The sequence below is a fragment of the Azotobacter tropicalis genome (assembly GCF_059739045.1).
In genome coordinates, this window is record NZ_AP046059.1 from 4,149,971 (window position 1) to 4,204,231 (window position 54,261).

Annotated in this window: 54 protein-coding genes, 4 tRNA genes and 6 pseudogenes (2 of these 64 only partly in view); 41 read left to right on the forward strand and 23 right to left on the reverse strand. The window is 61.8% G+C overall.

Going from position 1 to position 54,261, the window contains the following annotated elements; translation table 11 throughout:
* The 3 genes and pseudogenes from Atro_RS19590 to purM all read right to left on the reverse strand — a co-directional run.
* On the reverse strand, window positions 1–404 hold the 5' portion of the coding sequence (locus Atro_RS19590; protein WP_497924962.1) for a DUF3108 domain-containing protein. Its footprint begins 313 nt before the window's first position; 404 of the gene's 717 nt are visible here — the first part of the coding sequence; its start codon is at window positions 402–404; the stop codon falls past the left edge of the window.
* Between the two features lie 13 nt (window positions 405–417).
* Window positions 418–1,064, reverse strand: a pseudogene (gene purN, locus Atro_RS19595) (phosphoribosylglycinamide formyltransferase).
* Window positions 1,064–2,119: a phosphoribosylformylglycinamidine cyclo-ligase gene (gene purM, locus Atro_RS19600; RefSeq protein ID WP_497924964.1), complete on the reverse strand. Its 1,056-nt coding sequence runs from the start codon at window positions 2,117–2,119 to the stop codon at window positions 1,064–1,066. Before purM ends, purN begins: the two are co-directional and overlap by 1 nt.
* Window positions 2,120–2,352: 233 nt before the next feature.
* Between purM and Atro_RS19605 the strand changes: the two genes are divergently transcribed.
* The 4 genes and pseudogenes from Atro_RS19605 (at window position 2,353) to hda (ending at window position 5,751) form a co-directional block, all read left to right on the forward strand.
* A complete protein-coding gene (locus Atro_RS19605) occupies window positions 2,353–3,354 on the forward strand; it encodes a DUF2066 domain-containing protein (protein ID WP_497924967.1) in 1,002 nt (333 codons plus the stop codon).
* 45 nt (window positions 3,355–3,399) lie between these two features.
* Window positions 3,400–3,948 (forward strand): CDP-alcohol phosphatidyltransferase family protein, encoded by a 549-nt coding sequence (locus tag Atro_RS19610; protein ID WP_497924969.1) that lies wholly within the window; start codon window positions 3,400–3,402, stop codon window positions 3,946–3,948.
* A pseudogene (locus Atro_RS19615) lies at window positions 3,945–5,050 on the forward strand (AI-2E family transporter). Before Atro_RS19610 ends, Atro_RS19615 begins: the two are co-directional and overlap by 4 nt.
* The gene (hda, locus tag Atro_RS19620) at window positions 5,047–5,751 is read left to right on the forward strand and encodes a DnaA regulatory inactivator Hda (RefSeq protein WP_497924971.1); all 705 of its coding nucleotides are present in this window, start codon (window positions 5,047–5,049) and stop codon (window positions 5,749–5,751) included. The pseudogene Atro_RS19615 and the gene hda overlap by 4 nt, the downstream one beginning before the upstream one ends.
* A gap of 43 nt (window positions 5,752–5,794) precedes the next feature.
* On the opposite strand, the gene Atro_RS19625 is transcribed toward hda, so the two are convergent.
* From Atro_RS19625 to arsC, 3 genes are read right to left on the reverse strand one after another with little or no spacing between them, the layout of a single operon-like run.
* Window positions 5,795–6,202, reverse strand: coding sequence for a DUF2069 domain-containing protein (locus tag Atro_RS19625; protein WP_497924974.1), 408 nt, complete (start codon window positions 6,200–6,202; stop codon window positions 5,795–5,797).
* Window positions 6,195–6,800, reverse strand: coding sequence for an NAD(P)H:quinone oxidoreductase (gene wrbA, locus Atro_RS19630; protein WP_497924975.1), 606 nt, complete (start codon window positions 6,798–6,800; stop codon window positions 6,195–6,197). Before wrbA ends, Atro_RS19625 begins: the two co-directional genes overlap by 8 nt.
* Entirely contained in the window at window positions 6,797–7,150 is a 354-nt protein-coding gene (gene arsC, locus Atro_RS19635; RefSeq protein WP_497924977.1) for an arsenate reductase (glutaredoxin), read from the reverse strand. Before arsC ends, wrbA begins: the two co-directional genes overlap by 4 nt.
* 96 nt (window positions 7,151–7,246) lie before the next feature.
* On the opposite strand from arsC, the pseudogene Atro_RS19640 reads away from it, so the two are divergent.
* The 3 genes and pseudogenes from Atro_RS19640 (at window position 7,247) to Atro_RS19650 (ending at window position 9,334) form a co-directional block, all read left to right on the forward strand.
* Window positions 7,247–8,472 (forward strand): annotated as a pseudogene (locus Atro_RS19640) (YihY family inner membrane protein).
* A gap of 112 nt (window positions 8,473–8,584) precedes the next feature.
* Window positions 8,585–9,057 (forward strand): annotated as a pseudogene (locus tag Atro_RS19645) (TlpA disulfide reductase family protein).
* Window position 9,058: 1 nt separating this feature from the next.
* On the forward strand, window positions 9,059–9,334 hold the full coding sequence (locus tag Atro_RS19650) for an acylphosphatase (protein ID WP_497924979.1): 276 nt from the start codon (window positions 9,059–9,061) through the stop codon (window positions 9,332–9,334).
* A gap of 13 nt (window positions 9,335–9,347) precedes the next feature.
* On the opposite strand, the gene Atro_RS19655 is transcribed toward Atro_RS19650, so the two are convergent.
* Genes Atro_RS19655 through Atro_RS19665 form a run of 3 tightly spaced genes read right to left on the reverse strand, consistent with a single transcriptional unit; the run spans window position 9,348 to window position 12,600 of the window.
* Window positions 9,348–9,917, reverse strand: coding sequence for a lytic transglycosylase domain-containing protein (locus tag Atro_RS19655; protein ID WP_497924980.1), 570 nt, complete (start codon window positions 9,915–9,917; stop codon window positions 9,348–9,350).
* A 10-nt stretch (window positions 9,918–9,927) separates the two neighbouring features.
* Complete coding sequence (locus Atro_RS19660; RefSeq protein ID WP_497924984.1) at window positions 9,928–10,875, reverse strand: hypothetical protein; 948 nt, start codon at window positions 10,873–10,875, stop codon at window positions 9,928–9,930.
* A gap of 9 nt (window positions 10,876–10,884) precedes the next feature.
* On the reverse strand, window positions 10,885–12,600 hold the full coding sequence (locus Atro_RS19665) for a proline--tRNA ligase (protein ID WP_497924988.1): 1,716 nt from the start codon (window positions 12,598–12,600) through the stop codon (window positions 10,885–10,887).
* Between the two features lie 226 nt (window positions 12,601–12,826).
* Between Atro_RS19665 and aspS the strand changes: the two genes are divergently transcribed.
* The 17 genes from aspS to nadA all read left to right on the forward strand — a co-directional run bounded on the left by aspS (window position 12,827) and on the right by nadA (window position 27,121).
* Window positions 12,827–14,602 carry an aspartate--tRNA ligase gene (aspS, locus tag Atro_RS19670; RefSeq protein WP_497924990.1) on the forward strand — a complete coding sequence of 592 codons (1,776 nt, stop codon included), beginning with the start codon at window positions 12,827–12,829 and terminating at the stop codon, window positions 14,600–14,602.
* 86 nt (window positions 14,603–14,688) lie between these two features.
* Window positions 14,689–15,438, forward strand: a complete 750-nt coding sequence (locus Atro_RS19675; protein WP_497924995.1) for a YebC/PmpR family DNA-binding transcriptional regulator — start codon at window positions 14,689–14,691, stop codon at window positions 15,436–15,438.
* A 58-nt stretch (window positions 15,439–15,496) separates the two neighbouring features.
* Complete coding sequence (gene ruvC, locus Atro_RS19680; protein WP_497924999.1) at window positions 15,497–16,021, forward strand: crossover junction endodeoxyribonuclease RuvC; 525 nt, start codon at window positions 15,497–15,499, stop codon at window positions 16,019–16,021.
* 16 nt (window positions 16,022–16,037) lie between these two features.
* Window positions 16,038–16,643 (forward strand): Holliday junction branch migration protein RuvA, encoded by a 606-nt coding sequence (ruvA, locus tag Atro_RS19685; RefSeq protein WP_497925001.1) that lies wholly within the window; start codon window positions 16,038–16,040, stop codon window positions 16,641–16,643.
* Window positions 16,644–17,702, forward strand: a complete 1,059-nt coding sequence (ruvB, locus tag Atro_RS19690; protein ID WP_497925004.1) for a Holliday junction branch migration DNA helicase RuvB — start codon at window positions 16,644–16,646, stop codon at window positions 17,700–17,702.
* Window positions 17,703–17,754: 52 nt separating this feature from the next.
* Window positions 17,755–18,198 carry a tol-pal system-associated acyl-CoA thioesterase gene (ybgC, locus tag Atro_RS19695; RefSeq protein WP_497925007.1) on the forward strand — a complete coding sequence of 148 codons (444 nt, stop codon included), beginning with the start codon at window positions 17,755–17,757 and terminating at the stop codon, window positions 18,196–18,198.
* A 2-nt stretch (window positions 18,199–18,200) separates the two neighbouring features.
* Window positions 18,201–18,896: a protein TolQ gene (tolQ, locus tag Atro_RS19700; RefSeq protein ID WP_497925009.1), complete on the forward strand. Its 696-nt coding sequence runs from the start codon at window positions 18,201–18,203 to the stop codon at window positions 18,894–18,896.
* Window positions 18,897–18,907: 11 nt separating this feature from the next.
* Window positions 18,908–19,360 (forward strand): protein TolR, encoded by a 453-nt coding sequence (gene tolR, locus Atro_RS19705; protein WP_497925012.1) that lies wholly within the window; start codon window positions 18,908–18,910, stop codon window positions 19,358–19,360.
* Window positions 19,360–20,712: a cell envelope integrity protein TolA gene (tolA, locus tag Atro_RS19710; RefSeq protein ID WP_497925016.1), complete on the forward strand. Its 1,353-nt coding sequence runs from the start codon at window positions 19,360–19,362 to the stop codon at window positions 20,710–20,712. Before tolR ends, tolA begins: the two co-directional genes overlap by 1 nt.
* Complete coding sequence (gene tolB / locus Atro_RS19715) at window positions 20,709–22,001, forward strand: Tol-Pal system beta propeller repeat protein TolB (RefSeq protein ID WP_497925020.1); 1,293 nt, start codon at window positions 20,709–20,711, stop codon at window positions 21,999–22,001. Before tolA ends, tolB begins: the two co-directional genes overlap by 4 nt.
* A 61-nt stretch (window positions 22,002–22,062) precedes the next feature.
* A complete protein-coding gene (gene pal, locus Atro_RS19720; RefSeq protein WP_497925022.1) occupies window positions 22,063–22,599 on the forward strand; it encodes a peptidoglycan-associated lipoprotein Pal in 537 nt (178 codons plus the stop codon).
* 6 nt (window positions 22,600–22,605) lie between these two features.
* Complete coding sequence (ybgF, locus tag Atro_RS19725; RefSeq protein WP_497925026.1) at window positions 22,606–23,424, forward strand: tol-pal system protein YbgF; 819 nt, start codon at window positions 22,606–22,608, stop codon at window positions 23,422–23,424.
* Between the two features lie 111 nt (window positions 23,425–23,535).
* Window positions 23,536–24,183, forward strand: a complete 648-nt coding sequence (gene queE, locus Atro_RS19730) for a 7-carboxy-7-deazaguanine synthase QueE (protein WP_497927714.1) — start codon at window positions 23,536–23,538, stop codon at window positions 24,181–24,183.
* 61 nt (window positions 24,184–24,244) lie between these two features.
* Window positions 24,245–24,919 (forward strand): 7-cyano-7-deazaguanine synthase QueC, encoded by a 675-nt coding sequence (gene queC / locus Atro_RS19735; RefSeq protein ID WP_497925030.1) that lies wholly within the window; start codon window positions 24,245–24,247, stop codon window positions 24,917–24,919.
* Window positions 24,920–24,974: 55 nt separating this feature from the next.
* Window positions 24,975–25,050: transfer RNA gene (locus Atro_RS19740), tRNA-Lys, on the forward strand.
* Between the two features lie 274 nt (window positions 25,051–25,324).
* The gene (locus tag Atro_RS19745; protein WP_497925032.1) at window positions 25,325–25,726 is read left to right on the forward strand and encodes a polyhydroxyalkanoate granule-associated phasin; all 402 of its coding nucleotides are present in this window, start codon (window positions 25,325–25,327) and stop codon (window positions 25,724–25,726) included.
* A 336-nt stretch (window positions 25,727–26,062) separates the two neighbouring features.
* Complete coding sequence (gene nadA, locus Atro_RS19750) at window positions 26,063–27,121, forward strand: quinolinate synthase NadA (RefSeq protein WP_497925036.1); 1,059 nt, start codon at window positions 26,063–26,065, stop codon at window positions 27,119–27,121.
* A 65-nt stretch (window positions 27,122–27,186) separates the two neighbouring features.
* Here nadA and Atro_RS19755 read toward each other — a convergent pair.
* Window positions 27,187–28,625 (reverse strand): annotated as a pseudogene (locus Atro_RS19755) (M48 family metalloprotease).
* 133 nt (window positions 28,626–28,758) lie between these two features.
* Between Atro_RS19755 and Atro_RS19760 the strand changes: the two are divergent.
* Window positions 28,759–29,010 (forward strand): sulfurtransferase TusA family protein, encoded by a 252-nt coding sequence (locus Atro_RS19760; protein ID WP_497925038.1) that lies wholly within the window; start codon window positions 28,759–28,761, stop codon window positions 29,008–29,010.
* A 25-nt stretch (window positions 29,011–29,035) separates the two neighbouring features.
* Here Atro_RS19760 and Atro_RS19765 read toward each other — a convergent pair whose 3' ends face one another.
* Together Atro_RS19765 and Atro_RS19770 are read right to left on the reverse strand one after the other, a co-directional pair.
* Entirely contained in the window at window positions 29,036–29,512 is a 477-nt protein-coding gene (locus tag Atro_RS19765; protein ID WP_497925040.1) for a peroxiredoxin, read from the reverse strand.
* A 9-nt stretch (window positions 29,513–29,521) separates the two neighbouring features.
* Window positions 29,522–30,079 carry a glycine cleavage system transcriptional repressor gene (locus tag Atro_RS19770; RefSeq protein WP_497925042.1) on the reverse strand — a complete coding sequence of 186 codons (558 nt, stop codon included), beginning with the start codon at window positions 30,077–30,079 and terminating at the stop codon, window positions 29,522–29,524.
* 164 nt (window positions 30,080–30,243) lie between these two features.
* Between Atro_RS19770 and dapA the strand changes: the two genes are divergently transcribed.
* From dapA to Atro_RS19790, 4 genes are all read left to right on the forward strand, one after another.
* Entirely contained in the window at window positions 30,244–31,122 is an 879-nt protein-coding gene (gene dapA / locus Atro_RS19775; RefSeq protein ID WP_497925044.1) for a 4-hydroxy-tetrahydrodipicolinate synthase, read from the forward strand.
* A 20-nt stretch (window positions 31,123–31,142) separates the two neighbouring features.
* A complete protein-coding gene (gene bamC / locus Atro_RS19780) occupies window positions 31,143–32,249 on the forward strand; it encodes an NlpB/DapX family lipoprotein (RefSeq protein ID WP_497925046.1) in 1,107 nt (368 codons plus the stop codon).
* A 112-nt stretch (window positions 32,250–32,361) separates the two neighbouring features.
* Window positions 32,362–33,231, forward strand: a complete 870-nt coding sequence (locus Atro_RS19785) for a phosphoribosylaminoimidazolesuccinocarboxamide synthase (protein ID WP_497925049.1) — start codon at window positions 32,362–32,364, stop codon at window positions 33,229–33,231.
* A gap of 123 nt (window positions 33,232–33,354) precedes the next feature.
* Window positions 33,355–33,444: transfer RNA gene (locus Atro_RS19790), tRNA-Ser, on the forward strand.
* A gap of 204 nt (window positions 33,445–33,648) precedes the next feature.
* On the opposite strand, the gene Atro_RS19795 is transcribed toward Atro_RS19790, so the two are convergent.
* Together Atro_RS19795 and Atro_RS19800 are read right to left on the reverse strand one after the other, a co-directional pair.
* Window positions 33,649–33,918 (reverse strand): hypothetical protein, encoded by a 270-nt coding sequence (locus Atro_RS19795; RefSeq protein ID WP_497925052.1) that lies wholly within the window; start codon window positions 33,916–33,918, stop codon window positions 33,649–33,651.
* A gap of 626 nt (window positions 33,919–34,544) precedes the next feature.
* Window positions 34,545–35,237, reverse strand: a complete 693-nt coding sequence (locus Atro_RS19800; RefSeq protein ID WP_497925055.1) for a class I SAM-dependent DNA methyltransferase — start codon at window positions 35,235–35,237, stop codon at window positions 34,545–34,547.
* Here Atro_RS19800 and Atro_RS19805 point away from each other — a divergent pair.
* Entirely contained in the window at window positions 35,228–35,428 is a 201-nt protein-coding gene (locus Atro_RS19805) for a hypothetical protein (RefSeq protein WP_497925058.1), read from the forward strand. The genes Atro_RS19800 and Atro_RS19805 overlap by 10 nt on opposite strands.
* 233 nt (window positions 35,429–35,661) lie before the next feature.
* On the opposite strand, the gene Atro_RS19810 is transcribed toward Atro_RS19805, so the two are convergent.
* Window positions 35,662–35,784 carry a hypothetical protein gene (locus Atro_RS19810; protein ID WP_497925062.1) on the reverse strand — a complete coding sequence of 41 codons (123 nt, stop codon included), beginning with the start codon at window positions 35,782–35,784 and terminating at the stop codon, window positions 35,662–35,664.
* Window positions 35,785–35,882: 98 nt separating this feature from the next.
* Window positions 35,883–36,256 (reverse strand): annotated as a pseudogene (locus Atro_RS19815) (intermembrane phospholipid transport protein YdbH family protein).
* Between the two features lie 121 nt (window positions 36,257–36,377).
* Between Atro_RS19815 and Atro_RS19820 the strand changes: the two are divergent.
* Window positions 36,378–36,617: a hypothetical protein gene (locus Atro_RS19820; RefSeq protein WP_497925065.1), complete on the forward strand. Its 240-nt coding sequence runs from the start codon at window positions 36,378–36,380 to the stop codon at window positions 36,615–36,617.
* Window positions 36,618–36,873: 256 nt separating this feature from the next.
* Entirely contained in the window at window positions 36,874–37,278 is a 405-nt protein-coding gene (locus Atro_RS19825; RefSeq protein ID WP_497927715.1) for a tetratricopeptide repeat protein, read from the forward strand.
* A 122-nt stretch (window positions 37,279–37,400) separates the two neighbouring features.
* Here Atro_RS19825 and Atro_RS19830 read toward each other — a convergent pair whose 3' ends face one another.
* Both Atro_RS19830 and Atro_RS19835 read right to left on the reverse strand, forming a co-directional pair.
* On the reverse strand, window positions 37,401–38,660 hold the full coding sequence (locus Atro_RS19830) for an MgtC/SapB family protein (protein WP_497925069.1): 1,260 nt from the start codon (window positions 38,658–38,660) through the stop codon (window positions 37,401–37,403).
* 78 nt (window positions 38,661–38,738) lie between these two features.
* Complete coding sequence (locus Atro_RS19835) at window positions 38,739–42,224, reverse strand: hybrid sensor histidine kinase/response regulator (protein ID WP_497925074.1); 3,486 nt, start codon at window positions 42,222–42,224, stop codon at window positions 38,739–38,741.
* 675 nt (window positions 42,225–42,899) lie between these two features.
* Here Atro_RS19835 and Atro_RS19840 point away from each other — a divergent pair.
* Both Atro_RS19840 and Atro_RS19845 read left to right on the forward strand, forming a co-directional pair.
* The gene (locus Atro_RS19840; RefSeq protein WP_497924896.1) at window positions 42,900–43,712 is read left to right on the forward strand and encodes an IS5 family transposase; all 813 of its coding nucleotides are present in this window, start codon (window positions 42,900–42,902) and stop codon (window positions 43,710–43,712) included.
* Window positions 43,713–44,099: 387 nt separating this feature from the next.
* Complete coding sequence (locus tag Atro_RS19845) at window positions 44,100–44,858, forward strand: IS5 family transposase (protein ID WP_497924510.1); 759 nt, start codon at window positions 44,100–44,102, stop codon at window positions 44,856–44,858.
* A 74-nt stretch (window positions 44,859–44,932) separates the two neighbouring features.
* Here Atro_RS19845 and rdgC read toward each other — a convergent pair whose 3' ends face one another.
* Complete coding sequence (gene rdgC, locus Atro_RS19850; protein WP_497925078.1) at window positions 44,933–45,853, reverse strand: recombination-associated protein RdgC; 921 nt, start codon at window positions 45,851–45,853, stop codon at window positions 44,933–44,935.
* 157 nt (window positions 45,854–46,010) lie between these two features.
* Between rdgC and Atro_RS19855 the strand changes: the two genes are divergently transcribed.
* The 6 genes from Atro_RS19855 to Atro_RS19880 all read left to right on the forward strand — a co-directional run bounded on the left by Atro_RS19855 (window position 46,011) and on the right by Atro_RS19880 (window position 48,701).
* Window positions 46,011–46,086: transfer RNA gene (locus Atro_RS19855), tRNA-Val, on the forward strand.
* 14 nt (window positions 46,087–46,100) lie between these two features.
* Window positions 46,101–46,176, forward strand: a tRNA-Asp gene (locus tag Atro_RS19860).
* A 246-nt stretch (window positions 46,177–46,422) separates the two neighbouring features.
* A complete protein-coding gene (gene bamJ, locus Atro_RS19865; protein ID WP_497925081.1) occupies window positions 46,423–47,175 on the forward strand; it encodes a BamJ family beta-barrel-assembly machinery protein in 753 nt (250 codons plus the stop codon).
* A 308-nt stretch (window positions 47,176–47,483) separates the two neighbouring features.
* The gene (locus tag Atro_RS19870) at window positions 47,484–47,924 is read left to right on the forward strand and encodes a YkvA family protein (protein ID WP_497925087.1); all 441 of its coding nucleotides are present in this window, start codon (window positions 47,484–47,486) and stop codon (window positions 47,922–47,924) included.
* A gap of 76 nt (window positions 47,925–48,000) precedes the next feature.
* Window positions 48,001–48,342 (forward strand): helix-turn-helix domain-containing protein, encoded by a 342-nt coding sequence (locus tag Atro_RS19875; protein ID WP_497925091.1) that lies wholly within the window; start codon window positions 48,001–48,003, stop codon window positions 48,340–48,342.
* Window positions 48,339–48,701, forward strand: a complete 363-nt coding sequence (locus tag Atro_RS19880; protein ID WP_152389135.1) for a hypothetical protein — start codon at window positions 48,339–48,341, stop codon at window positions 48,699–48,701. Before Atro_RS19875 ends, Atro_RS19880 begins: the two co-directional genes overlap by 4 nt.
* Before the next feature lie 101 nt (window positions 48,702–48,802).
* Here Atro_RS19880 and Atro_RS19885 read toward each other — a convergent pair whose 3' ends face one another.
* Entirely contained in the window at window positions 48,803–50,884 is a 2,082-nt protein-coding gene (locus Atro_RS19885) for a carboxy terminal-processing peptidase (RefSeq protein WP_497925095.1), read from the reverse strand.
* 125 nt (window positions 50,885–51,009) lie between these two features.
* Between Atro_RS19885 and Atro_RS19890 the strand changes: the two genes are divergently transcribed.
* On the forward strand, window positions 51,010–51,972 hold the full coding sequence (locus tag Atro_RS19890; protein ID WP_497925097.1) for an NAD(P)H-quinone oxidoreductase: 963 nt from the start codon (window positions 51,010–51,012) through the stop codon (window positions 51,970–51,972).
* A gap of 84 nt (window positions 51,973–52,056) precedes the next feature.
* On the opposite strand, the gene Atro_RS19895 is transcribed toward Atro_RS19890, so the two are convergent.
* From Atro_RS19895 to minE, 3 genes are all read right to left on the reverse strand, one after another.
* Window positions 52,057–53,346: a M18 family aminopeptidase gene (locus Atro_RS19895; RefSeq protein WP_497925100.1), complete on the reverse strand. Its 1,290-nt coding sequence runs from the start codon at window positions 53,344–53,346 to the stop codon at window positions 52,057–52,059.
* A gap of 79 nt (window positions 53,347–53,425) precedes the next feature.
* Window positions 53,426–54,061 carry an RluA family pseudouridine synthase gene (locus tag Atro_RS19900; RefSeq protein ID WP_497925104.1) on the reverse strand — a complete coding sequence of 212 codons (636 nt, stop codon included), beginning with the start codon at window positions 54,059–54,061 and terminating at the stop codon, window positions 53,426–53,428.
* 98 nt (window positions 54,062–54,159) lie between these two features.
* Window positions 54,160–54,261, reverse strand: partial view of a cell division topological specificity factor MinE gene (gene minE / locus Atro_RS19905; protein ID WP_039802943.1) — the final stretch only. The gene runs 153 nt beyond the window's last position; only the last 102 of its 255 coding nucleotides appear in the window; its start codon lies beyond the right edge, outside the window; it ends in the stop codon at window positions 54,160–54,162.

Sequence of the window (54,261 nt, forward strand, 5' to 3'; positions counted from 1 at the left end):
AGCGCCAGCTGATAGACGGCCTTGTCCAGCAGGCCGCGGTTGATCGGCAGGCTCACGGGATTGTCGCGCTCGTGGCCTTGGACCTTCTTGGCTTTCCAGTCGAAGTCGTGATCGACTTCCTTCTCCTTGCCCATGCCGTTACGCGCGTAGCGGTAGGCGAGCGGCATGAGCTGGCCGTTCTCGACGGTGAAGGTGCTTTTCTCGTTCATGCTGGCGAGCAGCATGCTGGCCTTGAACTCGTACTCCCAGCGCGTGCCGTCCAGCTTCTTCAGCGTGCGCTCGGCGGCGCCGCTGATCGGCATCTGCTTCCAGTCGGCGGTGTAGCTGGCGAAGAACGGCTTCAGCTCGAAGGCATAGGTGGGGGCTGCGAGCAAGGCAAGGACGAACAACAGGGCACCACGCATAACGTCTCCTATCCTAGGTTCGAATCAGATGGCCGGTGGCCGGCAGTTTTTCTCCATCCAGCACGGCACCTTCCGGCGTCAGCCGCAGACGCCCCTCGGCGAACCAGCGCACGGCCTGCGGGTAGATCCGATGTTCCTGCAGATACACGCGCAGGGCCAGCGTTTCCTCGCTGTCGCCCGGCTGCACCGGAACCACCGCCTGGATGACCAGGGGCCGCCATCGAGTTCCTCGGTGACGAAGTGCACGCTGCAGCCATGCTCGCTGTCCTGGGCTTCCAGGGCGCGGCGATGGGTGTGCAGGCCCTTGTGGCGGGGCAGCAGGGAAGGGTGGATGTTCAGCAGGCGGCCTTCGTAGTGGCGGACGAAGGCGGGGCTGAGAATGCGCATGAAGCCGGCGAGGATCACCAGGTCGGGCCGGAAGACGTCGATCGCCTCCATCAGCGCGGCATCGAAGGCCTCGCGGCCTTCGTAGGCCCGGTGATCGAGCACCTGGGTGGCGATGCCGGCGTTCTTCGCCCGGGTCAGGCCGTAGGCATCGGCGCGGTTGGAGAGTACCGCGCGGATCCGCAGTGGATTGCCTTCGCCCTGGCTGTCGAGCAGCGCCTGCAGGTTGCTGCCGGAGCCGGAGATCAGCACCACCGCATTGCAGGAGCCGGCCATCAGTGCGCCTTCAGGTTGTTCAGCAGGACGCGCTCGGCGCCCTCGCCGGCGGCGATGCTACCGATGACCCAGGGCTGCTCGCCGGCCTCGCGCAGCACGGCGAGGGCCTGTTCCACCTTGTCCTGGGCGACGCAGACGACCATCCCGACACCGCAGTTGAGCACCCGGTGCATCTCGCGCTCGTCGACATTGCCTTTCTCCTGCAGCCAGTCGAACACCGCCGGACGGGTCCAGCTGGCTACGTCGATCACTGCCTGGGTACCCGGCGGCAGCACGCGCGGGATGTTCTCGGTGAGGCCGCCGCCAGTGATGTGCGCCATGGCCTTGACCGCACCGGTTTTCTCGATGAGCTTGAGCAGCGGCTTGACGTAGATGCGCGTCGGCGCCATCAGCAGGTCGGCCAGCGGCTGGCCGTCGAGGCTGGCGCCGGCCACGTCGGTGCCGCTCACCTCGAGGATCTTGCGGATCAGCGAATAGCCGTTGGAGTGCGGGCCCGACGAGGGCAGAGCGATCAGCGCGTCGCCGGCGACGACCTTGGAGCCGTCGATGATCTCGCTCTTCTCCACCACGCCGACGCAGAAGCCGGCCAGGTCGTAGTCCTCGCCCTCGTACATGCCGGGCATCTCGGCGGTTTCGCCGCCGACCAGGGCACAGCCGGCCATCTCACAGCCTTCGCCGATGCCGGTGACCACGCGGGCGGCAACGTCGACGTTGAGCTTGCCGGTGGCATAGTAGTCGAGGAAGAACAGCGGTTCGGCGCCGCACACCACCAGGTCGTTGACGCACATGGCCACCAGGTCGATGCCGATGCTGTCGTGCTTGCCGAGGTTCATCGCCAGGCGCAGCTTGGTGCCGACACCGTCGGTGCCGGAGACCAGTACCGGCTGCGTGTAGCCGGCCGGGATTTCGCACAGGGCGCCGAAGCCGCCCAGGCCGCCCATCACCTCAGGGCGCGCGGTGCGCCTGGCCACGCCCTTGATGCGTTCGACCAGTGCCTCACCAGCGTCGATGTCGACACCGGCGTCCTTGTAGCTCAGGGAGGGTTGCTTGCTCATGAATCAGGCCTTCAGGGAAGTTCGGGATTCGACCGGGGCTGAGGGCCGGTCTGCAGGACAGGCGATTCTATCAGGCTTGTCCGGCAGCGACCACCGAGCGGCCTGGCCGGCAGCGGCGCACGCCCTGGCATGCGGTCTGCGGGGCCAGTGCTCGCGGTTGCCGGGGAATCGGCGGCTGTTTAAGGTATACGCCCATTCGCGGTCCCCTGCGCCGCCAAGTAGAGATTTCCGTCATGCGCCCGATCGTCCGTCCGCTCCTGCTTTGTCTGTCGCTGCTCAGCCTGCCTGCTCTCGCCGAGCAGGTCTCCGGTCTCTATCAGGTCCGCGAGCCGGTCGCCAGCCAGCAGCCGGCGGCGCGCGACCAGGCCCTGCAGCGGGCCCTCGACACCTTGCTGGTGCGCCTGACCGGCAAGCCGACGGTCGTGCAGAATCCGGCCCTGGCCGCCGCGCGCCAGGACCCGCAGCAGCTGATCCTCAAATATGGCTACGAAGGGCAGACGCTGGTGGTCGATTTCGACCCGGCCTCCACCCAGAGCCAGCTGCGCCAGGCTGGCCTGCCGCTGTGGGGAGCCAACCGTCCCAGCCTGCTGGTCTGGTGGCTGAACGAGGCCGGTGGTGCCGCCCAACTGGTCGGCGATGGCCAGGATAGCGCCCAGCCGCTGCGAAATGCCGCCGAATACCGTGGCTTGCCGCTGCGCCTGCCGATGGCCGACCTTGACGAGCAACTGGTCGCCACTCCGGAAAATCTGGTCAGCGGCACGGGGCTGGAGGGAGTGTCCGGACGTTACGGGGCCAATGCCATGCTCAGCGTGCGTGCCCGGCAGGAGGGCGGCAAGTGGCTGGCCCAGTGGCACCTGTCCGCCGACGGTGGGCAGTCGGAGGGCACTGCCGAGGCGGCAGACACCCCGGCCCTGGCCGATGCCGTGATGCTGGCGGCCAGCGAACGGCTGGCCGAGCGCTTCATGGGCAAACAGGAGGCGACCGAGCGTCTGACCCTGCAAGTGGGTGGCACCAACCTGGCCCGTTATGCCGAGCTGGAGCGCACCCTCGAGCCCTTCGGCGCCCGCTTGCGGCGTGTCGAGGGCGATCGGCTGGTCTACCAGCTCGAGTCCACGGTCGCCCAGGTGCGTTCCCAGATGGCGCTGATCGGTCTGCGCGAAGAGAGCGGCGCGGCGGCCTCCGGCCAAGTTCCGATGGTGCAGCCGCGTGAAACCACGCTGAGCTTCCACTGGTGATCGGCCAGAGGCGTTGAGGGGACGGGGCTGCGGCCGGAGCCGTCCATGCATCATTTGCCCAACCTCCTGACCCTGCTGCGCTTTCTGCTGGTGCCGCCGGTTGCCTGGCTGATTCTTGCCGAGGCTTATCAGGCGGCTCTGCTGCTGTTCGTTCTGGCCGCTGCTAGCGATGCGCTCGATGGCTTTCTCGCCCGCCGCTTCGCTTGGAGCAGCCGGTTGGGCGCTCTGCTCGATCCGCTGGCGGACAAATTGCTGTTGATCGTCAGTTGCCTCTGCCTGAGTCTGGCGGGACTGATTCCCTGGTGGCTGACGCTGCTGGTGCTGGCGCGGGACGCGCTGATCGTCGTCGGGGCCATTTGCTATCGTTGGCGGGTCGGTCTTCTGGAGATCAGGCCAAGTCGGCTCGGCAAACTGTCCACCCTCGTACAGAGCGTTCTGGTGAGTGCGGTGCTGCTGCAGGAAAGTCTGCTGCCGGCCCTCGCCGTACTGCGCCTGCCGCTGATCGCCTTGGTGGTGCTGGGTAGCCTGACCAGCGCCATCGATTATGTGCGGGTCTGGACCGACAAGTATCGCAGGCACAAGGACTCCACATGACCGATTCGAACCGCTGGCTCTGGCTGGCCGGGTTGTTCTTCGCCGGCTGGCTGATCTATTTGCTGATGCCGATTCTCTCGCCTTTCCTGGTCGGCATACTGCTGGCCTACCTGGGCGATCCCTTGGTCGACCGTCTGGAGGCGCGCGGTTTGTCGAGAACTTGGGGGTGATCGCGGTGTTCGCCCTGTTCGGCCTGCTGCTGATGGTGGTCCTGCTGTTCCTGCTGCCGACGCTGGGGCGGCAGCTGGTGCATCTCTACGAGCTGGCCCCCCTGATGCTCGACTGGCTGCAGCAGGTGGCCCTGCCCTGGATCCAGATGAAGCTGGGACTGACCAAGGGATTCTGGCATCTGGACCAGCTCAAAGCGGTGTTCGCCGGCCAGTTGGACAAGACCACCAATATCGTCAGCCAGCTGCTCAGCCAGGCGACCGCCTCCGGCTTGGCCCTGCTCGCCTGGCTGGGCAATCTGCTGCTGGTGCCGGTGGTGAGCTTCTACTTGCTGCGTGACTGGGACATCCTGGTGGCCAAGCTGCGTGCCCTGCTGCCGCGGCGACGCGAGGGCGTGGTGGTGGGGCTGATCGGCGAATGCCACGAGGTGCTTGGCGCCTTCCTGCGCGGACAGATGCTGGTGATGTTGGCGCTCGGCGTGGTCTATGCGCTGGGCCTGATGTTGATCGGTCTCGATTTGGGGCTGCTGATCGGCCTGCTCGCCGGGCTGGCGAGCATCGTGCCCTACATGGGGTTCGTGGTCGGCATCGGGGCCGCGCTCATCGCCGCGCTGTTCCAGTTCGGCAGCGATTTCTATCCGCTGATCGGCGTGGTGGTGGTGTTCACCGTCGGCCAGTTGCTCGAGGGCATGCTGCTGACGCCACTGCTGGTCGGCGACCGGATCGGCCTGCATCCGGTGGCGGTGATCTTCGCCGTTCTCGCTGGCGGCCAGTTGTTCGGCTTCACCGGCGTGCTGCTGGCCCTGCCGGTCGCCGCGGTGATCATGGTTTTGCTGCGCCATGTCCACGATCTGTATAAACTTTCCGACCTTTACGGAGAGCCCAGTCACGGAGACTCCAGCGGCGGCTCCGTGGAGCCGCCCGGACCGACATGAAACCGATCCAGTTGCCCCTTGGGGTGCGTCTGCGCGACGACGCCACTTTCGCCAACTTCTATCCCGGCGCCAACGCGGCGGCGCTCGGCTATGCCGAACGACTCTGCGAGCCGGACGCCGGCTGGACCGAAAGCCTGATCTACCTGTGGGGCGCCGAGGGCGTCGGGTGCAGCCATTTGCTGCAGGCCGCCTGCATTCGCTTCGAGCAGCGCCGCGAGCTGGCGATCTATCTGCCGCTGGCCGAGGTGGCGGATTACGGTCCGGCGCTGCTGGACAACCTGGAGCAGAGCGAGCTGGTCTGCCTGGACGATCTGGAGGCGATCGCCGGGCGGGCCGACTGGGAGGAGGCGCTGTTCCACCTGTTCAACCGCCTGCGCGATTGCGGGCGTCGCCTGCTGCTGTCCGCTTCGGTGCCGCCGCGCGAACTGCCGATCAAATTGCCGGATCTGAAGTCCCGGCTGACCCTGGCACTGGTCTTCCAGCTCCAGGGATTGTCCGACGAGGACAAGCTGCGCGCCCTGCAGTTGCGCGCCTCGCGTCGCGGCCTGCATCTCACCGACGAGGTCGGGCGCTTCATCCTTACGCGCGGCTCGCGCAGCATGACGGCGCTGTTCGACCTGCTCGACACGCTGGACCAGGCCTCGCTGCAGGCCCAGCGCCGGCTGACCATTCCCTTCCTCAAGGAAACCCTCGGCTGGTAAGGCCCGCCCTGGTATCAGGCCCGGGACGGACCCGGCATGGCGGCTATTCCCCAGCCAGCTTGCGGTCGTGCTGGAAGCGCCAGCGGGTGTAGAGCAGGGCTGCGCAGAACAGGGCCAGGCTGAGCAGGGCCTCCAGCCAGCCGAACAGCCGGCGCGCCGGATCGATGGCGGCGATCACGCCCTGGATGAAGTACAGGTTCACCACGAAGCAGGTCCAGGCATGGGCGCGCGCATTGCCGAGCAGCAGGCCCGGAGCGAGCAGCGCCAGGGGCAGCAACTGGATGCCGACGACCACCCAGGGGCGGGCGCCGTGCAGATCGGCGAAGCCCAGGTTCCACGCCACCAGCAGGCCGGCCAGGGCGAGGAAGCTGGCGAGACTGAGGGCGCGACTGAGCCTCAGGCGCGGGGCCAGCCATTCCTGGCTGGGCAGCGGTTTCGCCTTTCTAGCCACGGCCACTCTCCAGGCTGCGGGCCGTCTCCGCCAGGCGCCGGCCGAGGGCGCGGCAGAGGGCGATCTCATGCTCGTCGAGGGGGCGCTTGCCGTCTCCGCCGGCGTGGTGGCTGGCGCCGTAGGGCGTGCCTCCGCCCTGCGTCTCGAGCAGCGCCGCCTCGCTGTAGGGCAGGCCGCAGACCAGCATGCCGTGGTGCAGCAGGGGCAGCAGCATCGACAGCAGGGTGGTTTCCTGGCCGCCGTGCAGGCTGGCGGTGGAGGTGAACACTGCGGCCGGCTTGCCGACCAGTTCGCCGGTCAGCCATAGGCTGCTGGTGCCGTCGAGAAAGTATTTCAGCGGTGCGGCCATGTTGCCGAAGCGGGTCGGGCTGCCGAGCGCCAGTCCGGCGCAGTGGCGCAGATCGTCCAGACTGGCATAGAGGGCGCCCTCGGCGGGAATGGCCGGCGCCACGGCTTCGCATTCGGTGGATACCGCCGGCACCGTGCGCAGGCGCGCTTCGAGCCCGCCGAGCTCGATGCCGCGGGCGATCTGCCGGGCCATTTCGGCAGTGGCGCCATGTCGGCTGTAGTACAGCACCAGGATGTAGGGCGCGCTCATGGCAGGAGCTCCAGGACCTTCTCCGGCGGGCGGCCGACCACCGCACGGTCACCGCTCACCAGGATCGGCCGCTCGATCAGCCGGGGGTGGGCGGCCATGGCCGCAATCAGTTGCTCCTCGCCCAGTGCAGGATCGGCTAGGTTCAGCGCCTCGTATTCCTCCTCGCCGGTGCGCAGCAGCTGGCGGGCCGGGATGCCGAGCTTGCCAAGCAGCTCCTTGAGCTCCGCGGCGCCGGGCGGCGTTTCCAGATAGCGCACCACTTTCGGTTGCAGGCCGCGGGCCTCGAGCAGTTCCAGCGCCCCGCGGGACTTGGAGCAGCGCGGGTTATGATAGAGCGTCAGATCGGTCATGGGCGGATCACATCCAGCGGGGTGAGGCCGCTATTCTAACCACCCCGGCGCATGGGTGAAGCCTGTGCCCGGCATCGCTCACGGTAAGGAAAGGGCATGCGTCAACGCCTCATCGATAGCCTGGACTTCTGGCGCTACCTGTTCGAGCGCTTTCTGGCCGATCATGGTCCGAAGAGCGCCGCGGCGCTGACCTATACGACGTTGTTCGCGGTGGTGCCGATGATGACCCTGATCTTCGTCGTGCTTTCGGTCATTCCGGAGTTCCAGGGCATAGGCGAGCAGATTCAGGGCTTCATCTTCCGCAATTTCGTGCCTTCCAGCGGCGCCGTGCTGCAGGACTATCTCAAGACCTTCATCGAGCAGGCGCGACATCTGACCTGGCTCGGCGTCGGGCTGCTGATGGTCACCGCGCTGCTCATGCTGATGACCATCGAGCACACCTTCAACACCATCTGGCGGGTGCGCCAGCCGCGCCGAGGCCTGTCCAGCTTCCTGCTCCATTGGGCCATTCTCAGTCTGGGCCCGCTGCTGCTGGGAGCGGGCTTCGCATTGAGTACCTACGTCACTTCCCTGGCGCTGATCTCCGACCCCTATGCCTTGGCGGGAGCGAGGATACTGTTGAATTTCATGCCGCTGGCGTTCAGCACGGCGGCTTTCACCCTGCTTTATGCGGCGGTGCCCAACACGTCGGTGCCGTTTCGTCACGCACTGCAGGGGGGCTGTTCGCCGCCGTGCTGTTCGAGGCGGCCAAGGCGCTGTTCGGTCTCTATGTCAGCCTGTTTCCCACCTATCAGCTGATCTACGGGGCTTTCGCCGCCGTACCGCTGTTTCTCCTGTGGATGTACCTGAGCTGGATGATCGTGCTGCTGGGCGCCGAGCTGGTCTGCAACCTGTCGGCCTCCCGGCGCTGGCGCCGCAATCCGTTGCCGCGCCTATTGGCCTTGCTGGGCGTGTTGCGGGTGTTCCACGAGCGTCAGCAGTCCGGCCACGCCGTTCGCCAGTCCGACGTATCGCGTGCCGGCTGGGCGCTGCCCGATGCAGTCTGGGACGAAATCCTCGACTTCCTCGAGCGCGAGCAACTGGTCTACCGCACCAGTGATGGCGGCTGGGTGCTCTGCCGGGATCTGAACCGCTACAGCCTGGAGTTTCTGCTGAGCCGCTCGCCCTGGCCGCTGCCGCATCCCGATCAGCTTCCCGAAGCGCTCGACGAGCCCTGGTTCCCGGCCTTGCGCAGCGCCTTGGAGCGGCTCCAGCGGGAACGTGCGGCACTGTTCGGCGAGAGCCTGGCGCACTGGCTGCAGCCACCCCTGCCGGAACCGTGACTCGTCGCTCCGGCTGAAGATGGCCGATTATTATTGATATGAGGCCAGCTTGCTGGCGTGCCTTGTTAGATGAAAAGTTTGGCGGAACATGGATCATCGCGGAGGGAGCCTTATGGGAAGGCGAATGGGGGGTGTCCTGGCGCTGCTGGTCGCCGGACTGATGCTGGCCGGTTGTGGCGAGGACTGGGGCGTCGACCAGCATGGGCGGCCGGTCACGGCGGAACAACTGAGGGGCAGTGGCTGGTGATCAACTACTGGGCGGAGTGGTGCTCGCCCTGTCGCGGCGAGATCGCCCAGTTGAACGCTCTGGCCGAGCAGTACCAGGGCCGCGGCGTGCGTGTCGTCGGGGTGAATTTCGACGGTCTGCAGGGGGACGAGCTGGCTCGTGCCAGCGAAGCGCTGGGCATCCGCTTCGGGGTGCTGGCACAGGATCCGGCCGAGCGCCTGCAACTGCCGCCAGGCGAGGTCTTGCCGGTCACCTACATCGTCGACTCGCAGGGACGGCTGCGCGAGCGTCTGCTCGGCGAGCAAACTGCCGCCGGTCTGACGGCGCGTCTCCAGGCATTGCGCGGCGAGGATTCCTGAGATGGCGCGTATCGGCGTGCATGCTCTGGTCAGCGGCCGGGTGCAGGGGGTGAATTACCGGCAGGGCACGGCGTTGCAGGCCGAGCGCCTGGCGCTTGCCGGCTGGGTGCAGAACCTTGCCGACGGGCGAGTCGAGGCCTGGATCGAGGGCGAGGAGACGGCGGTGCGCGAGCTTGCCGACTGGCTATGGCAAGGTCCCGAGCATGCCCGCGTCGATGCGGTGCAACTGAGGGACGTGGTCTTGCAGGGGTTCGTGGATTTCCGCGTGCGGCGCTGAGCCGGACGCGTCGCTACTTGACGTACCAGAAGTCGTGCCACAGGCCGATCACCTTCGATGGATAGTGATACTGCCCCAGGCTGCCGTTGTAGCGGGCCAGGGCGCGGCTGAGGTCGCCTTTTTCCTTCTTCAGGTAGTAGCTGAGGATGGTGCAGCCGTAGCGCAGGTTGGTGGCGTTGTCGGTGAGGTTGTCCTGCGGGCGGCCCAGTTCGGCCTTCCAGAACGGCATCACCTGCATCATGCCCTGGGCGCCGACCGGAGAAATGGCGAAGCGGTCGAAGCGGCTCTCCGCGTGGATCACCGCCAGGATCAGGTCGGGGCGCAGACCGGCCTTGTTCGCCTCGCGATGCACCATGCGCAGCAGGCTCAGGCGTTCGGCATGATCCGGCAGGTAGCGGTTCAGACGGGTCGACATGTCCAGCAGCCAGACCTCCGCATCGAAACGATCGGTGAAGCTGTCCGCCTCGGCGACCGTGCGTTGCAGCAGGTCGCGCAGTTCAGGCTCCGGAGCCTGCGGCAGGCTGGCGATGCTCGGCAGTGGCAGGGCGAGCAGGCAGAGCAGGACGAGGCGCCGGAGTTGCATGAGGCCGTTCTCAGTCGCCCGACGGGGGCGCTGCCCGGCGTCCGGCTGTTTTCTGCAGGTTGGCCAGAAACTCCTGCTGCAGTTCCGGGTCGTGGCGGGTCAGTTCGATCAGACTCTGTTCCAGTTCGCTGGCCTCTTCTTCGAAGCCGAGTTCGGCGAGCCGCTTGACCCGGTGCACCCATTGCCCGACCTCGTCGCTCTCGAGATCGGCGTAGACCAGGTCGTGGGCCTCGCGCAGCTTGCTGCCCAGGCTGCGGCTGACCGGCAGGACGGCTTCCGCGCGGGTGCCATCCTGGGGGTCGGCCACGTTCAGCTGCAGTCGGGCGGCACGAGCGTCCTGCAGGGTGAAAGGACTGTCGAGCAGATTCAGTTGCAGGACGCCGTGGCGATCGGTGAGCAGTTCATAGGTGTGCGCCCCGGTCCCGACCGAGACCGGGCGCTCGGCCCAGGGCAGGCTCGAGTGTTCGGTGCGCTGGTCTTTCAGGTGCTCGTCGAGACGTGCCAGGTTCTGCTGGGAGCGGCCGTTGGATTCGATATTCATTGCCGGGTTGAGTCCGGCGAAGCCATAGTCGATCCAGCCTTTAGTGGCCAGGTCAGGCAGATTGCCGAGGGCGACCACGTTGAGCACGTTGGCGACGATCCCCGCCACCACCGCCACCGCTCCCAGAGGGATCTCGTAGATTTCGCGCCAGGGCTGGTAGGGGGTGTAGCGGTCGTAGCGGCGGCTCACCTCGTATTCGCTGACCTCGAAGGCTTTCTGGTCATGGATGCGGATGTGCCGCTGCGGCAGCTCCAGCATGGCTGGCTCGCCGAGGTCGATCTGCAGACTGTGGCTCAGGAGTTTGCGTTCGACGCGCTCTTCGTGCTCGCTGCGCTGGGGCAGCTGGTTGGCACAGCCGGCGAGCAGGAGGGCGCCGCAGAGTGCGGCGCCAAGGCGCAGGGAGCTTCGGGTAGGCATGGGGTGGAGTCAGCGGCCAATGCGGTTGCGAAGGAAGGTCACGAGGTCGGCGGCCGGGATGGCCTGGACCTCGGTCTCCCGGCGGCTCTTGTACTCCAGGGTGCCCTCAGCCAGGCCGCGCTCACTGACCACGATGCGGTGGGGGATGCCGATCAGTTCCATGTCGGCGAACTTGACCCCGGGGCTGGTCTTCTTGTCGCGGTCGTCGAGCAGTACCTCATAGCCGGCGGCGAGCAGCTCGGCATAGAGGCGGTCGGTGGCCTCCTTGACTGCGGCGCTCTCGTACTTCATCGGCACCAGGGCGATCTGGAAAGGTGCCAGCGCTTCCGGCCAGAGGATGCCGCGCTCGTCGTAGTTCTGCTCGATGGCGGCGGCGACCACACGCGACACGCCAATGCCGTAGCAGCCCATGATCAGGGTCACCGGCTTGCCGTTCTCGCCGAGCACCTTGCAATTCATCGCCTCGCTGTATTTGGTGCCGAGCTGGAAGATGTGCCCGACCTCGATGCCGCGCTTGATCACCAGGTTGCCCTGGCCGTCCGGACTCGGATCTCCCTCGACCACGTTGCGCAGGTCGGCGATGGCCGGCAGCGGCAGGTCGCGCTCCCAGTTGAGACCGAAATAGTGCTTGCCATCGAGGTTGGCGCCGGCGCCGAAGTCGCTCAGCAGCGCTACCGAGCGGTCGACGATCACCGGGATCGGCAGGTTCAGCGGGCCGAGGGAGCCGGGGCCGGCGCCGATGGCGGCGCGGATCTCGGCTTCCGAGGCGAACGTCAAGGGGTTGGAGACCTGGGCCAGGTTGGCGGCCTTGATCTCGTTCAGCTCATGATCGCCGCGCACGATCAGAGCGACCAGCTGGCCTTCCTCGACGCCGTGCACCACCAGGGTCTTGATGGTCTTCTCGATGGGCAGACCGAACTGCTGGACCAACTCGTCGATGGTCTTGGCATCGGGGGTGTCGACCAGGCGCAGTTCCTCGCTGGCGGCGGCGCGCGCGGTCTCCCGCGGCATGGCTTCGGCCTTCTCGATATTGGCAGCGTAGTCGGAGGTGTCGCTGAAGGCGATGTCGTCCTCACCGGACTCGGCCAGCACGTGGAACTCATGGGAGCCGGTGCCGCCGATCGAGCCGGTGTCGGCCTGCACCGGACGGAAGTCGAGGCCCAGGCGGCTGAAGATGTTGCAGTAGGCCTGGTGCATGCGGTCGTAGGTGTCCTGCAGCGACGCCTGGGTCAGGTGGAAGGAGTAGGCGTCCTTCATCAGGAATTCGCGACCGCGCATCAGGCCGAAGCGCGGGCGGATCTCGTCGCGAAACTTGGTCTGGATCTGGTAGAAATTGATCGGCAGCTGCTTGTAGCTGTTCAGCTCGTTGCGCGCCAGTTCGGTGATCACTTCCTCATGGGTCGGGCCGACGCAGAACTCGCGGTCGTGGCGGTCCTTGATACGCAGCAGTTCGGGGCCGTACTGCTCCCAGCGGCCGGACTCCTGCCACAGTTCGGCCGGCTGGATGGCCGGCATCAGCACTTCCAGGGCGCCGGCCTTGTTCATCTCCTCGCGGACGATCGCCTCGGCCTTGCGCAGGGCACGCAACCCCAGTGGCAGCCAGGTGTAGAGACCTGAGGCCAGCTTGCGGATCATTCCGGCGCGCAGCATCAACTGGTGGCTGATCACCACGGCATCGGAGGGGGTTTCCTTGAGGGTCGAGAGCAGATACTGACTGGTGCGCATGTTGGGCCGTTCTGTCCGTTGCGAAGGCGGAAAAGTGGCGGGCATTGTACGGCGGCGGATAGGGCGCGTACAGAATCGGCGGGGCCTGGGCGGGCTGCGCAGGGTCGATTAACCATATATAATCCCGTGCTTTGCCGCGGGCAGGGCTCGCGGCCGTCGTCTCCATGCGCGGCGGCCGAGTGAACCGCTCCACCCGAATTCAAGAATCGAGAGAAGAAGCACCATCATGATGCGCAGCCACTATTGCGGCCAACTGAACGAAAGCCTGGAAGGCCAGGAAGTCACCCTTTGCGGCTGGGTACACCGTCGCCGCGACCATGGCGGGGTGATCTTCCTCGACATTCGCGACCGCGAGGGTCTGGCCCAGGTGGTGTTCGATCCGGATCGCGCGGAAACCTTCGCCAAGGCCGACCGGGTGCGCAGCGAATACGTGGTCAAAGTCACCGGCAAGGTACGCTTGCGTCCGGCCGGCGCGGTCAACCCGAACATGGCTTCCGGCGCCATCGAAGTGCTGGGCTACGAGCTGGAAGTGCTGAACCAGGCCGAAACCCCGCCGTTCCCGCTGGACGAGTACAGCGACGTCGGCGAGGAAACCCGCCTGCGCTACCGCTTCATCGACCTGCGCCGTCCGGAAATGGCCGCCAAGCTCAAGCTGCGCTCCAGCATCACTTCGAGCATCCGTCGCTACCTGGACGAGAACGGCTTCCTCGACGTCGAGACGCCGATCCTCACCCGCGCCACTCCGGAAGGCGCGCGCGACTACCTGGTGCCGAGCCGCACCCATGCAGGCAGCTTCTTCGCCTTGCCGCAGTCGCCGCAGCTGTTCAAGCAACTGCTGATGGTCGCCGGCTTCGACCGTTACTACCAAATCGCCAAGTGCTTCCGCGACGAAGACCTGCGTGCCGACCGCCAGCCGGAATTCACCCAGATCGACATCGAGACCAGCTTCCTCGACGAAGCGGACATCATCGGCCTGACCGAGAACATGATCCGCAAACTGTTCAAGGAGGTGCTCGATCTCGAGTTCGGCGAATTCCCGCACATGACCTTCGAGGAGGCCATGCGTCGCTACGGCTCGGACAAGCCGGACCTGCGTATCCCGCTGGAGCTGGTGGACGTCGCCGACCAGCTCAAGGCCGTCGAGTTCAAGGTGTTCTCCGGTCCGGCCAACGACCCGAAGGGCCGCGTCGCCGCCCTGCGTGTGCCGGGCGCCGCGTCCATGCCGCGCAGCCAGATCGACGAGTACACCAAGTTCGTCGGCATCTACGGTGCCAAGGGGCTGGCCTACATCAAGGTCAACGAGCGCGCCAAGGGCGTCGAGGGCCTGCAGTCGCCGATCGTCAAGTTCATCCCGGAAGACAACCTCAACGTCATCCTCGACCGCGTCGGCGCAGTCGACGGCGACATCGTGTTCTTCGGTGCCGACCGCGCCAAGGTGGTTTCCGAAGCCCTGGGTGCCCTGCGTATCCGCATCGGCCACGACCTCAAGCTGCTGACCTGCGAGTGGGCGCCGCTGTGGGTGGTCGATTTCCCGATGTTCGAGGAGAACGACGACGGTTCGCTCTCCGCGCTGCACCACCCGTTCACCGCGCCCAAATGCACTCCCGAAGAGCTGGAGGCCAATCCGGCCGCAGCGCTGTCGCGTGCCTACGACATGGTGCTCAACGGCACCGAGCTGGGCGGCGGCTCGATCCGTATCCATCGCAAGGAGATGCAGCAGGCGGTATTCCGCATCCTCGGCATCGACGAGGCCGAGCAGCAGGAGAAGTTCGGCTTCCTGCTCGATGCGCTGAAGTTCGGCGCGCCGCCGCACGGTGGCCTGGCCTTCGGCCTGGACCGCCTGGTGATGCTGATGACCGGCGCCAGCTCGATCCGCGAAGTCATCGCCTTCCCGAAAACCCAGAGCGCCGCCTGCGTCATGACCCAGGCACCGGGTACGGTGGACGCCAAGGCGTTGCGCGAACTGAACATTCGTCTGCGCGAGCAACCGAAGGCCGAGTGATCGGCATCGCCGCGGGAGTGGGCCGGCGCGCAAGCGGGTCTGCTCCTGCAAGAGCACATCGGACAGATAGAGATACGGAGTGAGTTATGGCTGGTCATTCCAAATGGGCCAACATCAAGCACCGCAAGGAGCGTCAGGACGCCAAGCGGGGCAAGATCTTCACCAAGCTGATCCGCGAGCTGACCGTGGCCGCCAAACACGGCGGCGGCAACCCGGCGGACAACCCGCGGCTGCGTCTGGCGGTGGACAAGGCCCTGACCGCCAACATGACCCGCGACACCATCGACCGCGCGATTGCCCGTGGCGCCGGCTCGAACGAAGCGGACAACATGGCCGAGCTGAGTTACGAGGGCTACGCCCCGAGCGGCGTGGCGATCATCATCGAGGCCATGACCGACAACCGCAACCGCACCGCTGCCGAAGTGCGGCATGCCTTCAGCAAGTGCGGCGGCAACCTGGGCACCGACGGCTCGGTGGCCTACATGTTCGACCGCAAGGGCCAGATCAGCTTCGCCCCGGGCGTCAACGAGGAAGTCCTGATGGAGGCGGCGCTGGAGGCCGGTGCCGACGACGTGGTGAGCAACGATGATGGCTCGGTGGATGTGTTCACCAGCTTCGCCGACTTCCACGCCGTCAACGAGGCCCTGACGGCCGCCGGCTTCAAGGGCGACGAGGCCGAGGTGGCGATGATCCCGTCGATCACCGCGCCGATCGCCGATCTGGAGACCGCGCAGAAGGTGCTGAAGCTGGTCGACATGCTGGAAGATCTGGACGACGTGCAGAACGTCTACCACAACGCCGAGATTCCCGACGAGCTCATGGAGCAGCTCGGCTGACGCCGGGCATGCCGCCTGGAGCCGGAACTCTGCTTCGCCGGCTTCGGGCTGCCTTCTCATGACGCTTATCCTGGGTATCGACCCCGGCTCCCGGATCACCGGCTTCGGCGTGGTGCGCGACAGCGGGCGGGGCTGCGAATACATTGCCTCCGGCTGCATACGTACCGGCAGTGGTGCTTTGCCCGAGCGCCTGCAGGCGGTATATCGCGGTGTGACCGAGATTATCCGCAGCCATGGTCCGGTGACCATGGGCATCGAGCAGGTGTTCATGGCGCGCAATGCCGATTCCGCTTTGAAGCTCGGTCAAGCGCGCGGTGCGGCGATCGTTGCGGCGGCGGAGGCGGGGCTGGAGATCGCCGAGTACACCGCCACCCAGGTCAAGCAGGCCGTCGTCGGCAGCGGTGGGGCGGACAAGCAGCAGGTGCAGATGATGGTGATGCACCTGCTCCGGCTGGTACAAAAGCCGCAGATCGATGCCTCCGATGCCCTGGCCATCGCCCTGTGTCACGCCCACCACCGGCAGAGCCTGATTCCCCATGGCTTGGATGGCGCCAGGCGGCGGGGCGGCCGACTGCGCCTGTGAACGAGGAAAACGGATCTTGATCGGACGTTTGCGCGGTACCCTGGCGGAGAAGCAGCCGCCACACCTGCTCGTGGAAGTCAACGGCATCGGCTACGAGGTCGAGGTGCCGCTGAGCGCTCTCTATCGCCTGCCATCGCTGAACGAGCCGGTCACCCTGCACACTCACCTGGTGGTGCGCGAAGATGCCCATTTGCTCTACGGCTTCTGCGAGAAGCGTGAGCGCGAGCTGTTCCGTGAGCTGATCCGCCTCAATGGCGTCGGGCCCAAGTTGGCGCTGGCGCTGATGTCCGGCTTGGAACTGGACGAGTTGGTGCGTTGCGTGCAGGCTGGCGATACCAAGGCGCTGACCCGGGTGCCCGGTGTGGGCAAGAAGACCGCGGAGCGCCTGCTGGTCGAGCTCAAGGATCGCTTCAAGGCTTGGGAGGATTTGCCGGCCATCGCTCCGCTAGCGCTGGAGCCCCAATTAGGCGTCATGGGCACAAACGCGGAAAGCGATGCACTGAGCGCGCTGGTCGCCCTCGGCTTCAAGCCGCAAGAGGCCAGCCGGGCGGTCGCCGCCGTGCAGGAGGAAGGTTTGAGCAGCGAAGAACTGATCCGCCGGGCATTGCGGGGAATGGCCTAAATGATCGAAGCCGATCGTCTGATCACCGCGGCCAGCCGCGACCGCGAGGAGCAGCAGGACCGGGCCATTCGCCCGCTGAAGCTGGCCGACTACATTGGCCAGCCGGTGGTGCGCGAGCAAATGGAGTTGTTCATCCAGGCGGCCAGGGGACGTCGTGAAGCCCTCGACCATACCCTGATCTTCGGCCCGCCGGGGCTGGGCAAGACCACGCTGGCCAACATCATCGCCCAGGAAATGGGGGTGTCGCTGAAGAGCACTTCGGGCCCGGTGCTGGAGCGGCCTGGCGATCTTGCCGCGCTGCTGACCAATCTGGAGTCCGGCGATGTACTGTTCGTCGACGAGATCCACCGTCTCTCACCCGTGGTCGAGGAAGTTCTCTATCCGGCCATGGAGGATTTCCAGCTCGACATCATGATCGGCGAGGGGCCGGCTGCGCGCTCGATCAAGCTCGACCTGCCGCCTTTCACCCTGGTCGGCGCCACCACGCGCGCCGGCATGCTGACCAATCCACTGCGCGACCGCTTCGGCATCGTGCAGCGTCTGGAGTTCTATTCCGTCGCCGATCTGTCGACCATCGTCAGTCGTTCCGCTGGTATTCTCGGCTTGCCGATTGAGGCCGAAGGCGCCTTCGAGATCGCTCGCCGGGCGCGTGGTACGCCGCGCATCGCCAATCGCCTGCTGCGTCGGGTGCGGGACTTCGCTCAGGTGCGTGGGGAAGGGCGAATCACCCGACAGATCGCCGACCTGGCGCTGAACCTTCTGGATGTCGACGAGCGTGGCTTCGATCATCAGGACCGGCGCCTGCTGCTGACCTTGATCGAGAAGTTCGACGGCGGTCCGGTTGGTGTGGACAACCTGGCTGCGGCGATCAGCGAGGAGCGGCATACCATCGAGGACGTCCTCGAGCCTTACCTCATCCAGCAGGGCTACATGATGCGCACCCCGCGGGGACGAGTGGTTACGCGGCATGCCTATCTGCATTTCGGCCTGAACCTGCCGGCTCGGATGGAGGCTGCGCCAGTCGATCCGCTCGCCGGCGAGCCGTCCGATGGCGAGTGAGGGGAAATTGTTTTGCCGTTCGATTGGCAACCTCGAGAGCTGGCACTAGAGTATGCGCGCGCAAAGCGGAGTATCGCCGTTCATCCATCGTTGTCGGGTGTATTACGAAGACACCGACGCCGGCGGCATCGTCTACTACGTCAATTACCTCAAGTTCATGGAGCGGGCCCGTACCGAGCGGCTGCGCGCGCTGGGGTTCTTCCAGTCCCGGCTGGCGGAAGGGGGGCTGTTGTTCGTCGTGCATTCCTGCGAGGCACGCTATTTCGCGCCGGCGCGGCTGGACGACGAACTGCTGGTGAGTGCGGAGGTATGCGAGTCGAATCGTGCCAGCCTGCGTTTCCACCAGCAGGTGCGACGTGCTGCGGATGATGCGCTGCTCTGCGAGGGACGGGTTCTGGTGGCCTGCGTGCGCGCCGACAGTTTGAAACCCCGAGCCATTCCCGAAGCGCTGCGGGCCGCCTTGGCGGGCCCGGATCCATCTTCAGCAGGAGACTAAGCGTGGAAGCCAACGCCGTTGACCATATGTCCATGTGGAGCCTGATCAGCAACGCCAGTCTAGTGGTGCAACTGGTCATGCTCACCCTGGTGGCCGCCTCGGTCACCTCATGGATCATGATTTTTCAGCGCGGCAATATGCTGCGCGCAGCCAGGAAATCCCTGGACAGCTTTGAGGAGCGTTTCTGGTCGGGCATCGACTTGGCCAAGCTCTATCGCCAAGCGGGTAGCGAGCCGGATCCGGATTCCGGCCTGGAGCGGATCTTCCGTGCCGGCTTCAAGGAGTTCTCCCGTCTCTGCCAGCAGTCCGGGGTCGTTCCGGATGCCGTGATGGAGGGAGTGTCCCGCTCCATGCGCGTGGCGATTTCCCGCGAAGAGGAAAAGCTCGAGCAGAGCCTGCCGTTCTTGGCCACCGTGGGCTCCACCAGCCCCTACATCGGCCTGTTCGGCACCGTCTGGGGGATCATGAACTCTTTTCGCGGCCTGGCTCAGGTGCAGCAGGCGACGCTCTCCACCGTGGCGCCAGGGATCGCCGAAGCGCTGATTGCCACCGCCATCGGCCTGTTCGCCGCGATTCCGGCGGTGATCGCCTACAACCGCTTTTCCGCGCGCGGGGAGCTGCTGATTGCCCGCTACTACACCTTCGCCGACGAGTTTCAGGCAATCTTGCATCGCAAGGTGCACACTTCGGACGCATGAGGCCCTAGCTGATGGCGAGAATTCGCAACAGGCGCAAGCCGGTCGCCGAAATGAACGTGGTGCCCTACATCGACGTGATGCTGGTGCTGCTGGTGATCTTCATGGTGACTGCGCCCATGCTCAATCAAGGTGTCAAGGTCGAGCTGCCCAAGGTATCCAGCGAGGTCTTGCCGCAGGATAACAATGCACAAGTGCTGACCATCTCCATCAAGGCCGACAAGAGCTACTACTGGAACATGGGCAGCGAGGTGGATACCGAGACCGCGCAGGACACTGCCCAGAGGCTGGATGAGCTGGTCGATGCGGTGAGCAAGATCATCACCCAAGCGCGTAGCCAGGGTAAGCAGGTGCAGGTCTTCGTGCGCGGCGACAAGTCCGTCGACTACGGAGCGGTCATGGCCCTGATGGGCGGCCTGCAAGGGGCCGACGTAGGCAATGTCGGGCTGATCACCGAGGCTCCCTGATGCAACGGCGCGAGCGCTCTTCCTCGGAAAGCTATTTCTGGCCGGTCGTGCTGGCAGCCAGTTTGCATCTTCTCGTCTTCGCCATGCTGTTCGTCAGCTTCTCTATGGCACCGGAGCTGCCGCCGGCCCGGCCGATCGTCCAAGCCACCCTGTATCAAATGAAATCTCAGAGCCAGGCGACGACCCAGACCAATCAGAAGATTGCCGGAGAGGCCAAGAAAACCGCTGCTCGCCAATATGAGGCCGAGCAGATGGAGCAGAAAAAGATCGAGCAGCAGCAACTGGCCGTGGCCAAGGCATCGGAACAAAAGAAAGCCGAGGAGGCTCGAAGGGCGGAAGCGGCGAAACAGGCCGCTGCCGCAGCTGCCAAGCAGCAGGCAGCTGAGGAGGCGAAGCAACAGGCCGCTGCCGCAGCTGCCAAGCAGCAGGCTGCCGAAGAGGCGAAGAAGCAGGCGGTAGCAGAGGCTGCCAAGCAGAAGGCAGCAGAAGAGGCGAAGAAGCAGGCCGCCGCAGCGGAGGCCAAAGAGAAAGCCGCCGAAGAGGCGAAGAAATTGGCCATGGCTGAAGCAGCCAGGCAGAAAGCAGCGGAAGAGGCGAAGAAGCAGGCTGCCGCCGAGGAAGCCAAGAAGAAGGCGGCGGAAGAGGCGAAGAAACAGGCTGCCGCCGAGGAAGCCAAGAAGAAGGCGGCGGAGGAGGCGAAGAAGCAGGCTGCCGCCGAGGAAGCCAAGAAGAAGGCGGCGGAAGAGGCGAAGAAACAGGCTGCCGCCGAGGAAGCCAAGAAGAAGGCGGCGGAAGAGGCGAAGAAGCAGGCTGCCGCCGAGGAAGCTAAGAAGAAGGCGGCGGAAGAAGCGAAGAAGCAGGCCGCTGCCGAGGAAGCCAAGAAGAAGGCAGCCGAAGAGGCGAAGAAGAAGGCTGCCGCCGAAGACGCCAAGAAGAAAGCTGCTGCGGAGACCGCGCGCAAGGCGGCCGAGGATAAGAAGGCTCAAGCCCTGGCCGAGCTGTTGTCCGATACCACGGAGCGGCAGCAAGCCTTGGCCGAGAGCCAGGGCAATCAGGTCGCCGGTAGTTTCGACGACCTGATCGTCAGCCTGGTCAGCCAACAATGGCGCCGGCCGCCGTCCGCTCGTAATGGAATGAGCGTAGAGGTGCTGATCCAGATGCTACCGGATGGCACCATAACCAGTGCGCGGGTGACCCGCTCCAGCGGGGACGCGCCTTTCGACAATTCAGCCGTCGCTGCAGTGCGCAATGTGGGCCGGATCCCTGAGCTGCGGCAACTGGATCGCGCCACCTTCGATAGCCAGTACCGGCAGCGGCGCATGATTTTCAAACCTGAGGATTTGGATCTGTGAATACCCTGATTCGTCTCGCCCTGCTCGGATTGGCCTTGCTGGCCAGCATCGCCCAGGCGGCCGATCCGCTGGTGGTAACCAGCGGTACCGCGCGTGCCACGCCGATCGCCGTGGTGCCCTTCGGCTGGCAGGGCGGTAGCGTGATGAGCGACGACATGGCCGAGATTGTCGGTAACGACCTGCGCAACTCGGGTGTCTTCGAGCCGATTCCCCGACAGAACATGATCAGTCAGCCTGGCAGCGCAAGCGAGATCATCTACCGCGACTGGACGGCTCTGGGAGCCCAGTATGTGCTAGTCGGCAGCATAGTCCCGGCCGGAGGCCGTCTGCAGGTTCAGTATGCGCTGATGAATGTGGCCACCGAACAACAGGTACTGGCCGGCACCGTCAGCGGTAGCGGCGACCAGGTGCGCGACATGGCCCACTACATCGCCGACCAAGCGTTCGAGAAGCTCACCGGCATCAAAGGGGCCTTCTCCACCCGGCTGCTCTACGTCACCGCCGAGCGTATGGGCGGCGGCACCCGCTATACCTTGCAGCGCTCCGACTATGATGGCGCGCGGGCTGTGACTTTGCTGCAGTCCCGCGAGCCGATCCTGTCGCCGCGCTTTGCGCCCGATGGTCGGCGCATTGCTTATGTTTCCTTCGAGCAGAAACGTCCGCGCATCTTCATTCAGCACATCGACACCGGTCGCCGCGAGCAAATCACCAATTTCGAGGGCCTCAACGGCGCGCCGGCCTTCTCGCCGGACGGTTCCCGCCTGGCCTTCGTGCTGTCCAAGGATGGAAACCCGGAAATTTACGTAATGAACCTGGCTAGCCGGCAGTTGCAGCGGGTCACTAATCAATTGGGCATCGATACCGAGCCTTTCTGGGGAGCTGACGGCCAGACCCTGTATTTCACCTCCGACCGTGCCGGCAAGCCGCAGATCTACCGGCAGAGTATCGGCGGCGGGGCCGAGCGGGTGACTTTCGTAGGCAACTACAATGCCAACCCGAAGCTGTCGGCTGATGAAAAGACGTTGGTGATGGTTCACCGCCAGGAGGGCTATACCAACTTCAAGGTGGCAGCTCAGGATCTTCAGCGCGGCAGCCTGCGGGTGCTGTCGGAAACCAGCCTGGACGAGTCGCCCACTGTCGCACCCAATGGCACCATGTTAATCTACGCCACCCGTCAGCAGGGCCGGGGAGTCTTGATGCTCGTGTCGATCAACGGCAGGGTGAGGCTCCCGCTGCCTACCGCGCAAGGCGAGGTTCGCGAGCCGTCCTGGTCTCCGTACCTGAACTGATGCGACATTTCAAATCAAACCAACACTCACACAACACCTGAGCTTCTTTAGGAGTTCCATCATGCAAATGCTGAAATTCGGTAAATTCGCCGCGCTGGCGTTGGCCATGGCGGTTGCCGTCGGCTGTTCTTCCAAGGGCGGCGACGCTTCCGGCGAAGGCGCTGGCGCCAATGGCGGCGTTGATCCGAATGCAGGCTACGGTGCCGGTACCGCGGGATATGGTTCCGGCTCTGGCTCTTACGATGGCAGCATGGGTGGCGATGAGGCTTCGCTGCGCGCCATCACGACCTTCTATTTCGAATATGACAGCTCCGACCTGAGACCGGACGCCATGCGCGCTCTGGATGTGCACGCCAAGGATCTGAAGGGCAATGGCGCTCGCGTCGTGCTGGAAGGTCATACCGACGAGCGTGGCACTCGCGAGTACAACATGGCTCTGGGCGAGCGTCGCGCCAAGGCCGTTCAGCGCTATCTGGTGCTGCAAGGGGTATCCCCGGCCCAACTGGAGCTGGTCTCCTACGGTGAGGAGCGTCCGGCTGCCAGCGGTGCCGACGAACAGTCTTGGGCGCAGAATCGTCGCGTCGAACTACGCAAGTAATTCGCCATGAAACAGTGCCGCCGTATCATGTCCCTGTTGGCGCTCGGGTTGCCGCTCGCAGCGTGGGCCGAGGTTCCCGTAGTGGATAATTCTGCCGGTTATGGTTACGCCAGTAACGGTTACCCGCAGGCTGTACAGGATTCGAGCGGTGCCTATGCCGGGGGAGCGATGAGCGCGCCGACCTCGGCACAGGGTGAGATGTTCCTGCAACTGCAGCAGTTGCAGGACGAGGTTTCGCGTCTGCGTGGTATGGTCGAGGAGCAGCAGTACGAAATCCGGCGTCTGAAGCAGGAGAGCCTGGATCGCTATCAGGAACTCGACAGTCGTCTGTCCAGTGCTCCAAGCGCTCCGGCCCAGCAGCAAGGCATTCCTGGTGCTGCCATTGATGCCGGCTCTGCTCCCGTACCGCCAACTACCCAGGCTCCGGCGAGTGGTGGACCTGCGGATCCGGAAAAGGAAAAGCTGTATTACGATGCGGCTTTCGACCTGATCAAGGCCAAGGATTTCGAAAAAGCCAGCCAGGCGTTCACCGCCTTCCTGCGTAAGTATCCCAACAGTCAGTATGCCGGCAATGCACAATACTGGTTGGGGGAAGTGAATCTGGCCAAGGGCGACCTGCAGGGAGCTGGTCAGGCCTTCGCGCGGGTCAGCCAGAATTACCCGAAACATCCCAAGGTGCCGGACTCGCTTTACAAGCTGGCTGACGTCGAACGTCGTCTGGGTAATACGGGGAAGGCAAGATCTGCTCTGCAGCAGGTCATCGCTCAGTACCCCGGCAGCTCGGCAGCCCAGTTGGCTCAGCGCGATCTGCAGAATTTGCGTTGAGTGTTTGGGTAGCAACCTGCGCCTGTCGCGGGTTTTTCGTTAAAATCCATGCCCCTTTATTTCCCGCAACGGAGGCGGATGGCCTGTTTCGCCGTCACGCCCGTGGCTGATATGCAAGAAACCCTGCGAATTACCGAGATCTTCTACTCGCTGCAGGGGGAGACGCGTACTGCTGGCTTGCCGACGGTATTCGTGCGCCTCACTGGCTGCCCCCTGCGTTGTCACTATTGCGATACCACTTATGCCTTCAGTGGCGGGGAGGTTCTCTCCTTGCCCATAATCCTTGATTGCGTGGCTGGCTATAAGCCTCGCTATGTCTGTGTCACCGGCGGTGAGCCGTTGGCTCAGCCAAATGCCATTGCGCTTCTGCATCAGTTGTGTGATGCAGGCTATGCGGTTTCCCTGGAAACCAGCGGAGCCTTTGACATCTCGGCCGTTGATCGCCGGGTGAGCAGGGTGCTTGATCTGAAAACCCCGGATTCCGGAGAAGTAGCCCGCAATCGCTACGAGAACATAGGTCTGCTGACTCACAATGACCAGGTAAAGTTCGTGCTCTGTTCCCGGCAGGACTATGATTGGGCGGTGTCCAAGGTGATCGAGTATCGTCTGGATGAGCGTGTCGGTGAGGTGTTGTTCTCGCCCAGTCATGGTCAGTTGGATAGTCGGGAGTTGGCGGACTGGATCGTTGCCGACAACCTGCCGGTTCGTCTGCAACTACAGTTGCATAAGATCCTCTGGAATGATGCCCGAGGCCGCTAAGCGATGGGGTTTTCGTTCGCCTAAAGCTCCTGCCTTGCAAGCTCTAATGAGACAATCCGAAATGAGTGAGAAAAAAGCAGTCATCCTGCTTTCCGGCGGCCTTGACTCAGCCACCGTAGTTGCCTTGGCGAAGGCCGAGGGGTATGCCTGCTATAGCATGAGCTTCGATTATGGGCAGCGTCACCGTGCCGAATTACGGGCTGCCGAGCGGGTCGCCCGGCAGCTTGGTGTGGTGGAGCACAAAGTGATCGGCCTGGATCTCGACGGAGTTGGTGGTTCGGCGCTGACCGATCTGTCGATCAAGGTGCCGGAAGGGCCGAGCGAAGGTATTCCGGTCACTTATGTGCCGGCGCGCAATACTGTGTTTCTTGCCTTGGCGCTGGGCTGGGCCGAAGTGTTGGGGGCGCATGACATCTTTATTGGCGTCAATGCAGTGGATTACTCAGGCTATCCGGATTGTCGTCCCGCATTCATCGAGGCCTTCGAGCGGCTGGCCAATTTGGCGACCAGAGAGGGTGTGGAAGGGCAGGGCTTTCGCATTCGTGCGCCATTGCAGAATCTCGGCAAGGCCGAGATCATTCAAGCCGGTTTGCGCTTTGGGGTCGATTATGGCTTGACGATTTCCTGCTATCAGGCCGACGGGGAAGGCCGTGCCTGTGGCAAATGCGATTCCTGTCGATTGAGGGCAGCTGGCTTTGCGGCAGCCGGCGTTGCCGACCCTACTCGCTATATTTGAATTCTTTCGAGCAGCTATTGAAATCCTGAGAGAAATCAGTATTATACGCGTCGTTGGGTCGTTAGCTCAGTCGGTAGAGCAGTTGGCTTTTAACCAATTGGTCGTAGGTTCGAATCCTACACGACCCACCACTCTTCATTTCGATTTGCTGTATTGGGTCCTTTGGGTCCCTCGGTGGTCCCTCAATGTCGAGCACTTGCTCGGCTCTTATTTTTCAACTCCCTCCATGCTATCCATATCCATGCCCGCTGAGGGCTTGTGCCCATAACGAAGCGCAGGTCGGATAGGATTTTCTATACTCTCTCACTGGTAGAGTCTTGGGGTTGCCCTCTCTGGGAGAGTTGCTTGCTATACACTGCAAGCGATTACAGGAGCTTGGCTTCGGTCCGCTTTGTGGAGGATGGTATGGCTCGGGTTCGTCGTCGCACAAATCACGTTTCCAGGCAAGCCGTAGAGCTTGCAGTGGCAGTGCCTCAAGTTGTTGCCCAGCGTTTGGCTCGTATGATCATGGCTGGCTCGAGCCCAACTACCAAAGACCGGCACGAGTTTCATTTGATGGGAGCAGAGAAAATAACTGCCTTCAGTGAGTCTTGGTTGGCCATGTATCTACAGATGTTTCGTGCCAACCAAGCGCTCGCTTTTTCGCTAATGAAAATCTGGAGTCCGATGCTGGGTGGAAAAGATATCTGGTTCAAATCGGCACACGCGGTTCAATCTGCCATGCTCGATGTGCTGGGCAAGGGCATGGCTCCACTGCATAAGCGGGCGGTCGGTAATGCCAGGCGTCTCAATCGAACTAAGTGGTGACTGAGCGGACAGTCTGCTTGGGTGGTTCGATTGGTCGATTTCGGCGCCTGCATTCCTGGGCGTGATACCGCTTCTCATCATATGGCTGTTATAGCTGGTTGCGACACCTCGACTCGGAAATGCGATCATTTAAACTTAGGACAGCTAACTAATCACACGGAGCATTGGATCAGCGTGTGATGAGTGTGGGTGCGCAGTTCTGCGCCGGATCTTTTCCCTCAAGTTGCCGCGAGCGTCCAATCTTTCGGGGCGACGCCTTCCAGTGCTGCTCTGCCTTTGTTGCTGAGTTGCAGGTGATATACTCGCCTCCCGCACGTGCCTGCAGGTCCAGCGAATATGACGCACATTTCCGAACGCTTTCTTGTCCAGGCTCATCTCGATGCCAAGCAGATCAAGCCGCTGAGTGCCGAAGAGGAAGCCTATTACCGCAGTGAGATCGCTGCCGAGCTGCGCAAGCAGAATGCTGTTCTGGTGGCGCACTATTATTGCGATCCTGTGCTGCAGGCGCTGGCCGAGGAAACCGGTGGCTGCGTTGCCGACTCTCTGGAAATGGCCCGCTTTGGCAGTCAGCATCCCGCGCAGACGCTGCTTGTCGCCGGTGTGCGGTTCATGGGGGAGACGGCAAAAATACTCAATCCAGAAAAGCGCGTGCTGATGCCGACCTTGGAGGCGACCTGCTCGCTGGACTTGGGCTGTCCATTGGATGAATTCTCCGCTTTCTGCGACCAGCATCCCGAGCGTACTGTGGTGGTCTATGCCAATACCTCCGCGGCGGTCAAGGCGCGAGCAGACTGGGTGGTAACCTCCAGTTGCGCCTTGGAAATCGTCGAAAGCCTGATGGATAACGGCGAAAAGATCATCTGGGCTCCGGATCGCCATCTGGGGCGTTACATCCAGCGCGAGACCGGCGCTGACATGCTGCTCTGGGACGGCGCTTGTATTGTCCATGAGGAGTTCAAGGCCAAGCAGCTGCTCGATATGAAGCAGCTCTATCCCGAAGCTGCAGTATTGGTCCATCCGGAATCTCCGGAGGCGGTGATCGAGCTGGCCGATGCAGTAGGCTCGACCAGCCAGCTGATCAAGGCAGCACAGACGCTGCCAAATTCCACTTTCATTGTCGCTACTGACCGCGGAATCTTTTACAAGATGCAGCAACTCTGCCCAGACAAACGCTTCGTCGAAGCGCCTACTGCTGGGAATGGGGCAGCCTGCCGCAGTTGTGCGCATTGTCCGTGGATGGCGATGAATACTCTTGAGCGCACCCTGACCAGTCTGCGTGACGGCATTAACGAGATTTTTGTCGATCCGGCACTGATCCCGAGGGCGGTGAAGCCTCTTGCGCGCATGCTTGACTTCACCCATGCCGCCCGCCTGAAGCAGGCCGGCAATGCCTGAGCGAAGCTATGGCTGTTCATGCTGAAAGTCCCGGTGCGAGTCGTCGGGATTTTTCTTTCTGTCGGTCAGCGCAGCATTTCTTCGACCATCTTCTTTTCTTCCTTCAAGGCCTGCTGCCGGGCATCCATGCGCGCGGCCAGCTGGAAGTTGCTGCTGGCGCGGCGTTTAGCAAAGTCCAATTGCTCGATGGCCTGATCATAATTGCCGACCAGCGCGAAGTACTCGGCGCGGGCTTGATGCAAGCCAATGATATCGCCGGACAAGCCGCGGACTTCAGCAGCCATGTACCAGACGTCCGGATCTTGGGGGCGTCTAGCAAGCAGCTCGTTGAGCACCTTCTCTGCTAGCGCCGGCTGATTCTGCTTGAGCAGTAGATCAATCTGGGTCTGCCGCAGCGGGTAGTTGCCTGGGTAAAGGTCAAGCAGGCGTTTGACTCGCATCTCGGCATCCTGGAGGCGGTTGGCCGTGATATCTAGGGCTACTGCGGCGAGGTTGTAATCGATATCGCTGGGGGCCTTGTTCAGTAGCGGTTGCAGTACTTCCCGAGCTTCATTGAGCTGGCCGCTTTTGGTCAGGGCCAGTGCCAGGCCATAGCGCGCGGCAGTGGATTTCGGGTTTTCATCAAGCTGAGCGCGAAAGCGCTTCACTGCCATGCCGGAAGTCTGCTCATAGGTGAGCTGTACGCGGGCGCGCATTAACTGGTAACGATGGTCATCCTGACGGCCGCCAATGCGGTATTGCTCTGCGCGATTGCGGGTGTCGGCGATGCGCGACTCGGTGACAGGGTGGGTCAGGAGAAATTCCGGCGGCTTGGCGTCGTAGCGGTACTGGCGCATCAGGCGTTCAAACATGCTTGGCATGGCGCGTGGATCGTAGCCGGCCTTTTCCAGGTTGAGCAGGCCGATACGGTCGGCCTCCTGCTCGTTCTGGCGGGAGAAGCGCCGCATTTCCTGCATTGCCGCCGCTTGGCTGGAAGCAATGGCTGCCATGCCGGCGTCGCCTGCACCTGCCGCGGCGGCGACGATACCGGCAAGCATGGTGGCCATCATGGGCAACTGGAGGCGCTGTTGGGCTTCGATGCCTCGAGCAAAATGGCGTTGAGAAAGGTGCGCCAGTTCGTGGGCAAGCACGGCGGCATATTCGGCTTCGGTCTGTGCATAGAGGAACAGGCCGCCATTCACGCCAATGATACCGCCGGGTGCGGCGAAGGCATTCAGCTGCGGGCTATCGAGCAGGACGAACTCCAGGCGCCGGTCCTGCACTTGGCTGGTTTCGCTCAGGCGGTAGACGCTGGTTTCAACATAATCTTTCAGTTGTGCATCGGACAGATGGGGAACTTGCCCGCGCAGCAGGCTCAGCCAGGCGCGGCCGAGCTGGTGTTCCTGTTCGGGGGAGACGATGGCCGAGCTGGCATCGCCCAGCGACGGCAGGTCGCTGTCGCTGGCTGTGCCGAGGGGGTGAAGAGGCAGGCGAGAATTAGGAGGTTCGGGCGCAAGAGCTTCATGCGGCAGGTTCTGACGTTCAACATTCATGTATCCATTCAAGTTTAGGCGCGTGGACGTCATTAGGAGCGCGGTACGCGGCTGGTCAGGTCTTTGTCGGCTTGGGTATCCTTTGGGCCTTTTCTGGAGAGTTCTATGACCGATATCGAATGGCTAGTCGACGCCTGCGACGCCGAGTTGGATGCCCGCGGTTTAAATTGTCCGTTGCCCTTGCTCAAGGCCAAGTTGGAGCTGAACCGCCTGCCCTCCGGGGCGGTGCTCAAGGTGACGGCGACGGATCCCGGTTCGCAGAGAGATTTCCGTGCCTTCGCCAAGCTGGCCGGTCATTGCCTGCTTCGTGAGGAGGCTGAAGGCGGCCTCTTTCGCTACTGGTTGCGCAAGGCGTGATGCTGAGCTGCCGGCCCGGTTGGGCTCAGGCGAGCTGATTCAAAGCTTGGGCGGCAGCCAGCACCGCATCGGCATGACCAGGTACTTTCACGCCACGCCATTCTTGGCGTAGCACACCATTCCGATCAATCAGGAAAGTGCTGCGATCAATGCCCAGGTATTCCTTGCCATATAACTTTTTCAGCTTAATTACCCCGAACAGCTGGCAAATCTGCTCCTCCTTGTCAGAGATCAGCTCGAAGGGAAAAGCCTGCTTATTCTTGAAGTTCTCGTGCGACTTCAGCCCATCACGAGATATACCAAAAATCAGTGTATTGGCTGCCTGAAATTCGTTATGACGGTCGCGAAAGTCCTGCCCTTCCGTGGTGCAGCCTGGCGTGCTGTCCTTCGGATAAAAGTACAGCACCACCTGTCGGCCCCTAAGTGCAGAGAGCGAAACGAGCTGGCCGCCGGTAGCCTGGGCCTGGAAGTCGGGTACGAACTGCTCAAGGGCGACGGGCATGAGGGCTCCTTAGGGGGTCTGGGGGCGCCAAGGCTCGATCAATGCGTCGAGATTGAGAGCATCGGCGAAGTCGAGGAACTGGTCGCGCAGCCAGCTGATCTGGGTGCCGGCCGGCAGAGTGACAGTGAGGGTGGCGTTAAGCATGGTGCCGCCGGTCTGTGGTGCCTGGTAGGTATCGCAGGTAAGGTTTTCCAGCTCGACACGGTGATCAATGAAGAACTGGCAGAGCTCGGCAAGAATGTCCGGGCGATAGGCCGCACTGACGTAGGCAACGTAGGGCAGTGCTTGTGGTCGATTATCGAGGGGCAGGCTGCGGGTCAGGTTGTAGGTGAAGTCGTGACGCTTGGCCAACGTCGGCAGGCTGGTCTCCATACGTGCCAGTCCGTCCCAACTGCCGGCTACCTGCACGACCAGAGCACAGACTTCGCCGTGACGAGTCAGGCGGGTGCTGACGACCGAGCAGCGGCTTTCCTGACTGGCACGGCACAGCACGTTGGTCAACTCCATGGGCGTGCTGCCGAGAACGCTGATAACGAGGAATTGTTCGCGAACGGGAGGGGTGGACATGCAGCTTTCCTAAACGATGGGCAGTCGTCGCAAGAGGCGCCGAGCAAAGCCGGAAGGGTAACGAAAAGCGACGCCGAGGGGAATGCTTGGGCTCTGTGCTCAACTTGTACAAGGCGGATGGCGACAGTACCATTACGACTCATTTTTCCGGCAGGAGTGGTTGCATGATTGCGGGTAGCATGGTGGCTCTGGTCACCCCCATGGATGCACAGGGCGGTCTGGACTGGGACGGCCTGGGCAAGCTCGTGGACTTCCACCTGCAAGAGGGCACCAATGCCATCGTCGCGGTCGGTACCACGGGTGAGTCTGCGACTCTGGATGTCGCTGAGCATGTCGAAGTCATCCGTCGCGTGGTCGACCAGGTCAATGGCAGGATTCCAGTGATCGCCGGTACCGGCGCCAACTGTACCCGTGAGGCGATCGAGCTTACGGCGAATGCCAAGAGTGTCGGTGCTGATGCCTGCCTGCTGGTGACTCCTTACTATAACAAGCCCACCCAGGAAGGCCTGTACCAGCACTTCCGCACCATCGCTGAAGCCGTGGCCATTCCTCAGATTCTTTACAACGTGCCTGGGCGTACTGTCTGCGATATGTTGCCGGAGACTGTGGAGCGTCTTTCCAAGGTGCCGAACATCATTGGTATAAAGGAAGCGACCGGCAATCTGGAGCGTGGCCGCGAAGTGCTGGAGCGTGTAACCAAGGACTTTCTGGTGTATTCGGGAGACGATCCTACCGCCGTTGAGCTCATGCTGATGGGCGGCAAAGGCAATATCTCGGTGACTGCCAACGTCGTCCCGCGCGCCATGAGCGATCTTTGTGCAGCGGCCATGCGTGGCGAGGCAGCCCTCGCCCGGGCGATGAACGAGCGCCTGATGCTGCTGCACAAGGCCTTGTTTCTGGAGTCCAACCCAATTCCTGTGAAGTGGGCTCTGCATGAGATGGGCTTGATTCCTGAAGGTATTCGCCTACCTCTGACCTGGCTGAGCTCCAGTTGCCACGAACCGCTGCGCCAAGCTCTCCGCCAGGTCGGTGCCCTGGCTTGACTCATCAGGAAGCATTGCGCATGAAGCGACTGGCCGGGCTTTGTGCCTTTGCCGTTATCTTTTCCACACTCAGTGGTTGCGGCTGGCTATGGGGAGAGAAGGGTTATTTCCGCGACCGTGGTGGCGACTATCTCGGATCGCGGCAGACTGCCCCCATGCAGTTGCCGCCGAACGTCGAGATCCGTCGCCTCGACCCGCTGCTGCCGGTGCCGCAGAATGTGGCCAGTTCACGAGACGTTAGTGATTTCGATGTGCCACGTCCGCAGCCTCTGCGGGGCTCTCAGGAGGAGGCCAGCGAGTTCAGCTTGCAGCAGAGCGGTAATGCGCGTTGGGTGGTAGCCCAGCGTGCGCCGGCGGAAGTCTGGCCGATGCTTCGGCAGTTCTTCGAGGACAATGGTTTTCGTATTGCCGAGGAGCATCTGAACCTCGGTGAGTTCATAACGGCTTGGCAGCCGCTCGCCGGGCTTTCTGCGCCCATGGCGCGTCGCCTGAGTGGTCGCGCTGCCGAGCAGGCAGTAGACGGCGAAATTCGTGTGCGCGCGCGCGTCGAGCCAGGAGTTCAGCGCAACTCCAGCGAGGTTTTCGTGAATAGCGCGCTGCGACCTGCCGGCAGCACTGCCGAGGGTGGTCGTAGCGATGCTGGTTTGGATGCTGCGCTGCTGGATGAGCTGAACTCCAGCTTGGCGCGTAGCGCCGAGCGGGGTGGTTCGGTCTCCTTGCTGGCGGCGCGTGATTTCGATGCGCCGAGCCGTGTCAGCCTCTCCGAGGATAGCAATGGCAATCCTCTTCTGAGCTTGGATGCCGATTTTGACCGGGCCTGGTCAAGTATTGGGCGTGCCTTAGAGATGGGAGACGTCCGGGTCGACGACATCAATCGTAGCCTTGGCGTGTATTACATCAACCTTGCCGAGAGGGCTGAAAAGGATGAGAAGCCAGGCTTCTTCGGGCGGCTGCTTGGCAAGGGGGAGGACCCGGATGACGTGGAGGCGCGTGCCGAGCGTTATCAGGTACGCCTGACTCGGGTTCCGGAGGGGGTGCAGGTCACGGTGGAGAAAGATATGAATACCTTCGCTCCGGAAGAGGTGGCGCGCCGAGTGTTGAGCATGCTCCAAGAGCACCTTGGCTGAATGGCTGCTTGTTGGTGGTCATTCTCCATAACCCCCTCTGGCAATGCTACGAATCAATGGGCGAAGCCTTCTTGGTTTCGCCTGTTTCGTTTGATAAAGACGGAAAAATGCGATGAGCACACCCTCCACCCTGAGTCTGAAGAAGATCTATTCGGGCAAAGTCCGTGATCTTTATGAAATTGATGCCCAGCGCATGCTGATGGTGGCCAGCGATCGGCTATCGGCTTTCGATGTGATTCTTGCCGAGCCGATTCCAGACAAGGGCAAGATTCTCACCGCCATTTCCAATTTCTGGTTCGACAAGCTGGCCGGCATAGTACCGAACCATTTCACCGGTGATCGGATCGAGGAAGTGGTTCCGGTCGCTGAACTACCGTTAGTTGCTGGGCGGGCGGTAGTTGTCAAGCGTCTCAAGCCGGTGCCGATTGAGGCCATCGTGCGAGGCTATATTGCTGGTTCCGGCTGGAAGGAGTATCAGAAAAGCGGCACTGTCTGCGGCATCGCGTTGCCTACTGGATTGAAAGAGGCAGCCAAGCTACCGCAGCCGATCTTCACTCCTTCGACCAAAGCGGCAGTGGGTGATCATGACGAAAACATCACTTTCGCACAGTGTGAAGCCATTATAGGCAAGGAGTTGGCAGTAAAAGTGCGCGATACTGCCATTGCGCTGTACAGCGCTGCCGTCCAGTACGCTGCTACTCGTGGCATTATAATCGCCGACACCAAGTTTGAGTTTGGTCTGGATAAAGATGGTACTCTGACCTTGATGGACGAGGTGTTGACCCCTGATTCCAGTCGCTTCTGGCCAGCCGATTGCTATGTAGAAGGGCAGAACCCACCAAGCTTCGATAAGCAGTTCGTGCGTGACTGGTTGGAGTCTACCGGCTGGAATAAGCGGCCGCCGGCACCGTCATTGCCGCTGGCGGTGGCGCAGAAAACGGCTGATAAATACCGTGAGGCGCTGACTCGCCTGGCTTCCTGATCGATTGGCCTGCCGCTTCGCCACGACTTTTGTCAGAGCGAGCCAATATCCTGAATATATACAAAAATTCCATACAGGGGGTTCGCCAAAGAGATTCAAGCTGGTATCATGCGCGCCGCCTAGGGGGAGATGCCGGAGTGGTCGAACGGGACGGATTCGAAATCCGTTGTATCCGCAAGGGTACCTAGGGTTCGAATCCCTATCTCCCCGCCATATTTAGAAGCCTTGCAGTTTTCAGCTGCAAGGCTTTTTTATTGCTTGCAGAGTTGCTCTGCTCTTTGTTTCGATCCGAGCAAACTATGCGGGTATCGGCTAACTCCTCTTTGCTGATAGGCGTCGGCTCGAGACTCCGCTAGCTCTTCTGCGGCCACTGGCAGGCCGTCCGGTGGCCCTCGAAAGATCGCGAGATTTTCTTATCTACTCGCTGACCTGCCGGACATCAAGCACGGCCCAGACTTCAAGTCCTTTCTTGCGGACGGCCTTTTCTGCTTCGAGTTTCGCTTCCAAGGTGCTGAGCGAACGAGACTTGTACTCGAACCTAAAAGCTGGGCCTCCAGTCAGTTTACGTACACTCAACTCTACGAGAATGTAGCTGGAAGGGTGCTTGCGTTTTTCCGGCGTAGGCTTTGCTGGTGCGAGACCTAATGCTTCGCGCATTTCAGCTTCGGTAATTTGCTGTGAGTTCAATGGGCTTACCCGTCAATTCTAAACATTGAGCATGGAAAAGTTGCCATTATGGATTTGAGCGCCTATCCCGTGTATGGGAGCACGCAAGTTCATACTTATAGGGCAACGGAGCTTCAACAACGTATGTTTTCGTTATTCTAGACCGTTGTCGGCATGAGACCCACTTCATGCATGTCGACCTGGCTGGATTTCATCATGAAAAACGAAATCTGATTCGTATCAGGGATAACATTTACTGAAGAGTCCTTTGTATTGTATACGAATCGAGACATTGGGGTAGTTACTGTAATTTCCTTACATTTTTTATGGGTAACTTCGCCATTGCATTGCCAAAGAGGCCTATTGGGGTGGTGATAGCGACTTTGTACGTCTTGGATCCTCCTTTTCCTGTTTCAGATTTCATTTTTTCAAGAGTAGGATCGATTATGTACTGGCCTCGACGGCTCCTGTAGTGGCGTGACTGGATAATCATTTGCAGATCCGTACAACCGGTCTGTAGCGCCGTGGCCATCAACCAACTATCCGACCAGTTGGGCGCTTCCGAATTCGCCTGTTTCTCAAGGCTCTTCAGTTGCCTTGCCTCCGTGTCGCTGAAGGCTGTTCACCGGCTGGGGCGGTCATGCGAATCAGGCGGTGCCACTTCCTGAGTCGTGCGGGTCTCGTCGGCTTCTTGGCTTACGCCAGACGCTGGCAAGCCAAGGTTGTTGGTCGCGCGGCAGGCCTCTTGGGCGGTAGTAGTGCTCAAGCTCGACAAAACCGGCTGCCTCCAAGTGGTGGTGCCAGGCTTTGAGGTCGTGATAGCTGCCATAGCGGTTGCCATTCCAACCCTCTTCGTTATGCCCGTGTGGATTGGAGCTGAACAGCACGCCGCCGGGCCTGAGCGCCGCGTATAGCTTGCCGAGCACCTGGGGCAGTTCCTGGGTGGGGACATGAAATAGCGAAGCATTGGCAAAAATGCCGTCGAAGTGCTCAGCCGGCAGATCGAGTTGCAGAAAGTCCTGTTGCCAGACCTCGCAGCCTGAGTCAGCGCGGGCCATTTCAACAAAGCGGGGGCAGCCGTCCAAGCCTATAGGCTGGTGGCCGAGGCTGCGAAAGGTCTTGAGATCACGCCCTGGACCGCAACCGAAGTCAAGAATGACGAGGGGTGGTGGTACCTTGATGTGGCGCAGCAAGGCGGTGATGTTCTGGCTTACGTCATGATTGCGGGTATCCTCGCGGAAGGTTTCGGCGGATGCCGCATAGTGTTGCAAAGTGGTTGCCGTGATCTGCTCAAGATCATGGGCCGCAAGTGTTGGCGAGACCTCTTCGGATGGATTCATTTGCGTATCCATTTGCAGTTGAGCTGTATGTACTGACCGCTCGGAGTCTTCACCAAGGCTTTCTATCCGGCAATGGCTTCCATGTCACCCAATTGGATACCGTTTTCCCTGATCAGGCGCTGGTCGGCACGGCGCGTCTGCATCTGCTTGATGAGCGGGGCGATCCCCCACGGCTGAACCGCCTGCGTTGATCGCGCCAAGATAGCCATTGGGCATTTCGCTCAGTTGTCCGTGAGTCTTGGTGCTGGAGAGCACATTTAGGACCTCGGTGAGGTTCATCCCCCAAGGTCGGCAAGGAAAGGTCCAGCACGACCAGCAAAGTTGCGATGCATGCATAGACTCTCATGGAAATCTCCTTAGAGCAGGCTGCTATTCTTGCCGATTATGCCATCTATGGCTTTACCTCCTTGATATAGCTCTAGTGCTAGATCTTTACATTGAAGCCGATATTGATTGGCTCCTCAGGGATAGCCAACCGCACTGTGTGCAGATAGGCGGAAACCAGCAGGCCCAGCAGCGGGGTGGCAAGCGGATGGCACAGGCGCATGCGGTTCTCTCGGCAGAGGACGCCGCGATTTTTTCGAAGACCCTACTGGGCGCGTTGCTGAATTCTATCGCTGATGCGGTGAGTGAGTTGCAGACTGGTCAGAGTAAGGCTGGAATGTTCTCTTTCAAGTCAATGTTCAAGTGGATTGGCCGACCTTTTTCCAAATCAGGGTTACGTCCTTCGAGACGCAGGCTCATGTTTATTCTGCCCTGTTCATCATAACGAGATCACTGGACAGCCAGCTGAAATGGAGGTCTCCCAGGGCGTTGGCTAGCAACTGCATGGCCGGATTGGCACGTGCCAAGGCGTGGATCCTTGCGGAGCGGAACTGCAATATGCCGGGGGTGCGATTGTCCGGCCGGCCTTGCTCAATGCATATGCCTGCCGCTCCGATGACCAGCAGCAGGCGTTCGCTCAGCCAGGCTGAGGCGTTAGCCTTTGTCGAGGGCCAGCTGCAGGCGTTCGCGGCCAAGCTGGCCGGCTACTCGCAGGTGGAGATGGGTAGCAAGTGCCCCTTGGCAAAGCCGGGGGATGCTTACTCTGTTGACAGTTAAGCGCAGGCTTTACCAGGAAATTCGCTCGATACCTTGGGCATGCAGGAACTGCTGCCGGCGATGGTTGCCTTAGGTCAGGGTGATGATCAGGAGCACATCGAGCAAAACGATACGTCCGGCGCGGGGCTATCTTGGATGGCGAGCCGTCATCCACGGACTCCTTTGCCGGTCTGGTTTCGGCAAGGGTGGCGTTCCGTGGAGCAAGATCAAGCTGCGTGTTTGCGTCTGATCGATAAAGAATATCGTCAAGGTCCATTTAAGACGGTTTCGGATTGCTGATCCATGTCCTGCGCAGTGCATCTAATTACATGAAAATCAAGAAATTTTTCTGGCGAAAAAAGCATCAGTTCAAGTCGAGGCCAGGAGGCATCGACTCTTGGAAAAGGCGAGAGGCTTTTGTCCACTGTGTTATCCACAGCTTCTGTGGATTTCCCTCAAGGCCTGTGTAACTCCTTTGCTTCGCTTTGGCAGGTCTTTACTCTGCGACAAAAAGGAGTACAGTGCGCGCCTTCTCAAAATGAGCCTGCTGTTTGCCATGAGAGTTCGTGCCCAGTCTTCTTCGCCTGCCAGTGTCCAGATGCGTCTGCCGGTTAGGGTAGCATCCTGGCTGCTGGATAGTCCGGGTATCGGCAAGACCCACAGCGCCAAGCGTTTCGCTGGACATCTGCTCAAGCAGCCGGCGCGCCAGGGGGTGGTGGCCGCCCAGAGCCGTCTTGGCCAATTGCTTTGCCGTGACTGCCGCACGCCTCGTGATCGTCGCTTCGGTCTCGAGCTGCTGCGCCAGGCTGCACGCGCCGGCGATATTCAGGCACAGCTTGAGCTCGGTCGCCATTGCTGTGAAGCAGGACTGTTGGAAATGCAGCAGGGACGCTACTGGCTGGAGCAGGCAGCAGCCCAAGGCTCGGACGAGGCCCTGCGACTGCTTGGTGACTTCAACTGAAGGGCTCGGGGCTTTCCGCCAGCCTGTCTTGGGGCTGCCCCCATAACCTCTGTGGTTTCCGGCGAGTACTCCAATCGGCTACTGTCTGGAGCGTTCCAGAGCCGGTACCTACCCGTGTCGCTTCATTGCAGCCAGAGTGTCGCCAGCCCGGCGAGCAGACCAGCTGCCATCACTGGCAGGCTGAGCAGGGCCATTCGGGAGCCGCCGATCATGGCGATCAGTCCCCCTTTGACCAGACTGTTGCTCATGGTAGCGATGAAAATGCCTTGCGCTGCTACCCGGCTGTCCAGTTCACCCAGAGCCTTGCGGGCCAGCGATAGGGTAATCGCATCCACGTCGGTCAGTCCGGCCAGTAGTGCTACCAGATAGATTCCGGCATCGCCCAGCCAGTAGCGGCCTGCTTCCACCAGGAAAAGGATCAGCACCAGCAAGGCGGCAAAGCGCAGCGCCGGTCCCAGCTCGAAAGGATTCTGTAGCGGCGGTTCGCCGCCGGTTGTCGATTCATGGGCGGAGTTGTAGTAATGAAAAAGGGCGCCCCCGGCGTAGACCAAGGTGGTGACGCCCATTGGCCAGAGCAGGGTGGTCAGCAGGCTGGGGTTGATCAGTCCGACTTCTAGCAGCACTCGCGGGAACATCAGCGCCGAGGTCGCCAGGAGGCCGCAGGCGAGCAGGCGGTGCAATTGTGCCTGCTGGTGCAGGCGGGACAGAGTCAGGGTCATCGCCGTGGAGGACACCATTCCGCCGAGCAGGGCGGTGAGCAGCAGCCCATGGCGGGTGCCAACCAGGCGGATCGCTATATAGGCAGCAAAACCGATGGCGGCGATCAGCACCACCATCCACCAGGTTTCGTAAGGGTTGAACGCCTGCCAAGGGCCATAACCGCGATTCGGTAGCACCGGCAGCAGTACTACGGAAATGAACAGCAGCTTCAACATGCCGGACAGCTCCTGAGCAGTCAGCCGGCGCAGTGCGGCATGCAGGGCTTCCTTGAGGCTGAGCAGCAGGGCCACCACCACCGCACCGGCTGCCGCCAGTGCCTGATGGTCAGTGGTCAAGGCCAGGCTGCCGAGCAGAAAGGTCAGCAACATGGCGATTTCACTGGTCATGCCTTGATCGCCGGTGGTGCGTAGGTCGCCGAGGTAACCCGTTATCACCAGCAGGCCGAACACCAGCAGTAGGGCTATCCAGGCAGCCAGGCCCAGTTTTTCGCTGAATAGCATGCCCAGGCCGCCGAGCAGCCCGCTCAGGCCGAAGGTGCGAATGCCGGCAGCCAGGTGCGAGTCGTCGGTGTCGCGAGCGCTCCAGCCGCGCTCGGTGCCGATCAGCAGGCCGACGCCTAGGGCGACGGTCAGGTTGAGGAGGACGTCGGGGTTGCTGGGCATGCCGATACTCATGGCAGGATGAGAAGATGCTGGTCGAGGTCGCGACCGCAGGCAGGCATGCTCGCGGTCGCGTTTTGTTCAACGCAGTGCCAAGTGACGGCTGAGCAGGGCGCGCAGCGCTGCCGGCTTGACCGGCTTGCCCAGGTAGTCGAGGCCGGTGGCGTGGATCTTGGCCACGGTTTCGGGACGCGCGTCGGCACTGATCACCACGCCCGGCAGGGGTTTGCCGAGGCGGGTACGCAACCAAGCCATCAGTTCGGTGCCGGTTTCGCCCTGGTCGAGGTGATAGTCGACCAGCGCTACCTGCGGGCTCAGCTCGCCTTCCAGCAACTGTTCGCATTCCAGGCGATTGCGCGCCGTCCATACCTGGCAGCCCCAGCGCGAGAGCAGGCTGTGCATGGCGGTGAGGATGCTGTCCTCATTGTCCACGCAAAGCACCTGGGCACCGGCAAGTGCATGGGTATTGAGCGGCAGTGTACCGTCGGGCTTGGTGCTGGCGGCGGGGACGACGTTGCGGGCTAACGGAACGGTGACACTGAATACGCTGCCCTTGCCGAGCCAGGAGCGTACTTCCAGTCGATGGTTGAGTACGCGGCAGAGTCCATCGGCGATTGCCAGGCCAAGGCCCAGGCCTTTTTCCGCTCGGGTCTGATGACTATCCAGACGCTTAAATTCCTCGAAGATCTCTTGGCGCTTGTCTTCCGGAATGCCCGGGCCGCGGTCCCAGACCTCCAGGCGCAGCTGGTCGCCTTGGCGGCGCACACCCAGCAGCACATGGCCCTTGGCATAGCGGAAGGCGTTGGTGAGAAAGTTCTGCAGCACCCGGCGCAGCAGTTTCATGTCGCTGTTGATACGCAGCTTGCTGCCGCGCAGGTGGAAGTCGATGCCTTGTTCGCGGGCCAGTGCCTTGAACTCGGTACCCAAGGGGTCGAACAGGTCGGCGATGGGGAAGTTGGTGCGTTCCGGAGTGATGCGTCCGCTTTCCAGGCGGGAGATGTCCAGAAGATCGGTGATCAGATCCTCGGCCGAGCGCAGCGAGCAGTCGAGGTGCTGCACCAGTTTCTGCGCCTCAGGCGGCAGGGCTGGGTCCTGATGAGCGAGGGACGCAGCGAACAGCCGCGCGGCGTTGAGCGGCTGCATCAAGTCGTGGCTGACTGCGGCGAGGAAGCGGGTCTTCGACTGGTTGGCTGATTCGGCATGGGCCTTGGCCTCGACCAGCGCCTGGTTCAGCTTGGAGAGTTCCCGGGTCCGTTCGACCACGCGTTGCTCGAGGCCCTCGTTGGCTTCCTTGAGCGCCCGCTCGGCTTCGCGGAATTCGGTGATGTCGGTGAAGCTGGTGACGAAGCCGCCGCCGGGCATCGGGTTGCCGATCAGCTCGATGACCCGGCCGTTGGGGAACAGTCGTTCGAAGGTGTGCGGAGTGCCCAGGCGCATCCAGTACAGCCGCTTGCTAACATGTTCCTCGACATCGCCCGGGCCGAGCAGTCCGCGCTCGGCGTTGTAACGGATCAGGTCGGCGATCGGTCGGCCGACGTAGATCAGGCCTTCCGGGTAGTTGAAGAGTTCCAGGTAGCGGCGGTTCCAGGCCACCAGCCGTAGGGAGCCGTCGATCACGCTGATGCCTTGGGTGATGTTCTCGATGGCCCCTTGCAGCAGGGCCCGGTTGAACTGCAGCACCTCGGAGGCCTCGTCGACGATGCGCACGACATCCTCGACTTGCATTTCACGTCCTTCGATGGCGGCCTTGACTACCGCCCGGGTCGACGATGCACCGAGCACGCCGGCGAGCAGGCGCTCGGTGTGATCGATCCACTCGCTGGTCGCTGCCTGGTTGGGATTGAATTCCTTGCCCTGGCGCTGGGCGAAGCGCTGGAACTTGCGGCGCGCATGTTCTTCGCCGACGAAGCGCGAGGCGAGCTCGAGCAGATCCTGCACCTGTACCGCGAGTAGAGACCGTCCGCCGGAACGCCGGTTGATTTCCTGGCCGACGAAGCGACTGGCCTGCCAGTGCTCGGAAACCCGGGTGCGCGAAAGCATGGATACGCTGGCGAAGACTGCCCAGTTGCCGGCTAGCGAAATCAGCATCCCCAGCGTGATCGAGGTGATTGGCAGGCCCAGCGGCCGGCTTCCCAGCCACTCGAGGCCGGGGAGTTCGCTCAATGACCAGCCCATGCGCTGGGAGATCAACGGCACGACCAGGGTATAGCTCCACAGTAGCGCACCGGTGGCGAGGCCGGCGAATACGCCGCGGCGGTTAGCCTGTTTCCAGTACAGCGCACCGAGCATGGCCGGCGTCAGTTGGGAGATCGCGGCGAAGGCGAGTTGGCCGATGGTGGCCAAGCTGGTGGTAGGGCCAAGCAGGCGATAGATGACATAGGCCAGCAACAGAATGCCGACGATGCTGACCCGACGCACGCTGAGCATCCAATGACGAAAGGCCTCGAAGGGGCGCTCGGTGCTTTTGTGGCGCAGCAGCCAAGGGAGCATGATGTCATTGGAGAGCATGGTGGAGAGCGCCACGCTGGCGACGATGACCATGCCGGTGGCCGCCGAGGCGCCGCCGATGAAGGCCAGCAGTGCCAGCAGCGGGTGATGTTCGGCCAGGGGCAGGCTGATCACGAAGGTGTCGGGGATGATCCCGGGCGGCAGGCGCAGCTGGCCGGCCAGAGCAATCGGGATCACAAAAAGGGCGGCGAGCAGCAGATACAGGGGAAATACCCAGCGAGCCAAGCGCAGATCGTGTGGCTCGGTATTCTCAACCACTGTTACGTGGAACTGTCGCGGCAGACAAACTATTGCCATCATCGCTACGCCGGTCTGCACCAGCAATGCCGGCCAATTCGTCCCCTTATCCCAGAATTCAGCTAGCTGCGGGGCCGCCTTGGCCTCGTCGAGCAGATGGTCGAAGCCGTCGTACAGGCCGAAGGTGACGAAGGCGCCGACTGCCAGGAAAGCGAACAGCTTGACCAGCGATTCGAAGGCAATGGCCAGCATCATACCGCGATGGTGTTCGGTGACATCCAGGGTGCGGGTGCCGAACAGGATAGTGAACAGTGCCAGGCACATGGTTACCACCAGCGCCGTGTCTTGGGCGCGGGTACCGGTACTGTCCGGTCCGGCGCCAATCAGCAGGTTGACGCCGAGCACGATGCCTTTCAGTTGCAGGGCGATGTAGGGGAGCACGCTGACCATGCAGATGAGGGTGACCACCACCGCCAGCGGTTGGGACTTTCCATAGCGCGCGGCAATGAAGTCGGCGATGGAGGTGATATTTTCCTGCTTGCTGATCATCACCATTTTCTGCAGCATCCATGGCGCGAAGAGCAGCAGCAGTACCGGACCGAGGTAGATCGGCAGGAAATCCCAGAGCTGTTCGGTGGCCTGGCCGACTGCACCGAAGAAAGTCCAGCTGGTGCAGTAAACGGCCAACGAAAGGCTGTAGACCCAAGCGCGCATGCGTGGCGGCAGAGGCGCGTTGCGGCGGTCCCCGTAGAAGGCGATGGCGAAGAGTGTTGCCATGTAGGCCAAAGCAGCCAGGGCGATCACACCGATGGACAACGACATGTTAGCTCCAAACAAAACAGTAGCTCCCTGGGCGACTTGACTACATCAAGTGTTGGCTTGCCGAGCATTTTCGGCAATGGCGAAAAATCGTCCGGGAGTCGGAAGTCTTGCAGCAAAACATCCCGTGATTCGCAGTTTGCGACCAAGGTAGCAAGCGACCTGCTGTCGCTTGTGGAAATCTGTCGCACCCTTCTCCTGTATCCGTCGGAGCTTTTCGACAGATATTTAAGAGATGCTCCGTAAGGTGGCAGGGTCTTAAATTTATTTTAAGATTTCGGCGAAAATGGCCGCTACTTTGCCGTCTGACTGTTTTGCAGGGGCGGCGTGTTTTTCATGGCTTGCTTGATCTGCACGTTCCATGACCCTCTGCGGGCTGACGCTGCTCGGGGCGGCCGCAATACAGCGGGAGTAGACCTACCAGTCAACCTGTAAGTCTTTTTTTCACTCTGTCGTGTTTACTGCTTCTATGACCGGCAGGACTGATTGATGAACATCTCGTTAAAAATTTTTGATGAGATGCAGTCGTTGGTCGGGATCATATTGTCCGAAGGCAACGGTCTGACACCTGCGCCCTGTGTAGGCACGACAGCACTTGGGCGCAGTCCCGATGGACGAGCTATTCGGGCGGTTGGCTCGTGCCTAGAGCCTGTTATTAACCACTGCTTTGGTTATCGTTTGCAGTTAACCCGAAAACCCTACCCCACCGATGTCAGCGATGAGGAGTGGGCCTTCGTGGCGCCCTATCTGGCGCTGATGCCCGAATCCTCCGCCCATCGTGTCCACAGCCTGCGCGAGGTCTTCAATGCCCTGCGCTACATCGTCCGCGGCGGCCTGCTCTGGCGGCAGATGCCGCATGATCTGCCGCCGTGGCAGGTGGTGTATCAGCAGACCCGACGCTGGATCGAGGCCGGCGTCTTCGAGGAACTGCTGCATGATGTGCGCGAGTTGATCCGGGTGGCGGACAAGCGCAAGGCTCAGCCCAGCGCCGTGATCCTCGACAGCCGCACCCTGCAGTCGACGCCGGAAAGCGGCGCACGGGCCGGCTATGACGGGGCCAAACGCCGCAAGGGCTCGAAGGTGCATATGGCCGTGGATACGCTGGGGCAGTTGCTCGCCCTGCGGGTGACGCCCGCCAACGAACAGGACCGCGCCCAGGTGGCCGCCCTCGCCGAGCAGGTGCAGCGGGTGACCGGTGAGGCGGTGGAGGTTGCCTTCGCCGACCAGGGCTACAGCGGCGAGTCGGCGGCCCGACAGGCAGAGGCGCATGGCATCCAGCTGGAAGTGATCAAGCACACGGAAGCGAAGAAGGGCTTCATCCTGCTGCCCCGGCGCTGGGTGGTCGAGCGCAGCTTCGGCTGGATGGCCCGCTTTCGAAGACTGAGTCGGGATTACGAGCGCCTGGCCTCGACGCTGGCGGGCTTTCACTTCATAGCCTTTGTTTGCCTGATGTTGCCGACTGCTCTCAAGGCCTTGGCAACACTCGGCTGATCAAGAAACGAACGGGTTAATAACAGGCTCTAGTTGGCCATGAAATGGCCGGCCAGGCATGCTTGCGCAGTTTCGCCGTCGATGGCGTGGTCGGACACTGCGGAAAACCACGGCACGCTCTCGCAGCCTGACGGGGTTCCGGGCTCAGGTTCGCCACTTTCAATGCCAGTGCCCAGGCGTGAGCGATGTTATTCGCGCGTTCCGAAGCCTTGCAATGAGAGGGTCTTTTTAACCAGCCTGCTTGTAGATTCCGCTTGGCTACTCGGTGGCCTCTGCGATGTCGCTCTGCGCTGCTCTGGCCTATACGCGAACTGCGAAGTTGTAATGGGGCGGTAGTTGCCCTAGGTTCTGTTGACGCAAGCCCAGTGCTAAAACTGGGCTTTTGCCATGACTGACAGAAGCCGTCTGAGCGATACCGACGGGTCCCGTATCCAAAGTCTGCTGAGCGCCACGAAGGGGATCCGGCTGACCCGTACTCTCGGCTGTCGCCGCTTTGTCGAGGCGGTGCTCTGGATACTACGCAGCGGCGCTCAATGGCGGATGCTGCCTCGTTGCCTCGGCTCCTGGAACAGCGTTTTCAAACGCTTCACCCGCTGGTGCCGGCTCGGCATCTGGGACCGGCTTCACTCGGTACTGGCTCGGGACGCCGACCTTCAGCACGTCTGCATCGACAGCTCCGTCGTGCGTGCCCATGCCTGTGCAGCCGGGGCGGCCAGCAGTACTGCGGCCCAGGAGGCACTGGGGCGTTCGCGAGGAGGCTTCAGCAGCAAGATCCATGTGTTGACCGATGCGCTGGGGTTACCGATTCGCTTCATCCTGACGGAAGGCCAAGCGGCCGATATCAGCCAGGCGATCCCACTCATGGCGGGGATCGCCACGTCGGCACTGCTGGCCGACAAGGGCTATGACGCCAACCCGCTTCTGGCCTGGCTGAAGGAGCGCCAGATCCAGGCCGTCATTCCCGCCAGACGGAACCGCATCGAGCAACGCTCCTGCGACTGGCATCTCTACAAGGAGCGGCACGTGATCGAGTGCCTGTTCGGCAAGCTGAAGCACTACCGGCGGATCACCACTCGCTATGAGAAGAGGGCCAGCCATTTCAAGGGAATGCTGGCTTTTGCGGCTGTTTTGCTATGGCTGCGCTGATACGTCAACAGAACCTAGGCAGTATCCTGCATGACTGGCTGCCGGTAAGAGGGGCCGGCGCCAGTCGCTAAGGGTCAAAGCCCCTGGGGCGTTTCCTCTCCGCCCAGGGCCTCGAGCAACGCCGGGAGATAGTCGGCAAAAGTCATCATCATCAAGATAAAGGTGGCATCCAATTGGGCGAGGGTGTCGTCACCGCCGTCCTGTGCAGCCTGCTCCTGCAGCAACTCCTCGAAACGTAGCCGTTTGATCGTCAGCTTGTCGTCAAGGAGGAAGGACAGCTTGTCCTGCCAGGCTAGTGCGAGCTGGGTGACCTGCTTGCCGGTGCTTAAGTGCAGTTGGATCTCCTCGCCGGTCAGGTCTTGGCGTTTGCAGCGGACTACACCGCCATCCTCGTGGGTATCGCGCAGCTCGCATTCGTCTAGCAAATGGAAGTCCGCGGCAGCCTGCTGAGCTTTGAGCCAGCCGGTGAGGGTGGCGCTCGGCGCTATCTTCACGCCCAGCGGACGCACTGGCAGAGAGCCGATGGCTTCGCGCAAGGTGGAGAGCAGGTCTTCGGCCTTCTTGGCGCTGGCAGTGTCGACCAGGATCAAGCCCTGCTTGGGCATGATCGCCGCAAAGGTGATAGCGCGACGGATAAAGGCACGCGGCAGAAAGGTCTGGACAATCTCTTCCTTAAGCCGGTCGCGCTCCTTCTTATAGATCTTGCGCATCTGCTCGGTCTCGATTTCCTCGACCTTTTCCTGAAGTGCATCCCGCACCACGCTACTGGGTAGAATGCGTTCCTCCTTGCGTGCCGCAATCAGCATAAAGTCCTGGCTGACGTGGACCAGGGGCGCGTCCTCTCCCTTGCCGAAGGGGGCAGTGAAGCCATAGGTCGCCAGTTCCTGGCTGGCGCAGGGGCGGGCCGGCTTAGCCGTCAACGCTGCTTCCAGCATTTCGGCGCTGAAGGGGACATCCTGGGTGAGGCGATAGACGAGCAGGTTGCGAAACCACATGGGGCTGGCGATCTCCATTTACGCAAAGCACGCATTATTCTCTCCCTGATCCTAGGGGCCAACCCTAAGCCCTTGGAACATCTGGAAATTTTTTTTCGTCGAGGGCTTGCCAAGGTAGAGTCACCTCTCTAGAATGCGCCCCACTTCAAGAGCGAACGGGTGGTTAGCTCAGCCGGGAGAGCATCTGCCTTACAAGCAGAGGGTCGGCGGTTCGATCCCGTCACCACCCACCATCTTGGGGTTAAGCGCAGCGGTAGTTCAGTCGGTTAGAATACCGGCCTGTCACGCCGGGGTCGCGGGTTCGAGTCCCGTCCGCTGCGCCAAATTAGCTTGCCAGCTGGACAGAGCTTGGCAAATTCAGAAAAAAGCGGCCTTAGGGCCGCTTTTTTCGTTTCCTAAGTTTCTGTTCCAAGCCCTTCGGGCAGTTTCAAGCGCTCTGCCAAGCTCCATCTGAAAACCTGAACTTATCACCGTTGCTGGGCTCCTATCTCCATAGCCAGTGGCTGCGGCTGCCTGTTAAGCTTTCGCCTATCACTGATAGCCCTAGGGCGAATGAACAAGGAAACAGCATGAGACAACATCGGTTGGCCGCTGCGATGGCCTTGGTGGGTCTGGTTCTCTCGGGGTGCGATTCGCAAACCAATGTGGAACTCAAGACTCCCGCACAGAAGGCCTCCTACGGTATCGGCCTGAACATGGGCAAGAGTCTAGCCCAAGAGGGCATGGATGATCTGGACTCGAAAGCGGTAGCCCAGGGTATCGAAGATGCCATTGGTAAGAAGAAGCAGCGCCTGAGTGACGAGGAGCTGATCGAGGCCTTTGCTTCTCTGCAAAAGCGTGCTGAGGAGCGCATGGCAGCTCTTGGCGAAGAGAATGCCAAGGCCGGCAAGAAGTTTCTCGAGGACAATGCCAAACGCCCGGGCGTAACAACTACTGCGTCCGGTTTGCAGTATGAAGTACTGAAGAAAGCCGAAGGTGCTCAGCCCAAGCCTAGCGATGTGGTGACCGTACACTATGAAGGCCGTCTGACGGACGGTACGGTGTTCGACAGTTCGATCGAGCGTGGAAGTCCCATCGATCTGCCAGTCAGCGGTGTTATCCCTGGCTGGGTCGAGGGCTTGCAACTGATGCATGTCGGTGAGAAGTTCAAGCTGTACATTCCTAGCGAGCTAGCATACGGCGAGCAGAGCCCCAGCCCTTCCATCCCGGCCAATTCGGTGCTGGTGTTCGAACTTGAACTGTTGGGAATCAAGGATCAGCCGGCTGGACAGGAGGCCCAACCCGAACCTGAAGCAGGACAGGCTGACGCCCAAGGCGAGTGAGTCAAGCTCTGCAAGCTAACGCCCCGCTTCGGTGGGGCGTTTTCGTTTCTGCAAGAGGGCATCATGCTGCTGGACTAGAGAGTGATCCAAATCATTCAGTTATATGTTGATTGCTTTGAGATCATTTTTATCTATTTGCAAGGTTTCTCCAGCGTATTGATTCAGAAGAATTTTTTCATGCGTCGGAAAATGTCTGTTTTCTTGCGGCAGCATAGGGGGTTGGTTTTTGCCAAGCTGTTATAGCCTTGCCCATGCTGCTGTTCACAATGGTTGTGGATAGCTGAAAAGCACGCGCTGCGGAGACGATCATGAAAGTACCTTGGTTTTTCTCTCGGTTTCTGCGTCTTTCCCAATCCCTGCTGGCCGATGGGCGGTTGCGCGAGCTCCTGCAGGATGTAGCGCGCAAGCGGGAGCGCAAAGAGCGATGGTTGGGGGGTATCCGGGAAGAGTTGCGTCTGCTGCAAATGCTCTGTCTGGCTTGGTGGCGTGGCGAATATCGGGAGGTCAGCCAGCAGGCTCTGCTCGCAGCGATCGCTGGGCTGCTGTATTTCCTGTTTCCGTTGGATGTAGTTCCCGACTGGCTGCTCGGTTTGGGATTTCTCGACGATATTGCGGTACTGGCTTGGGTTGTGCGTAGCTGGCGTGGCGAATTGGAGGCTTTCCGTGGCTGGCTGGCTAGTCAGTCTCCACAGCGCCAAGTGGAGCTGGAGCGCCTGCTGGCCCCTGCAAGCCGTCCGGAAAGGCGCTGAGTTTGGCTGCTCTGCAGGAGAGATAAGGGTGGGGAGTTTTGTTGGTAGGCATATTGGCATTAGTTAGGTCGGATCGATGTACGAGAGAAAAAGTTCGAACGTTCAAATGATCATGCGTGATGGCGAGGTGGAATATGCCGTGCTGCCTTGGGCCGATTACCAAGCTTTGCTGCGGGCAGCTGGGCAGGGGAGAGATATTTCTGAGGAGCCTGCGCATCCTGCTGTGACTCCAGCCCTGGCAGAGCTGGTTGCCCTGCGTGAGGCTCAAAACATGTCGCAAGAGCACCTGGCTAGAGCTGTAGGCATCAGCCCCTCTTATCTGGGCATGATTGAGACGGGCGAGCGACAGCCGGATTCCGCGATCCGGCGTGCCTTGGCGCAAGCCTTGGGCATTGCGGGCTGGGAGGTGGACTCTTGACCATTCGCATCAGTCGTCAGCACTGGCAAGCGCTGCTGGGCGAACTGGACGACGCGCGTCAGAGTCGTCATCTGCTGACCTATCGCGCACTGATCGAGCGCCTACAACTGCCACCGCCTGCCATGCAGACTCTGACTGCTGCACTGGAGCATCTGGCGGTTCTGGATGCGCGTGCTGAGCGGCCGCTGCGTAGCTCGCTGGTTATCAGCCAGGGTGCCAGCCGTCTGCCTCGTCCTGGTTTCTTCGACTGTGTAGCACGGCTTGGGCGCTTTTCTGGTGCTCCTGATGGTGCTGCTGCTGCATCCTGGCATGCCGCGGAAGTAGTACGGGTCTTCGAGTTCAGCTACGAGGAGCGGTAAAGGTCTGTGATGGGCGGTAGTGTGGCTTTCGGTAGGCTTGTGTTGGTAAGTGGTAAAGAACGGGCCGCATGAGCGGCCCGTTCTTTACCCGCTCAAGCGGATCAGTGTTTGGCCAGAGATGCACTGAGGCCTAGGTAGTCAAGTAAAATGCGTCCGGTTTCTGCCAGATAGGCATCGTCCTCAGGCTTTTTGTTCTTACCATCCTCCAGCGGAAGGGCGCTTTCGTCCTCTTCTTTCAGTTCGGTCAAAAGTTCCTCGCCTTTGGCCTTGCGGCGTTCGTTCTCGATGGCCAATTGCTTGGACTCGATGGAGTCATGCTGGGCGCGCCGTTTGCCCTCGTTGAGGCTAACGCTGGTTTCCTGCATCAACTGTCGGCTCAAGTCGAGGCGGTTGCGAGTGAAGACGAAATCAGGATCCTGCGCCGTACGCTGATCGTGGCGAGCCTTGAGTTCGCTCAGGAACGGCTTGAACGGGTCGGTTTCCGGGCGGATCGCTGGACGGATACTGTCCCAGGGCATGGCCTCCGGCAGAGCGCTTTCGCCGATCTCTTTAGTATCGACCTCGTCCGGATAGCTGATGTCCGGAATGACACCTTGATGCTGAGTGCTCTGTCCGGAAACCCGATAGAACTTGGCTAGGGTCAGTTTCAGTTCGCCGTGGTTGAGGGGCTGGATGGTTTGTACCGTGCCCTTGCCGAAGGTCTGGCCGCCGATGATCAAGGCGCGATGGTAATCCTGCATGGCGCCGGCGAAGATCTCCGAAGCCGAGGCGGAAAGGCGGTTGACCAGCACCGCCATCGGGCCGGTGTAGTAGGTGCCTTCGTTTTCGTCGGCGAGGACATCGACCCGGCCATCGTTGTTGCGTACCAGCACGGTCGGTCCTTGGTCGATGAACAGACCAGTCAGCTCGGTGGCCTCCTGCAGCGAGCCGCCACCATTGTTACGCAGGTCGATGACCACGCCGTCGACCTTCTCCGCCTTCAGTTCGCTAAGCAGGCGCTTCACGTCGCGGGTGGTGCTCTTGTAATTGGGGTCGCCTGCACGGAATGCCTTGAAGTCCAGGTAGAAAGCCGGAATTTCGATCACGCCAAGCTTGTAGGAGTGTCCTTCGTGGGGCAGCTCGAGCACGGACTTCTTGGCGGCTTGTTCTTCCAACTTGACGGCTTCGCGGGTGATAGCCACCACCTTGCTAGTTTCGTCGTTGGGGGCATTACTGGCCGGGATGATTTCTAGGCGCACCACGGACCCTTTGGGGCCGCGGATCAGCTTGACCACCTCGTCCAAGCGCCAGCCGATCACATCGACCATTTCGCCATTGGCTTGGGCGACGCCAATGATCTTGTCCGCAGGGGCGAGCTGCTTGCTCTTCTCCGCCGGGCCGGCAGGCACCAGACGAACTACCTTGACGTGCTCGTTGTCGCTCTGCAGCACCGCGCCGATGCCTTCGAGCGAAAGGCTCATGTTGATGTCGAAGTTTTCCGCGTTATCCGGCGACAAGTAGTTGGTGTGCGGATCGTAGGTCTGCGCGAAGGCGTTGATGTAGGTCTGGAAGATATCTTCGCTGCGGGTTTGCTCTAGGCGCGACAACTGATTGCGGTAACGCTTGATGAGCAGTTCCTGAATGGCCTTCGGCTCCTTGCCGGCGATCTTCATGCGCAGCACCTCGTCCTTCAGGCGCTTGCGCCAGAGGTCGTCTAGGGCGGCCTTGTCTGTCGCCCAAGGGGCTTTCTCGCGGTCGACCAGCAGGCTTTCGTCGCGGGCGAAGTCGAAATTGTCCACCCCTTTCTCGAGCAGGCTCAAGGTGAAGTGCAAACGCTCCTCCAGGCGGGTCAGGTGGCGCTTGTAAATGGTGAAGCCGGGCTGCAGGTCGCCGCTTTTCAGGAGATCGTCGAATTGGGTGCGCCAGCGGTCGAATTCGGCGATGTCTGCTGCGGTGAAATAACTGCGGGCCGGATCGAGCAGCTTGAGATAACTTTCATAGATCTTTTCCGAGCGCGCATCGTTGAGCGGCGGTTTGCTGTAGTGATGGCGCTTGAGCAGCTCCACCACGTTCAGGCTGGCGATTACCTGGTCACGGTCCGGTTGCAGGGAGTCCCAGTTGCCGGCGTCAGCCGTCTGGGCCAGCAGCGAAGCACCGAGGCCAAGAGTGAAGGCGAAGAGAGTGCTTGGGAGAAGGCGCTTCATGTGATTCGACTAGTGGGGGAGTGATAACGCATATTAGGCCGTCAGGCGAGGTGCCGGGTTCCTTTCTTGATGGAAGGGAGCGGATCCTACGGCGAATTGACTCAGGAACCTACTATGGAGGCAGCATGAAGGCATTGCAAGGCATCGAGGGGAGTGTGGAGTGGGTCGAGCGGCCCGCGCCTTCCTGTGACGCGGGGCAAATCAGGATACGTGTGGCTGCGTCCGGCCTGAACCGGGCCGATCTTCTGCAGCGTGCCGGGCTCTATCCGCCGCCGCCAGGCGCCAGCGATGTGCTCGGGCTGGAGTGCGCCGGGGTGGTGAGCGAAGTAGGGGCCGACAGTCACTGGCAGGTTGGCGACCGGGTCTGCGCGTTGCTGGCCGGCGGCGGCATGGCTGAGGAAGTGGTGGTCGACAGACGGCATGTCCTGCCGGTGCCCGAAGGATTGTCGCTGATCGAGGCGGCGGTGTTGCCGGAGGTGTATGCCACCGCCTGGCTCAACCTGTTCAAGCTGGGTGCCCTCAAGACGGGGGAGAGGGCGCTGATCCACGCCGGAGCCAGCGGGGTCGGCTCGGCGGGCATCCAGCTGTGCAAGGCGTTTGGCAATCCTTGCTGGGTCAGCGTCGGCTCTCCCGAGCGCCTGGCCTATTGCGAGTCTTTAGGGGCTCAGGGCGGAGTGTTGCGTACCCAGGATCTGGAAGGACTGCGTGACTTCGCTCCTTTCGATGTGATCCTCGACCCGATCGGTGCGCGCTACGCAGCATTGGATCTTGACCTGCTGGCCCGCGACGGACGCTGGGTGATCATTGGTCTGATGGGCGGGCGCGAAGCTCAGCTGGATCTGGCCAAGCTGCTGGGCAAGCGGGTCCAACTGATCGGCTCGACCCTGCGCAACCGGGATGATGCCTTCAAGGGCGAACTGATCGACGACCTGCGTCGGCAGGTCTGGCCGCTGTTCGCCGAAGGGCGCCTCGATCCGCGTCTGGAGCACAGCTTCGCCGCCAAGGATGTCGGTGCAGCGTTCGAGATGCTGGCCAGCAACACCGTGTCTGGCAAAGTGGCATTGGTGATCGACGAAAGTCTGGCATGAGTCGGAAGGCGATTGGCCGCGTGCTTGATCGCCGACCTGCCGGGTCCCGCTCCAGAGAGCTGGACCCGGGCTCGAGCCTTTTGATCAGGGTAACAGCGGACTCGAATAAAAGGCCTTTAGGACTTTCACCAGATGCGCCAGATCGTGGCTGCCGGCCAGCTCGCGGATGGAGTGCATGGCGAAGGTCGGCAGGCCTATGTCGACGGTGCGCACTCCGAGCCGGCTGGCGGTGATCGGGCCGATGGTCGAGCCGCAGCCCATGTCGCTGCGCACCACGAAGCTCTGCACCGGAACCTCGACATCGAAGCACAGGTGGCGGAAGAAGCCGGCGGTTTCGCTATTGGTGGCGTAGCGTTGGTTGCTATTGACCTTGATTACCGGGCCGGCATTGAGTTTCGGACCATGGTTGGCGTCGTGGCGGTCGGCGTAGTTAGGATGCACGCCATGGGCGTTGTCCGTGGAAACCAACAGAGATTGCTGCATGATCCGTATGAAAGCGTCGCTACCCGGCAGCAGGCGGCCAAGTACCTGTTCGAGGAAGGGGCCGTCGGCGCCGCAGGTAGAGCAGGAGCCTATTTCCTCGTGGTCGGTGCAGACCAGTACGCAGCTTTCTGCGTCGCCTGCGGAAAGCAGTGCCTGCAGGCCGGCATAGCAGGACAGCAGATTGTCGAGGCGGGCGCCGGCAATGAAGTCTTGGTTCAGGCCGATCAGCGCCGCGCTTTGGGTATCGTAGAAGCAGAGTTCGTAGTCCAGCACCACGTCGGCGTTGATCTCGTGCTCGCGCTGCAACTGCTCGGCCAGCAAAGCGCGGAAGTCGCCCCGTTCGTCACCGGCGATCTGCGCGAGGATGGGCGGCAACTCGTTCTGCGCGTTGATCGCCCAGCCTTGGTTGGCTTCGCGATTGAGATGGATCGCGAGGTTGGGAATGATGGCAATCGGTTGCTTGAAATCGATTAGCTGGCTCTCGACGCGGCCGGCGCGGCGGAAAGTGACCCGGCCGGCCAGCGATAGATCGCGGTCGAACCAGGGGGCGAGCAGGACGCCACCGTAGACCTCGACGCCAAGCTGCCAGAACCCCTGGCGGCTCAGTTCCGGCTGTGGCTTGACCCGCAGGCAGGGGCTGTCGGTATGGGCACCGACCAGGCGCAGGCCGCCCTCCAGCGGCGAGCGCCGACCAAGCTGGATAGCGATAATCGAGGAGTCGTTGCGGGTAACGTAGTAGCGCCCGCCGGGTTGGGACGGCCAAGCTTCGCGCTCGTCCAGACGCTGATAGCCGGCGGACTCGAGGCGTTGGGCCAGGCTGGCGCAGGCATGGAACGGGGTGGGGGAGGCCTTGAGGAAGTCGATCAGGCCCTGATTGAGTTCTGTACGCATGGTGGACTCCGAACAGCGTTGCGGCGGAGTGTATCGAAAAGGGCGTCGGGCTGCAGTCGGACGTCTGCAGTCCTGCCGTTTAGAAGGGCGCCGGGTTCTCGAAGCGCAGGCGTTCGCCGGTCTGCGGGTGGCTGAGGACCAGCAGGCTGGCGTGCAGGCACAGACGCCCAGCGGCGGCCAGGGCTTCGTCGTGGGCATACAGGCGGTCGCCCAGCAGTGGATGGCCGATGGCGAGCATGTGCACGCGCAGTTGGTGGGAGCGGCCGGTGATCGGGGTCAACTCGACGCGGCTGTAGTGGCCGCAGCGCTCTAGTACCCGCCAGAAGGTCAGTGCATGGCGGCCCAGGTCGTGGTCGACCACATGGCGCGGCTTGGTCGGTGGGTCGTAGCGTAGCGGCAGCTCGATGCGTCCGCTATCGGCTGCCGGCTCGCCCCAGCAGAGCGCGGTATAGGCCTTTTCGGTTTCCCGGTCGTGGAACTGGCGGGACAGCTCGCGGTGGCTGTCGGCGTCGCGGGCCAGCACGATCAGGCCGGAGGTTTCCCAGTCGAGACGATGCACGATGCGCGCCTCGGGGTAGCCGTTGTCCTGCAGACGGGTGACCAGGCAGTCCCGGTTGTCTTCGGCGCGGCCCGGCACCGAGAGCAGCAGGGTGGGTTTGTTGACCACCAGCAGGGCCTCGTCCTGGTGGACGATTTCGATGTTCGACAGGGGCATCGGGATATCCGGAGGCGACGACGGCGATCGGCAGGCTTTGTGAAAACGACTGCGCGTTCACTCGACCTGCGGGGTCGCCGTCGTTGCAGGGTGGTCGCTCAGCGATCCGGCAGGGTGACGTTGAGTTCGAGGATTGAGCAGTTGCCCTGGTCTTCCAGGACCACCTGCACCTGATCGTTATCGATGTTGACGTACTTGCG

What these genes read in the sequence shown, in the direction of transcription:
- Atro_RS19805 (WP_497925058.1), top strand. Translation starts at nt 35,228, where the DNA reads ATGGATTCATTTGCGTATCCATTTGCAGTTGAGCTGTATGTACTGACC.
- Atro_RS19765 (WP_497925040.1), bottom strand. Translation starts at nt 29,512, where the DNA reads ATGCCCGTCGCCCTTGAGCAGTTCGTACCCGACTTCCAGGCCCAGGCT.
- arsC (WP_497924977.1), bottom strand. Translation starts at nt 7,150, where the DNA reads ATGACCGATCTGACGCTCTATCATAACCCGCGCTGCTCCAAGTCCCGC.
- pal (WP_497925022.1), top strand. Translation starts at nt 22,063, where the DNA reads ATGCAAATGCTGAAATTCGGTAAATTCGCCGCGCTGGCGTTGGCCATG.
- nadA (WP_497925036.1), top strand. Translation starts at nt 26,063, where the DNA reads ATGACGCACATTTCCGAACGCTTTCTTGTCCAGGCTCATCTCGATGCC.
- Atro_RS19885 (WP_497925095.1), bottom strand. Translation starts at nt 50,884, where the DNA reads ATGAAGCGCCTTCTCCCAAGCACTCTCTTCGCCTTCACTCTTGGCCTC.
- bamC (WP_497925046.1), top strand. Translation starts at nt 31,143, where the DNA reads ATGAAGCGACTGGCCGGGCTTTGTGCCTTTGCCGTTATCTTTTCCACA.
- Atro_RS19655 (WP_497924980.1), bottom strand. Translation starts at nt 9,917, where the DNA reads ATGCAACTCCGGCGCCTCGTCCTGCTCTGCCTGCTCGCCCTGCCACTG.
- Atro_RS19835 (WP_497925074.1), bottom strand. Translation starts at nt 42,224, where the DNA reads ATGTCGTTGTCCATCGGTGTGATCGCCCTGGCTGCTTTGGCCTACATG.
- Atro_RS19825 (WP_497927715.1), top strand. Translation starts at nt 36,874, where the DNA reads ATGAGAGTTCGTGCCCAGTCTTCTTCGCCTGCCAGTGTCCAGATGCGT.
- Atro_RS19760 (WP_497925038.1), top strand. Translation starts at nt 28,759, where the DNA reads ATGACCGATATCGAATGGCTAGTCGACGCCTGCGACGCCGAGTTGGAT.
- queC (WP_497925030.1), top strand. Translation starts at nt 24,245, where the DNA reads ATGAGTGAGAAAAAAGCAGTCATCCTGCTTTCCGGCGGCCTTGACTCA.
- Atro_RS19675 (WP_497924995.1), top strand. Translation starts at nt 14,689, where the DNA reads ATGGCTGGTCATTCCAAATGGGCCAACATCAAGCACCGCAAGGAGCGT.
- Atro_RS19650 (WP_497924979.1), top strand. Translation starts at nt 9,059, where the DNA reads ATGGCGCGTATCGGCGTGCATGCTCTGGTCAGCGGCCGGGTGCAGGGG.
- Atro_RS19890 (WP_497925097.1), top strand. Translation starts at nt 51,010, where the DNA reads ATGAAGGCATTGCAAGGCATCGAGGGGAGTGTGGAGTGGGTCGAGCGG.
- bamJ (WP_497925081.1), top strand. Translation starts at nt 46,423, where the DNA reads ATGAGACAACATCGGTTGGCCGCTGCGATGGCCTTGGTGGGTCTGGTT.
- Atro_RS19830 (WP_497925069.1), bottom strand. Translation starts at nt 38,660, where the DNA reads ATGCCCAGCAACCCCGACGTCCTCCTCAACCTGACCGTCGCCCTAGGC.
- Atro_RS19875 (WP_497925091.1), top strand. Translation starts at nt 48,001, where the DNA reads ATGTACGAGAGAAAAAGTTCGAACGTTCAAATGATCATGCGTGATGGC.
- Atro_RS19870 (WP_497925087.1), top strand. Translation starts at nt 47,484, where the DNA reads ATGAAAGTACCTTGGTTTTTCTCTCGGTTTCTGCGTCTTTCCCAATCC.
- Atro_RS19820 (WP_497925065.1), top strand. Translation starts at nt 36,378, where the DNA reads ATGCAGGAACTGCTGCCGGCGATGGTTGCCTTAGGTCAGGGTGATGAT.
- Atro_RS19845 (WP_497924510.1), top strand. Translation starts at nt 44,100, where the DNA reads ATGACTGACAGAAGCCGTCTGAGCGATACCGACGGGTCCCGTATCCAA.
- Atro_RS19605 (WP_497924967.1), top strand. Translation starts at nt 2,353, where the DNA reads ATGCGCCCGATCGTCCGTCCGCTCCTGCTTTGTCTGTCGCTGCTCAGC.
- Atro_RS19800 (WP_497925055.1), bottom strand. Translation starts at nt 35,237, where the DNA reads ATGAATCCATCCGAAGAGGTCTCGCCAACACTTGCGGCCCATGATCTT.
- tolA (WP_497925016.1), top strand. Translation starts at nt 19,360, where the DNA reads ATGCAACGGCGCGAGCGCTCTTCCTCGGAAAGCTATTTCTGGCCGGTC.
- Atro_RS19770 (WP_497925042.1), bottom strand. Translation starts at nt 30,079, where the DNA reads ATGTCCACCCCTCCCGTTCGCGAACAATTCCTCGTTATCAGCGTTCTC.
- ybgF (WP_497925026.1), top strand. Translation starts at nt 22,606, where the DNA reads ATGAAACAGTGCCGCCGTATCATGTCCCTGTTGGCGCTCGGGTTGCCG.
- tolR (WP_497925012.1), top strand. Translation starts at nt 18,908, where the DNA reads ATGGCGAGAATTCGCAACAGGCGCAAGCCGGTCGCCGAAATGAACGTG.
- purM (WP_497924964.1), bottom strand. Translation starts at nt 2,119, where the DNA reads ATGAGCAAGCAACCCTCCCTGAGCTACAAGGACGCCGGTGTCGACATC.
- dapA (WP_497925044.1), top strand. Translation starts at nt 30,244, where the DNA reads ATGATTGCGGGTAGCATGGTGGCTCTGGTCACCCCCATGGATGCACAG.
- Atro_RS19745 (WP_497925032.1), top strand. Translation starts at nt 25,325, where the DNA reads ATGGCTCGGGTTCGTCGTCGCACAAATCACGTTTCCAGGCAAGCCGTA.
- ruvB (WP_497925004.1), top strand. Translation starts at nt 16,644, where the DNA reads ATGATCGAAGCCGATCGTCTGATCACCGCGGCCAGCCGCGACCGCGAG.
- aspS (WP_497924990.1), top strand. Translation starts at nt 12,827, where the DNA reads ATGATGCGCAGCCACTATTGCGGCCAACTGAACGAAAGCCTGGAAGGC.
- rdgC (WP_497925078.1), bottom strand. Translation starts at nt 45,853, where the DNA reads ATGTGGTTTCGCAACCTGCTCGTCTATCGCCTCACCCAGGATGTCCCC.
- Atro_RS19900 (WP_497925104.1), bottom strand. Translation starts at nt 54,061, where the DNA reads ATGCCCCTGTCGAACATCGAAATCGTCCACCAGGACGAGGCCCTGCTG.
- Atro_RS19810 (WP_497925062.1), bottom strand. Translation starts at nt 35,784, where the DNA reads ATGCGCCTGTGCCATCCGCTTGCCACCCCGCTGCTGGGCCTGCTGGTT.
- Atro_RS19785 (WP_497925049.1), top strand. Translation starts at nt 32,362, where the DNA reads ATGAGCACACCCTCCACCCTGAGTCTGAAGAAGATCTATTCGGGCAAA.
- Atro_RS19610 (WP_497924969.1), top strand. Translation starts at nt 3,400, where the DNA reads ATGCATCATTTGCCCAACCTCCTGACCCTGCTGCGCTTTCTGCTGGTG.
- ybgC (WP_497925007.1), top strand. Translation starts at nt 17,755, where the DNA reads ATGCGCGCGCAAAGCGGAGTATCGCCGTTCATCCATCGTTGTCGGGTG.
- wrbA (WP_497924975.1), bottom strand. Translation starts at nt 6,800, where the DNA reads ATGAGCGCGCCCTACATCCTGGTGCTGTACTACAGCCGACATGGCGCC.
- hda (WP_497924971.1), top strand. Translation starts at nt 5,047, where the DNA reads ATGAAACCGATCCAGTTGCCCCTTGGGGTGCGTCTGCGCGACGACGCC.
- Atro_RS19665 (WP_497924988.1), bottom strand. Translation starts at nt 12,600, where the DNA reads ATGCGCACCAGTCAGTATCTGCTCTCGACCCTCAAGGAAACCCCCTCC.
- Atro_RS19895 (WP_497925100.1), bottom strand. Translation starts at nt 53,346, where the DNA reads ATGCGTACAGAACTCAATCAGGGCCTGATCGACTTCCTCAAGGCCTCC.
- queE (WP_497927714.1), top strand. Translation starts at nt 23,536, where the DNA reads ATGCAAGAAACCCTGCGAATTACCGAGATCTTCTACTCGCTGCAGGGG.
- Atro_RS19660 (WP_497924984.1), bottom strand. Translation starts at nt 10,875, where the DNA reads ATGCCTACCCGAAGCTCCCTGCGCCTTGGCGCCGCACTCTGCGGCGCC.
- ruvC (WP_497924999.1), top strand. Translation starts at nt 15,497, where the DNA reads ATGACGCTTATCCTGGGTATCGACCCCGGCTCCCGGATCACCGGCTTC.